The sequence below is a fragment of the Acidovorax facilis genome, assembly GCF_050626955.1.
Lineage (GTDB): Bacteria > Pseudomonadota > Gammaproteobacteria > Burkholderiales > Burkholderiaceae_C > Acidovorax > Acidovorax facilis.
In genome coordinates this window covers 2,087,289-2,143,170 of the sequence record NZ_CP192460.1, presented here as the reverse complement: position 1 = coordinate 2,143,170, position 55,882 = coordinate 2,087,289, and the positions used below count along the sequence as shown (strand labels likewise).

The 55,882-nt window shown below is 64.2% G+C and carries 49 protein-coding genes, 1 tRNA gene and 2 riboswitches (2 of these 52 only partly in view); of the genes, 32 read left to right on the top strand and 18 right to left on the bottom strand.

Annotated elements, in window-relative coordinates:
* The 4 genes from gcvT to ACQ4MJ_RS09635 form a co-directional block, all read right to left on the bottom strand.
* Nucleotides 1–502, bottom strand: partial view of a glycine cleavage system aminomethyltransferase GcvT gene (gene gcvT / locus ACQ4MJ_RS09650; protein ID WP_431152858.1) — the 5' end (the start) only. It extends 641 nt beyond the left edge of the window; the window shows 502 of its 1,143 coding nt (coding positions 1–502); the start codon lies at nt 500–502; its stop codon lies beyond the left edge, outside the window.
* 49 nt (nt 503–551) lie between these two features.
* Nucleotides 552–678: riboswitch (glycine riboswitch) on the bottom strand.
* Nucleotides 679–699: 21 nt separating this feature from the next.
* Nucleotides 700–783, bottom strand: a riboswitch (glycine riboswitch).
* Between the two features lie 13 nt (nt 784–796).
* Nucleotides 797–2,074, bottom strand: a complete 1,278-nt coding sequence (locus tag ACQ4MJ_RS09645; RefSeq protein WP_055397398.1) for a TRAP transporter large permease — start codon at nt 2,072–2,074, stop codon at nt 797–799.
* The gene (locus tag ACQ4MJ_RS09640; RefSeq protein ID WP_431152859.1) at nt 2,071–2,565 is read right to left on the bottom strand and encodes a TRAP transporter small permease; all 495 of its coding nucleotides are present in this window, start codon (nt 2,563–2,565) and stop codon (nt 2,071–2,073) included. The genes ACQ4MJ_RS09645 and ACQ4MJ_RS09640 overlap by 4 nt, the downstream gene beginning before the upstream one ends.
* Before the next feature lie 128 nt (nt 2,566–2,693).
* Nucleotides 2,694–3,665 (bottom strand): TRAP transporter substrate-binding protein, encoded by a 972-nt coding sequence (locus ACQ4MJ_RS09635; protein ID WP_121419952.1) that lies wholly within the window; start codon nt 3,663–3,665, stop codon nt 2,694–2,696.
* A gap of 382 nt (nt 3,666–4,047) precedes the next feature.
* Between ACQ4MJ_RS09635 and ACQ4MJ_RS09630 the strand changes: the two genes are divergently transcribed.
* The 10 genes from ACQ4MJ_RS09630 (at nt 4,048) to ACQ4MJ_RS09585 (ending at nt 16,894) form a co-directional block, all read left to right on the top strand.
* Nucleotides 4,048–4,506, top strand: coding sequence for an Lrp/AsnC family transcriptional regulator (locus ACQ4MJ_RS09630; RefSeq protein WP_010458688.1), 459 nt, complete (start codon nt 4,048–4,050; stop codon nt 4,504–4,506).
* 264 nt (nt 4,507–4,770) lie between these two features.
* Entirely contained in the window at nt 4,771–5,685 is a 915-nt protein-coding gene (locus ACQ4MJ_RS09625; RefSeq protein WP_121419953.1) for a LysR family transcriptional regulator, read from the top strand.
* Between the two features lie 319 nt (nt 5,686–6,004).
* Entirely contained in the window at nt 6,005–6,844 is an 840-nt protein-coding gene (locus ACQ4MJ_RS09620; protein WP_255577604.1) for a putative hydro-lyase, read from the top strand.
* A gap of 25 nt (nt 6,845–6,869) precedes the next feature.
* Nucleotides 6,870–7,835 carry a TRAP transporter substrate-binding protein gene (locus tag ACQ4MJ_RS09615; protein ID WP_431152860.1) on the top strand — a complete coding sequence of 322 codons (966 nt, stop codon included), beginning with the start codon at nt 6,870–6,872 and terminating at the stop codon, nt 7,833–7,835.
* A gap of 110 nt (nt 7,836–7,945) precedes the next feature.
* Nucleotides 7,946–8,455, top strand: a complete 510-nt coding sequence (locus tag ACQ4MJ_RS09610; RefSeq protein WP_055402379.1) for a TRAP transporter small permease — start codon at nt 7,946–7,948, stop codon at nt 8,453–8,455.
* A 20-nt stretch (nt 8,456–8,475) separates the two neighbouring features.
* Nucleotides 8,476–9,774: a TRAP transporter large permease gene (locus ACQ4MJ_RS09605; RefSeq protein WP_121506566.1), complete on the top strand. Its 1,299-nt coding sequence runs from the start codon at nt 8,476–8,478 to the stop codon at nt 9,772–9,774.
* A gap of 43 nt (nt 9,775–9,817) precedes the next feature.
* A complete protein-coding gene (locus ACQ4MJ_RS09600; RefSeq protein ID WP_055402383.1) occupies nt 9,818–10,783 on the top strand; it encodes a TRAP transporter substrate-binding protein in 966 nt (321 codons plus the stop codon).
* A gap of 34 nt (nt 10,784–10,817) precedes the next feature.
* Nucleotides 10,818–11,390, top strand: a complete 573-nt coding sequence (locus ACQ4MJ_RS09595; protein ID WP_431152861.1) for a hypothetical protein — start codon at nt 10,818–10,820, stop codon at nt 11,388–11,390.
* A 44-nt stretch (nt 11,391–11,434) separates the two neighbouring features.
* On the top strand, nt 11,435–15,088 hold the full coding sequence (locus tag ACQ4MJ_RS09590) for a hydantoinase B/oxoprolinase family protein (RefSeq protein WP_431152862.1): 3,654 nt from the start codon (nt 11,435–11,437) through the stop codon (nt 15,086–15,088).
* 132 nt (nt 15,089–15,220) lie between these two features.
* Nucleotides 15,221–16,894, top strand: coding sequence for a methyl-accepting chemotaxis protein (locus tag ACQ4MJ_RS09585; RefSeq protein ID WP_431152863.1), 1,674 nt, complete (start codon nt 15,221–15,223; stop codon nt 16,892–16,894).
* A gap of 93 nt (nt 16,895–16,987) precedes the next feature.
* Here the strand turns inward: ACQ4MJ_RS09585 and ACQ4MJ_RS09580 are convergent, their stop codons facing one another.
* Complete coding sequence (locus ACQ4MJ_RS09580; protein ID WP_431152864.1) at nt 16,988–18,688, bottom strand: electron transfer flavoprotein-ubiquinone oxidoreductase; 1,701 nt, start codon at nt 18,686–18,688, stop codon at nt 16,988–16,990.
* A 139-nt stretch (nt 18,689–18,827) separates the two neighbouring features.
* Between ACQ4MJ_RS09580 and ACQ4MJ_RS09575 the strand changes: the two genes are divergently transcribed.
* Nucleotides 18,828–19,610 carry an SDR family oxidoreductase gene (locus ACQ4MJ_RS09575; protein WP_055402392.1) on the top strand — a complete coding sequence of 261 codons (783 nt, stop codon included), beginning with the start codon at nt 18,828–18,830 and terminating at the stop codon, nt 19,608–19,610.
* Between the two features lie 20 nt (nt 19,611–19,630).
* On the top strand, nt 19,631–20,062 hold the full coding sequence (locus tag ACQ4MJ_RS09570; protein ID WP_431152866.1) for an acyl-CoA thioesterase: 432 nt from the start codon (nt 19,631–19,633) through the stop codon (nt 20,060–20,062).
* A gap of 73 nt (nt 20,063–20,135) precedes the next feature.
* Here ACQ4MJ_RS09570 and ACQ4MJ_RS09565 read toward each other — a convergent pair whose 3' ends face one another.
* Nucleotides 20,136–20,708 carry a peroxidase-related enzyme gene (locus ACQ4MJ_RS09565; RefSeq protein ID WP_142146413.1) on the bottom strand — a complete coding sequence of 191 codons (573 nt, stop codon included), beginning with the start codon at nt 20,706–20,708 and terminating at the stop codon, nt 20,136–20,138.
* A 50-nt stretch (nt 20,709–20,758) separates the two neighbouring features.
* Nucleotides 20,759–21,505, bottom strand: coding sequence for an IclR family transcriptional regulator (locus ACQ4MJ_RS09560; protein ID WP_431153089.1), 747 nt, complete (start codon nt 21,503–21,505; stop codon nt 20,759–20,761).
* Nucleotides 21,506–21,705: 200 nt separating this feature from the next.
* Here ACQ4MJ_RS09560 and ACQ4MJ_RS09555 point away from each other — a divergent pair, with 200 nt between their 5' ends.
* The 7 genes from ACQ4MJ_RS09555 to ACQ4MJ_RS09525 all read left to right on the top strand — a co-directional run bounded on the left by ACQ4MJ_RS09555 (nt 21,706) and on the right by ACQ4MJ_RS09525 (nt 28,583).
* A complete protein-coding gene (locus ACQ4MJ_RS09555; protein ID WP_431152867.1) occupies nt 21,706–22,701 on the top strand; it encodes a tripartite tricarboxylate transporter substrate binding protein in 996 nt (331 codons plus the stop codon).
* A gap of 194 nt (nt 22,702–22,895) precedes the next feature.
* The gene (locus tag ACQ4MJ_RS09550; RefSeq protein ID WP_176885822.1) at nt 22,896–23,582 is read left to right on the top strand and encodes an RraA family protein; all 687 of its coding nucleotides are present in this window, start codon (nt 22,896–22,898) and stop codon (nt 23,580–23,582) included.
* The gene (locus tag ACQ4MJ_RS09545) at nt 23,579–24,520 is read left to right on the top strand and encodes an NAD(P)-dependent oxidoreductase (RefSeq protein ID WP_431152868.1); all 942 of its coding nucleotides are present in this window, start codon (nt 23,579–23,581) and stop codon (nt 24,518–24,520) included. The genes ACQ4MJ_RS09550 and ACQ4MJ_RS09545 overlap by 4 nt, the downstream gene beginning before the upstream one ends.
* A 73-nt stretch (nt 24,521–24,593) precedes the next feature.
* Nucleotides 24,594–25,592 carry a Bug family tripartite tricarboxylate transporter substrate binding protein gene (locus ACQ4MJ_RS09540; RefSeq protein WP_431152869.1) on the top strand — a complete coding sequence of 333 codons (999 nt, stop codon included), beginning with the start codon at nt 24,594–24,596 and terminating at the stop codon, nt 25,590–25,592.
* 187 nt (nt 25,593–25,779) lie between these two features.
* On the top strand, nt 25,780–26,736 hold the full coding sequence (locus ACQ4MJ_RS09535; RefSeq protein ID WP_121419964.1) for a tripartite tricarboxylate transporter substrate binding protein: 957 nt from the start codon (nt 25,780–25,782) through the stop codon (nt 26,734–26,736).
* A gap of 3 nt (nt 26,737–26,739) precedes the next feature.
* Complete coding sequence (locus ACQ4MJ_RS09530; protein WP_431152870.1) at nt 26,740–27,642, top strand: amidohydrolase family protein; 903 nt, start codon at nt 26,740–26,742, stop codon at nt 27,640–27,642.
* 17 nt (nt 27,643–27,659) lie between these two features.
* Nucleotides 27,660–28,583, top strand: a complete 924-nt coding sequence (locus ACQ4MJ_RS09525) for an SMP-30/gluconolactonase/LRE family protein (protein WP_431152871.1) — start codon at nt 27,660–27,662, stop codon at nt 28,581–28,583.
* Nucleotides 28,584–28,618: 35 nt separating this feature from the next.
* Here ACQ4MJ_RS09525 and ACQ4MJ_RS09520 read toward each other — a convergent pair whose 3' ends face one another.
* Nucleotides 28,619–29,743, bottom strand: coding sequence for an NADH:flavin oxidoreductase/NADH oxidase (locus ACQ4MJ_RS09520; RefSeq protein WP_431152872.1), 1,125 nt, complete (start codon nt 29,741–29,743; stop codon nt 28,619–28,621).
* Nucleotides 29,744–29,882: 139 nt separating this feature from the next.
* Here ACQ4MJ_RS09520 and ACQ4MJ_RS09515 point away from each other — a divergent pair, with 139 nt between their 5' ends.
* From ACQ4MJ_RS09515 to ACQ4MJ_RS09505, 3 genes are all read left to right on the top strand, one after another.
* A complete protein-coding gene (locus tag ACQ4MJ_RS09515) occupies nt 29,883–30,833 on the top strand; it encodes a LysR family transcriptional regulator (RefSeq protein ID WP_431152873.1) in 951 nt (316 codons plus the stop codon).
* Between the two features lie 80 nt (nt 30,834–30,913).
* Nucleotides 30,914–33,109, top strand: coding sequence for a catalase/peroxidase HPI (gene katG, locus ACQ4MJ_RS09510; protein ID WP_431152874.1), 2,196 nt, complete (start codon nt 30,914–30,916; stop codon nt 33,107–33,109).
* Nucleotides 33,110–33,235: 126 nt separating this feature from the next.
* Complete coding sequence (locus ACQ4MJ_RS09505; protein ID WP_121422713.1) at nt 33,236–33,625, top strand: carboxymuconolactone decarboxylase family protein; 390 nt, start codon at nt 33,236–33,238, stop codon at nt 33,623–33,625.
* A gap of 3 nt (nt 33,626–33,628) precedes the next feature.
* Here ACQ4MJ_RS09505 and ACQ4MJ_RS09500 read toward each other — a convergent pair whose 3' ends face one another.
* On the bottom strand, nt 33,629–34,171 hold the full coding sequence (locus ACQ4MJ_RS09500) for a PAS and helix-turn-helix domain-containing protein (RefSeq protein ID WP_055402413.1): 543 nt from the start codon (nt 34,169–34,171) through the stop codon (nt 33,629–33,631).
* 89 nt (nt 34,172–34,260) lie between these two features.
* On the opposite strand from ACQ4MJ_RS09500, the gene ACQ4MJ_RS09495 reads away from it, so the two are divergent.
* A complete protein-coding gene (locus ACQ4MJ_RS09495; RefSeq protein WP_055402415.1) occupies nt 34,261–34,968 on the top strand; it encodes a CoA transferase subunit A in 708 nt (235 codons plus the stop codon).
* A gap of 64 nt (nt 34,969–35,032) precedes the next feature.
* The gene (locus ACQ4MJ_RS09490; protein ID WP_055402417.1) at nt 35,033–35,674 is read left to right on the top strand and encodes a CoA transferase subunit B; all 642 of its coding nucleotides are present in this window, start codon (nt 35,033–35,035) and stop codon (nt 35,672–35,674) included.
* A gap of 119 nt (nt 35,675–35,793) precedes the next feature.
* Here ACQ4MJ_RS09490 and ACQ4MJ_RS09485 read toward each other — a convergent pair whose 3' ends face one another.
* Entirely contained in the window at nt 35,794–36,087 is a 294-nt protein-coding gene (locus ACQ4MJ_RS09485) for a DUF4148 domain-containing protein (protein ID WP_121419969.1), read from the bottom strand.
* Nucleotides 36,088–36,169: 82 nt separating this feature from the next.
* Nucleotides 36,170–36,457 carry a DUF4148 domain-containing protein gene (locus ACQ4MJ_RS09480; RefSeq protein ID WP_121419970.1) on the bottom strand — a complete coding sequence of 96 codons (288 nt, stop codon included), beginning with the start codon at nt 36,455–36,457 and terminating at the stop codon, nt 36,170–36,172.
* 467 nt (nt 36,458–36,924) lie between these two features.
* On the opposite strand from ACQ4MJ_RS09480, the gene ACQ4MJ_RS09475 reads away from it, so the two are divergent.
* Nucleotides 36,925–38,235 carry an HD-GYP domain-containing protein gene (locus ACQ4MJ_RS09475; RefSeq protein ID WP_431152876.1) on the top strand — a complete coding sequence of 437 codons (1,311 nt, stop codon included), beginning with the start codon at nt 36,925–36,927 and terminating at the stop codon, nt 38,233–38,235.
* Nucleotides 38,236–38,244: 9 nt separating this feature from the next.
* On the opposite strand, the gene ACQ4MJ_RS09470 is transcribed toward ACQ4MJ_RS09475, so the two are convergent.
* Nucleotides 38,245–38,850: an IPTL-CTERM sorting domain-containing protein gene (locus ACQ4MJ_RS09470; RefSeq protein ID WP_431152877.1), complete on the bottom strand. Its 606-nt coding sequence runs from the start codon at nt 38,848–38,850 to the stop codon at nt 38,245–38,247.
* Nucleotides 38,851–39,037: 187 nt separating this feature from the next.
* Here ACQ4MJ_RS09470 and imuA point away from each other — a divergent pair, with 187 nt between their 5' ends.
* The 3 genes from imuA to ACQ4MJ_RS09455 are packed head-to-tail and all read left to right on the top strand — an operon-like array spanning nt 39,038 to nt 44,718.
* On the top strand, nt 39,038–39,922 hold the full coding sequence (gene imuA / locus ACQ4MJ_RS09465; protein ID WP_431152878.1) for a translesion DNA synthesis-associated protein ImuA: 885 nt from the start codon (nt 39,038–39,040) through the stop codon (nt 39,920–39,922).
* On the top strand, nt 39,885–41,438 hold the full coding sequence (locus ACQ4MJ_RS09460) for a Y-family DNA polymerase (RefSeq protein WP_431152879.1): 1,554 nt from the start codon (nt 39,885–39,887) through the stop codon (nt 41,436–41,438). The genes imuA and ACQ4MJ_RS09460 overlap by 38 nt, the downstream gene beginning before the upstream one ends.
* Nucleotides 41,439–41,454: 16 nt before the next feature.
* Nucleotides 41,455–44,718: an error-prone DNA polymerase gene (locus ACQ4MJ_RS09455; RefSeq protein WP_431152880.1), complete on the top strand. Its 3,264-nt coding sequence runs from the start codon at nt 41,455–41,457 to the stop codon at nt 44,716–44,718.
* A 42-nt stretch (nt 44,719–44,760) separates the two neighbouring features.
* Here the strand turns inward: ACQ4MJ_RS09455 and ACQ4MJ_RS09450 are convergent, their stop codons facing one another.
* Both ACQ4MJ_RS09450 and ACQ4MJ_RS09445 read right to left on the bottom strand, forming a co-directional pair.
* A complete protein-coding gene (locus tag ACQ4MJ_RS09450; protein WP_431152881.1) occupies nt 44,761–45,276 on the bottom strand; it encodes a M23 family metallopeptidase in 516 nt (171 codons plus the stop codon).
* 43 nt (nt 45,277–45,319) lie between these two features.
* Nucleotides 45,320–47,611, bottom strand: a complete 2,292-nt coding sequence (locus ACQ4MJ_RS09445) for an AsmA family protein (RefSeq protein WP_431152882.1) — start codon at nt 47,609–47,611, stop codon at nt 45,320–45,322.
* 204 nt (nt 47,612–47,815) lie between these two features.
* On the opposite strand from ACQ4MJ_RS09445, the gene ACQ4MJ_RS09440 reads away from it, so the two are divergent.
* Entirely contained in the window at nt 47,816–48,733 is a 918-nt protein-coding gene (locus tag ACQ4MJ_RS09440; protein ID WP_431152883.1) for a pseudouridine synthase, read from the top strand.
* Between the two features lie 153 nt (nt 48,734–48,886).
* Entirely contained in the window at nt 48,887–50,917 is a 2,031-nt protein-coding gene (locus ACQ4MJ_RS09435; protein ID WP_431152884.1) for a Cache 3/Cache 2 fusion domain-containing protein, read from the top strand.
* A 46-nt stretch (nt 50,918–50,963) separates the two neighbouring features.
* Here the strand turns inward: ACQ4MJ_RS09435 and ACQ4MJ_RS09430 are convergent, their stop codons facing one another.
* Nucleotides 50,964–51,326 (bottom strand): hypothetical protein, encoded by a 363-nt coding sequence (locus ACQ4MJ_RS09430; protein ID WP_218300983.1) that lies wholly within the window; start codon nt 51,324–51,326, stop codon nt 50,964–50,966.
* A 233-nt stretch (nt 51,327–51,559) separates the two neighbouring features.
* On the opposite strand from ACQ4MJ_RS09430, the gene ACQ4MJ_RS09425 reads away from it, so the two are divergent.
* A tRNA-Gly gene (locus ACQ4MJ_RS09425) sits at nt 51,560–51,633 on the top strand.
* 197 nt (nt 51,634–51,830) lie between these two features.
* Complete coding sequence (locus ACQ4MJ_RS09420) at nt 51,831–52,976, top strand: ROK family protein (RefSeq protein WP_431152885.1); 1,146 nt, start codon at nt 51,831–51,833, stop codon at nt 52,974–52,976.
* A 67-nt stretch (nt 52,977–53,043) separates the two neighbouring features.
* Here the strand turns inward: ACQ4MJ_RS09420 and ACQ4MJ_RS09415 are convergent, their stop codons facing one another.
* From ACQ4MJ_RS09415 to ACQ4MJ_RS09405, 3 genes are all read right to left on the bottom strand, one after another.
* Nucleotides 53,044–54,534, bottom strand: a complete 1,491-nt coding sequence (locus tag ACQ4MJ_RS09415) for an NAD-dependent succinate-semialdehyde dehydrogenase (RefSeq protein WP_431152886.1) — start codon at nt 54,532–54,534, stop codon at nt 53,044–53,046.
* Between the two features lie 133 nt (nt 54,535–54,667).
* Nucleotides 54,668–55,489, bottom strand: a complete 822-nt coding sequence (locus ACQ4MJ_RS09410; RefSeq protein WP_121419982.1) for an ABC transporter permease — start codon at nt 55,487–55,489, stop codon at nt 54,668–54,670.
* 21 nt (nt 55,490–55,510) lie between these two features.
* On the bottom strand, nt 55,511–55,882 hold the end of the coding sequence (locus tag ACQ4MJ_RS09405; protein WP_431152887.1) for an ABC transporter permease. 894 nt of this gene lie beyond the right edge of the window; only the last 372 of its 1,266 coding nucleotides appear in the window; its start codon lies off the right edge, out of view; the stop codon is at nt 55,511–55,513.

The following is a 55,882-nucleotide window of genomic DNA, read 5'->3' as shown; positions in this document are numbered from 1 at the left end:
CCAGGCGCGCAAGTGCTGTGACGGCCTGCGGGCCCTGCAGCGCCAGCAGCGCGTGGTCGGGCATGGGGATCACATTGCAACTCTGGCCGATGCGCGCCTGGATATGGGCAATGTCGCCCACCTTGCAGGCACCGTTCACGATCACGAACAGCGTGGGCTTGCCATCCACCACGCCTTGGTTGAAAAACATCAGGTCGTCGATGACCGTGCCTTCGTCGGTGAGCAGCAGCCCGTAGCGCTGTTTGCCCACGGGCAGGTCGATCACGTCCACCGGCATCAGGGTTTCAAACGCCGCTGCGGCGTCAGGGCCGACCAGCTTGAGCTGGCCCATGTGCGAGACGTCAAACAAGCCCGCCGCGCTGCGCGTGTGCTGGTGTTCGGCCATCAGGCCAGCGGGGTATTGCACGGGCATGGAGTAGCCGGCGAACGGCACCATGCGGGCGCCCAGCTCGATGTGCAGGGCGTTCAGGGGCGTGGTGAGCAGGGGGGCGGTGGCTGACATGGCGGAACTCCGGGGCAAATGAGGGCCGCAGCCACAAGGTGGCCACGGGATTTGCCCTGCTGTCCGCTTTACCTGAGAGATTCACCGCAGCGCCCTGGCTGGCCGTGCGGTTTGCTCCTTCGGTGGATGGCCTCAACACGCGGTGCGGTGGGCCATCTCTCTCCAGCAAGGGAACGCCCACATCACTGCGGGCGGTTGTCAGTCCTTTTGCCTGAGCGTTCGGCTGCTGCCTGCGCCTTCGGCGGTGCGGTGGCCTGTGGGGCTTGGCACTCTCTCCTGACCGGGGGATTCTAACTACTTTGCGTAGACCAGATCGCGCAAACCCAGCGACAACTGCGGCACATAGGTCACCACCATCAGGCAGGCCATGATGACAAGCACAAACGGAATCAGGTGCCCGACGATGCGGTCAAGCGATATTCGCGCCACGGTGCAGGCTGCAAACAGGTTCACGCCAAACGGCGGCGTGATCATGCCCATGGCCAAGTTCACTACCATGATCAGGCCAAAGTGCACCGGGTCCACACCAAAGTGGATAGCCACGGGAGCCAGGATAGGCGCCAGAACGATGATGGCGGCACTGGTCTCGATGAACATGCCGATCACGAACAACGCCGCGTTCACCCCGAGCAGGAAGAGGGTGGGGGATTGCAGCACCGCCTCCAGCCAGCGGCCGATGGCATCCGGCACGCCAGCGCGGGTGATGAGGAAGGCGAACAGGCCCGCATTGGCAATGATGAACATGATCACTGCAGACGAGATGGCCGATTTGCGCAGGATGGCAAACAGGTCCTTGAGCCGGATCTCGCGGTATATCACCACCCCCACAATCAATGCGTAGAACACCGCCACGGCCGATGCTTCAGTGGGAGTGAATACGCCACCGTAGATGCCGCCAAGGATGATCACCGGCATCAGCAGCGCCCAGCCCGCCTGCAGCGTGGCCTTGCCAAGAGGCATGCGGCCGTCGCCGTCGTTCTTGCCCCAGCCCTTGTACTTGCAGTACGCCCAGACAAAAAGCATCAGCGCGCCACTGATCAGCAGCCCCGGGCCAAAGCCGGCGATGAACAGCTCGCCAATCGACACTTCGGCGCTCACGCCATACAGGATCATGGGGATGGAGGGCGGGATGATCACGCCCAGCTCGGCGCTGGTGGCCTGCAGGGATGCGGCGTAGCTCGTGGGGTAGCCATGCTTGATGAGCGCGGGGATCAGGATGGCGCCAATGGCAAATGTGGTGGCCACCGACGAGCCCGACACGGCCGCAAAGATCATGCAGGTCAGCACGCAGGTCATGGGCAGGCCACCCTGCACGCCGCCCACGATGCTCTTGGCAAACTCCACCAGGCGGCGGGATATGCCGCCCGTTTCCATCAGGTTGCCCGCGAGGATGAAGAACGGAATGGCGGCCAGCGGAAATTTGTTGATGGAGCCAAACATCTCCTTCACAGAGATCAGCATGTTGGCATTGGCTACCTGGATGCCCAGGATGGAGGCCAGGCCGATGGAAACGGCCACGGACACAGTGAGTGCAAAACACAGCACCATGGTGGTGATCATGACGGGCGTCATTGCGCGGTCTCCAGCTCAAGGCGTTGAGGGTCTAGCAGGTTGCCGACGATGCCAATGGCGCTGAACACGCCACCCACCGGCATGGCCACGTAGGCCCAGAACATGGAGACGGATTCGAGCCCCGCCATCGACTGCACGCCGCCGCGTTGGGCATAGTCCCAGCCCCACCACGCGATCACGCCAATCAGTGCCAGCGCCGCCACTGCCACGACATAGTCCAGCACCCGGCGCACGCGCGGGGGGCTCCAGCGGTACAGCACATCCACGCTGACCATCGCGCCCTGGCGGAACGCGCTTGGGATGGCCAGGAACACCATCCAGATCAGGCTGAAACGGATCAGCACTTCAGTCCACTCGGCGGGCTGCTCCAGCACAAAGCGGGTCACGATCTGGAACATGCCCAGCGATGCTGCAATGACCAGCATGGCGCACGCGCCGAGCAACGCTGCAAACGTGGCCCCGCGTTCAAACATCAGAAAAGCTTTTTTCATGGGGCGGACAACGCCATGGGTTCAGAAGATTCGGTGGAGAGAATCAGATTGAAGATAAAAAACGCCCGTAGCGCTTATTCTACGGGCGTTGTGTGCTACTAAAAATATAGTAGCTGATGCGCATGCAACTACTTGACGTCGCGGATCTTGTCCAGGGTGGCCTTGCCAAACTGTTTTTCAAACTCGGCGTTCACAGGCGCCAGCGCCGCCACAAACTTGGACTTGTCCGGATTGTCCACCACCGTCATGCCTTTGGCGCGCAGGTCGGCCACGCCCTTGGCGTCGTCTTCATCCACGCGTGCACGGTTGGCCTTGGTGCCTTCCTTGGCGGCGTCGATGAAGGCCTGCTTGTCGGCGGCCGAGAGCTTGTCGAACGAGGCCTTGTTCATCACGAAGATGGCAGGCGAATACACGTGGCCGGTCAGCGTCAGGTGCTTTTGCACCTGGTCGAACTTGGCCGAGATGATCACGGGCAGCGGGTTCTCCTGGCCGTCCACGGTGCCTTGCTGCAGGGCGGTGAACACTTCGGGGAAGGCCATGGGCGTGGTGATGATGCCGAAGCCCTTGTACGCGGCGATGTGCACGGGGTTTTCCATGGTGCGCATCTTCAGGCCCTTGAGGTCCTCGGGCGTGTTCACCGAGCGCTTGCTGTTCGTCATGTGGCGAAAGCCGTTCTCGGCCCAGGCCAGGGCCTTGAAGCCCTTGCTATCGAACTTGGTCAGCATCTCCTGGCCGATGGGGCCATCCAGCACCGCACGCGCATGGGCCTTGTCGCGGAACAGGAAGGGCACGTCAAAGATGCGCGCTTCGGGCACAAAGTTGGGCACTGGGCCGGTGGAGCTGAAGGCCAGCTCTTGCGTGCCCAGCTGCACGGCTTCAATCGATTCGCGCTCGCCACCCAGGGCGCCGTTGTAGAACGTCTGTACCTTGTAGCGGCCGGCCGTGCGCTTTTCGACTTCCTTGGCAAACGTGTCGATGGCAATCCCCTGGTGGGAATTCTGGGCTGTCGAGATGCTGATGCGCATGGTGGTCTGCGCGGCAGCGGTGGCCACAAAGCCGAGCGCAAGGCTCAGGCCGACGACGAGTTTGGTCAGTTGCATGCTGTCTCCTGTTAATGGTGGGCTGGGTTGGTGGGGATGCACGGTTGCTCCTTGCAGAGCGGACCCCAGCCTCTGCCAAATTATGGCGGTGCAGCATCGGCGCAGGCATCGGGGTTTGTGCTGGTAAGCGTGCTTATTAACTACCCACCAGGGCGCTAGCCAAGGCGCTTCTGTTGGCCATGGGCGACGCCAAAAAAATGCCAAGGGCCCCGTGCTGGCGGTAACCAGCCGGGGCCTTGTCAGTTTGTGCGCTCCGGTAAGAGCGCCTTGATGGAAGAAGTATGCGCGGGGCGGATGAGATGAATTTGCTGAATTCGCTTCAAATGGAGTCAATCGAAGAATAATTTTCTGTGTTGGCGAAGACTGGTGAATAATCCAGCCGATGGATCGACTGGATAGAAAAATTCTCGCTGTGCTGCAGGGCAACGCCCGCGCCAGCCTGCAAGAGATCGGGCAGGCCGTGGGCCTGAGCGCATCGCCCTGCTGGGGCCGCATCAAGAAGATGGAAGAGGCGGGTGTGATCCAGGGCTATACCGTGCGCATCAACCCGCAGTCGCTGGACCTGGCCGACACGGTGCTGGTGCAGGTCACGCTCGACAGCCATTCCGACAACACGCTCGAAAAATTTGGCGAAACACTCGCCAGCATTCCTGAGGTGATCGAGGCGCACCTGGTGTCGGGCGACTACGACTACCTGCTGCGCATCGTCGTGAAGGACACGCGCGACTACGAGCGCTTGCTGCGTGAGAAGCTCTACAAGATCAAAGGCATCCGGCACAGCCGCTCCAGCTTCGTGCTGCGCACGCTCAAGAAGGCCGATCTGCCCCTGTTTGTGGGGTGAGTTTGAATGAAATTGGACTCTAGCGCTTATCTGTAAAGCGCCAATAGCTATTGTTTTTATAGCATTTGCATCCGGTCGCAATTCCATTGCGCAGGCATCGAGGAAACCCGGCGATGCTCTGTTTTTGCGGTTCAAAGGCTGTGGAACACACGGATCAACGGCAGAATGGCCACGCCTTTCGGCGCTGGCTTGGGGGATGTTGCACCACCACGGTGCACCGCCCAAGAGCTTGCAACGTGCCAGCAAGGCCGGAGAACCACCACCATGAACCTGCGTTTTGTCGAAGCCTTTTACTGGGTGGCCTCCCTCAAGAGCGTGACGCGCGCAGCGGAAAAGCTCTTTCTGACGCAGTCGGCCATGTCAAGTCGCGTGGCGGCGCTGGAGGAAGAACTGGGCGTGCTGCTGCTGGACCGGCGCGACAAACATTTCAAGCTCACAGTGGCGGGCACGCGCTTTCTGACGTACGCCAAGCGGATGCTGGAGCTGCAGCGCCAGCTCAAGGCCGAGATGGGCTCGGGCGGCCCGCTGGAAGTGTCGATTCGACTGGGCGCCATTGAGTCGGTGCTCCACTCGTGGCTCATCCCCTGGGTGGAACAACTGCGCAAGGACAACCCGCTGCTGGAGCTGGAACTCACGGTCGAATCCACGCCGGTGCTGCTGGATCAGATCCGCCGGGGCACGCTGGATGCCGTGTTTGCGGCCTTGCCCGCATCGGCCGAAGGCATTCGCAGCCAGGCGCTGACGCCGATGGAGATGGTGTTCGTCGGCAACAGCAAGATCCACCGCAAGCGGCGCTATGCATCGGAAGACTTCGCTGGCACCGACATCCTGACCTTTCAGCGCGGTTCTCAGCCCCATGTGTACCTGCTGGACACGCTGCGCCAGGCGCAGGTGGAGCCGCGCTGCGTGCACACCATTTCCTCAATCTCTGCCATGGTGCAGCTGGTGCAGGGCGGTTTTGGCGTTGCCACGCTGCCGCGCCTGGCGGTGCAGAGGATGCTGGCATTCCCGGATCTTCGCGCACTCGCCTGCGACATCGCGTTGCGTCCGCTGCCCATTCACGTGAGCTACCGCGAAGACCCGTCTTCGCCCGCGATGGAGGCGATCGTGCGTTCGGCGCTCAGCTTCATCGAAGCGCAGCAACCCCCAGCGCCCAAGCCCCGCAAGGCCCGCGCCTGAGCGCGGGGACCACGCACGCTCCTTTTTCCGCTGCGCGCACTGCGGCTGCAGTGTCTGCGTTTACGGCGCAGCCCCGAGAACTTCGCATTGAAGCGACATGCGCAGTTCGGTGCGGCTGCGCTTGTGCAAATTCTCCTTTCGAGGACTCGGGTTAACCCTAAATAGAAGTCCAAGGGTTAACCCTGAGCACCAAATTGGTTTGCTTCGCCCCAATGAAGTGCATCGAAAAAATCGATGAGCTAAGAGAAATTTTTTGAATTTGCCAGCGCAGTTACACCCCAACACAATCCGTCCAACGTCATGCAATTGACTTTTCTCAATGCAAGGAAATACGGTGGACTTAGCTCAAGAAAATTCGCTCGCGGTGTTTGGCCCTGAGGGCACCAGCAATCCGAACCACGTCCGCGACACCATCCGCAAGGGCCTGTGGACATCGCACACCAGCGGTCTCGCAGACGGCCATGTGCAAGGCAACGTGGTCATCCTGCCCGAGGTGCTTGCCAGTGACTTTCTGCGGTTCTGCCAGCGCAATCCCAAGCCGTGCCCCGTGCTGGCGGTCAGCGAGCCCGGCCAGTTCACCCTGCCTTCGCTGGGCAAGGACATCGACATCCGCAGTGATGTGCCGCTGTACCGCATCTGGCGCCACGGTGAAATGTCGGAGGAGGTGGCGGACATTGCCAGCCTCTGGCGGCCGGACCTGGTCACCTTCATCCTGGGCTGTTCGTTTTCGTTCGAGTCCGCATTGATCGAGGCAGGCATCCGCCTGCGCCACATCGACGAAGGCAAGAACGTGGCCATGTTCCGCACCAACGTGCAAACCGAGCCAGCCGGCCCTTTTGGCGGTGCCATGGTGGTGACCATGCGTCCCATGCCTGCAGCGGATGTGATCCGTGCGGTGCAGGTCACCTCGCGTTTCCCCAATGTGCATGGAGCGCCTGTGCACATCGGTGACCCGGCCCTGATCGGCATCGCCGATCTGGCCCATCCCGACTACGGCGACGCCGTAGCGCTGATGCCGGGCGAAATCCCTGTTTTCTGGGCCTGCGGCGTCACCCCGCAGTCGGCCATCTTGAATGCCCAACCCGCGTTCTGCATCACGCATGCACCGGGCTGCATGCTGGTCACCGACCTTCTCAACCACCAGCTCGCCAGTTTCTGATCCGCTTTCAACAAGGAGTTCCACCATGAAGAAAATCACAATTTGTTTGTCCGCAGTCCTCAGCGTCTGCGCCGCCCAGGCCCAGATCAAGTGGGACCTGCCCACGGGCTATGGCGCCAACAGCTTCCAGACGCAGAACGTGCAGCAGTTCGCCAACGAGGTGGATCAGCTCACGGGTGGCAAGCTCAAGATCGTGTTGCACCCCGGTGGCTCGCTGTACAAGGCCAACGAAATCAAGCGTGCGGTGCAAACTGGCCAGGTGCCCTCGGCCGAGTTCATTCTCTCGGGCGCATCCAACGAGAACCCGCTGTTTGGTGTGGACTCGATTCCGTTCCTGGCCACGAGCTATGCCGATTCCAAGCGCCTGTATCTGGCCGCCAGGCCTGCCCAGGAGAAGCTGCTCGCGTCCCAAGGCGTGAAAGTGCTGTTCAGCGTGCCATGGCCCGGCCAGTCGCTCTACTCGCTCAAGCCCGTGAGTACGCCCGCGGACTTTGCAGGCACCAAGATGCGGGCCTACAACCCCGCCACCACGCGCATTGCGCAACTGCTCAAGGCGCAACCGGTGACGATCCAGCTGTCGGAGCTGGGCCAGGCCCTGGCTACCAACACCGTGCAGAACTTCCTGACGTCCAGCGCCAGCGGTGTGGAATCCAAGCTGTATGAGCAGGTGAAGCACTTCTATCCCGTCAGCGCATGGCTTCCGCGCAATGCCACCGTGGTGAACCAGAAGGCGTTCGATGCCCTCGACAAGCCTTTGCAGGACGCCGTGCTGAAGGCAGCGGCAGCCGCCGAAGAGCGCGGCTGGGCCACAAGCGAGCGAGTGGACAAGGAGTTCATCAAAGAGCTGGGCGCCAAAGGCATGACCGTGGCCGAGCCCAGCGACAGCATCAAGAAGGAACTGGCAAGCATTGGCGAGTCCATGACGGCCGATTGGATCAAGTCTGCCGGACCTGAGGGGCAGGCCATCATCGACGCCTACCGCAAGAAGTAATCGTCGTTTTCCGGGCCCCCGCAGTGGGGCCGGGGTAGCACAGGCGCATGCTGCCCAGTTCTTTCGTCGCCACTCCCCCTCATTTTTTTCAAGCGTTACCGGAGTACGCCATGGACAAACTCGTCCGAAATTTCTACAGGCTGCTGATGTTGCTGTCCGGCCTGTCCATGCTGGCTGCGTTCGCCGCAGTCACGCTGGGCGTGTTTGCCCGCGAGGTCATTCACGTCAACATCGACGGTCTCGACGCGTATGCAGGCTACGCCATCGCCGCAGCGCTGTTCTTTGCATTGCCCGGCACATTGCAAAACGGAGACCACATCCGGGTGACCCTGTTGCTCGACCGGCTGCCGTCACGCTGGCGCGGCGCCTTTGAATGGTTCTGCCTGTCCAGTGCACTGGTGCTCACGGCCTATATCGCCTGCTACGCAGTGCGCTCGGTGTGGATTTCCTACGTCACGCACGACATTTCGCCTGCGGCCGATGCTTCGCCGCTGTGGATTCCCCAGATCAGCATGGCCATGGGCTGCATCGGCTTTGCGCTGTCGTTTGCCCATGCGCTCATCCTGCGCTTTCAGGGCGTGGCCTTCATGGCCGTGTCTGAATCGGCCCGTTCCGAGTAGCCCCCGCAGGAGAAATCAACATGGACGTCATCATTGCCTTTGGCCTGATCGTGGTGCTCTTTGCAGTGCTCGGTTCGGGTTTGTGGATCGGCCTGTCACTGCTTGCGGTGGCGCTGGTCGGTATGGAGCTTTTTACCAGCCGCCCCGTGGGCGACAGCATGATGCTGACTATCTGGGGGTCTACCTCCAGCTGGACGCTCACGGCTTTGCCGCTATTCCTCTGGATGGGCGAGATACTGTTTCGCAGCAAGCTGTCGAGCAGCATGTTCAAAGGCCTGGCGCCCTGGCTGGACCGTCTGCCCGGCCGCCTGTTGCACGTGAACGTGGTGGGCTGCACCATCTTCGCTGCCATCTCGGGCTCATCGGCGGCCACTTGCGCGACCATCGGCAAGATCACGCTGCCCGAACTCAAGCAGCGTGGCTATCCCGAAGACATCTCGGTGGGCACACTGGCTGGCGCAGGCACGCTGGGCCTGCTGATCCCGCCGTCGATCATCATGATCGTCTATGGCGTGGCGGCCAATGTGTCGATCTCCAAGCTGTTTCTGGCCGGCGTGATTCCAGGCCTGCTGCTGGCAGCACTGTTCATGGGCTACATCGTCGTGTGGGCCTTGTTCAACAAGGACAAGGTGCCAGCGCCCGATGCCCGCCTGAGCTTTGTGCAGAAGCTCTATGCGTCGCGCCACCTGATCCCTGTGGTGTCGCTCATCGTGGTGGTGCTGGGCGCCATCTACAGCGGTATTGCCACCGCCACCGAGGCCGCGGCGCTGGGTGTGGGCGGGTCGCTGATCCTGGCGAAGATCGAGGGATCACTCGATTGGGCGCGCTTCAAGGACGGGCTGGTCGCTGCCTGCCGCGTGTACTGCATGATTGGCCTCATCCTGGCGGGCGCCGCGTTCCTCACACTGGCCATGGGCTTCATCGGCCTGCCACGCCACTTGGCCGAGTTCATCGGCGCCCTGCACCTGTCGCCCTTTGCGCTGATGCTGCTGCTCATCATGTTTTTCATCCTGCTGGGCTGCTTCCTGGATGGCATCTCCATGGTGGTGCTGACCATCGCGGTGCTGCTGCCCACGGTGGAAGCTGCAGGCTTTGACCTGGTGTGGTTCGGCATCTTCATCGTGTTGGTGGTGGAGATGGCGCAGATCACGCCGCCGGTGGGGTTCAACCTCTTTGTGCTGCAGGGCATGACGCGCCGCGAAGTTACCTGGATCGCCCGCACTGCGCTGCCTTTGTTCGCATTGATGATCGTTGCGGTCATCCTGACGTATTTCGTGCCCGACGTCGTGCTCTGGCTGCCACGCCAGATGCAGGGCTGACCCCGCAGCACCTCTCGCCGAAAAATCCGTACAGGAGCTCACCATGAAGACCATCGTGTTGTTGGCCGCGCTTGCCGTGGCCCCGGTGCTGCACGCCCAAACCCAGTGGAAGCTGGCCACGGGCTACCGGGCGGAGTCGTTCCACACGCGCAATATCGTCCAGTTTGCGCAGGACGTGGAGCGTGCTTCAGCCGGTGCATTGCGCATTGAAGTGCATGCCAACAACGCCTTGTTCAAACTGGCTGAGATTCCTCAGGCGGTGCAGGACGGCAAGGCCCAGGCGGGCGAAACCATCATGACGAGCCTGGTGCGCGAGATCCCCATGGCAGGTGGCGATTCCGTGCCTTTTGTGGTCCGCAGCTATGCCGACGCACGGCGCATGTGGGATGTGCAGCGACCGTTGATCGAAGTGCACATGGCGCGCAAGGGGCTCAAAGCCTTGTACGCCGTGCCGTGGCCTCCGCAGGGGCTGTTCACCACGGTCCCGGTGCGTTCGTCGGTGGATTTCAAGGGCACCCGCATGCGCACTTACAACCCGGGCACGGTGCGCATTGCCGAGCTGCTGGGCGCCACGCCCGTGGATGTGCCCATGGTCGAGGTCAACCAGGCCCTGGCGGCCGGAAAGCTGGATTCGATGATCACATCGGCCCTGACCGGGGTGGAAAACCAGGTCTGGGGCCAGATCAAGCAGTACTACGGTATCAACGCCTGGTTCCCCAAGAACATCGTCTTTGTGAACCAGCAGGCGTTTGACGCACTGCCCGCCCCGGTGCGCCAGGCAGTGAGCCAGGCTGCAGCAGACGCCGAAAAACGGGGCTGGGCGATGAGCGCCGCCGTGGCCGAGGAGTCGGTGATCGAACTGCAGCGCAAAGGCATCAAGGTCGAGCCCCCCACCGCGGTGCTGGACTCCGAACTCAAACGCCTGGGCGAACGGTTTTCCCGCGAATGGGTGCGGTCCGTGGGGAGCGAGGCCAACCAGCTCTTCATCCCGTACTACACGCAGCGCTAGGCCATTGCATTGTTGGCATCACCAAGGAATCACCATGCAAACCCCTTCCGACACCATCGAGATGTATCTGCTGGCCAAGGATGGCAACCGGCCTCACCTGATCGAGCGGGCCTTTGCCGGCGGCGCGCTGCTGCGCATGGATGTGCGGCAGGGCGACATGGACTTTCCGCCGGTGGCCCACGGCCGCGACGCCATTGCCGAAACCCTGGTACGCCGCTTTGGCCGCACTTATGAAAACGTGTACAGCTTCTGTCTGGCCGATCCTCCCGATCCTGGGTGTGCGGAGTTTCACTGCCTCTGGCTCGTGGCCATGACCGAAAAAGACAGCCGCGCGGTGCGCCTGGGTTGCGGCCAGTACCACTGGCGCTTTGCACCGGGCTCGCGCCTGGCGCAGGAGCTGAGCATTGTTGTGGACAGCATGCAGACCCTGCCGCCCTCGGACATCCATGTCGTGATGCCCTGGATCTCTGCACTGAGCCGCCCCTGGTGCGGAGCGGACAAGGCCATGGTCACAGCGCCCTCCATTCCTTCTGTGCGCGCGGTGCTGGAGGCACTGGCTCGCGCGCCGCGCTCCCCGGCCCGCTCCCCTCTGGCCCTGGCGGCCTGAGCGAGCACCGAACCCTTTCATTTCACTTTGCAAACCATCACACCATGACACAACTTGCACCCACCACCCACATTCCCCGCTGGCAGTTCTGGATTGACCGTGGGGGCACATTCACCGACATCGTGGCCAAGCGGCCCGATGGCTCGCTGACCACCCACAAGCTGCTGTCCGAAAACCCCGAGCAGTACAAGGACGCCGCCGTGGCGGGCATCCGCCACCTGCTGGGTTTGAAGCCTGGCGAGCCCGTCACACCCGCGCTGGTGGAGTGCGTGAAGATGGGCACCACCGTGGCCACCAACGCATTGCTGGAGCGCAAGGGCGAGCCCACGCTGCTGGTGACCACGCGCGGCTTTCGCGACGCGCTGCGTATTGCCTACCAGAACCGCCCCCGCTTGTTCGATCGCCACATCCAGTTGCCCGAGCTTTTGTACACCGAGGTGATCGAAGCGTGCGAACGGGTGGGCGCCCATGGCGATGTGCTGCAGGCACTGGACGAGCCCAGCTTGCGCGGCGACCTGCTGGCCGCCTACGGACGTGGTCTGCGCAGCGTGGCCATTGTGTTCATGCACGGCTACCGCTACACCCAGCATGAACAGGCGGCTCAGCGCATCGCCAAAGAGGTGGGCTTCACGCAGATCAGCACCTCGCACGAAACCAGCCCGATGATGAAGTTCGTGAGCCGGGGCGACACCACCGTGGTGGATGCTTACCTCTCACCCATCCTGCGCCTCTATGTGGAGCAGGTCGCCAGCGAGATGCCGGGCGTCAAGCTGTTCTTCATGCAGTCTTCGGGGGGCCTCACCGATGCGGGTACCTTCCAGGGCAAGGATGCGATTCTGTCGGGGCCCGCAGGTGGCATCGTAGGCATGGCGCGCACGGCGGGCCTGGCCGGGCATGAAAAGGTCATCGGCTTTGACATGGGCGGAACGTCCACGGATGTAAGTCACTACGCCGGTGCGTTCGAGCGCGAGTTCGAAACCCACGTCGCCGGTGTGCGCATGCGCGCCCCCATGATGAGCATCCACACGGTGGCGGCTGGCGGCGGCTCGGTGCTGGCCTACGACGGTGCCCGCTTCCGAGTGGGCCCCGAAAGCGCAGGCGCCAACCCAGGTCCGGTGAGCTACCGCCGGGGCGGCCCGCTGGCCGTGACCGATGCCAACGTGATGGTGGGCAAGGTGCAGCCGCGTTACTTCCCCAGCGTGTTTGGCCCCGCCGCCAACGAAACACTGGACGCCGATGCGGTGCGTGCCCGCTTTGAAGAAATTGCTGTGCAGACCCAGCGCAAGCCCGAAGAAGTGGCCGAAGGCTTCATCCAGATTGCTGTGCAGCAGATGGCCAACGCCATCAAGAAGATCAGCGTGGCACGCGGCTACGACGTGACACGCTACACGCTGCAGTGTTTTGGTGGCGCGGGCGGCCAGCATGCTTGCCTGGTGGCCGATGCCTTGGGCATGTCGCGTGTGTTTGTGCACCCGCTGGCGGGCGTGCTCAGTGCTTATGGCATGGGTCTGGCGGACCAGACGGTGATCCGCGAACAGGCGGTGGAGATGCCGCTGGCCGCCGCATCGCTGCCGCTGATTGCGGAACGCCTGGACGCACTGGGCTCTGCGGCCCAGGCCGAGCTGGAGCGCCAGCAGGTCAGCGCCAACCCGGTGCAGGTGCGCCACAACGTGCACGTGCGCTACGAAGGCACCGATTCGGCCCTGGTGGTGCCGTTTGGCGACATGGCCAGCATCCAGGCCGCTTTCGAATCTGCCTATCGCCAGCGTTTTGCCTTCCTGATGGTAGGCAAGGGTCTGGTGGTGGAGGCCGTATCGGTCGAGGCCATGATTGCGGGGGATGCCCCCGCAGAGCCGCGCCTTCCCGTGCATCCGCACCGCAAGCACCCACAGCGCGAGACGGTGAAGATGTACTCGGGCAGCGCATGGCACGATGCCGCCTTGGTGGTGCGCGAGGACCTGCACCCTGGCGACGTGATCCCAGGCCCGGCCATCATTGCCGAGAAGAACACCACCACCGTGGTGGAGCCCGGCTGGTCTGCGCGCCTCACGGACCTGGATCACCTGGTGCTGGACCGCGTCACCGCGCGCAAGGTGCAGTACGCCGCAGGCACCACGGTAGACCCAGTGCTGCTGGAGGTGTTCAACAACCTGTTCATGAACATCGCTGAGCAGATGGGGTTGCAGCTGCAGAACACGGCCTACTCGGTCAACATCAAGGAGCGCCTGGACTTCAGCTGTGCGCTCTTCGATGCCACGGGCAACCTGATCGCCAACGCGCCGCACATGCCCGTGCACCTGGGTTCCATGGGTGAGAGCATCAAGACCGTGATCCGCGAGAACGCGGGGAAGATGCACCCGGGCGATGTGTACATGCTCAACGACCCGTACCATGGCGGCACCCATCTGCCCGATGTGACGGTGATCACCCCGGTGTATGTGGCCGAGGGCAAGGAGCCCACGTTTTATGTGGGGAGCCGGGGCCACCATGCCGACATCGGCGGCACCACGCCGGGCTCGATGCCACCGTTCTCCACGCGCATCGACGAAGAGGGTGTGCAGATCAACAACGTGAAGCTGGTGGACCGTGGCATCTTTCTGGAAGAAGAGGTGCGCAGCCTGCTGACGACGGGTGGCGGCACCACGCCATACCCCAGCCGAAATCCCCAGCAGAACCTGGCCGATCTGCGCGCGCAAATCGCTGCCAACGAGAAGGGCGTGCAGGAACTCTCGAAGATGGTGGGGCAGTTTGGCCTGGATGTCGTGCAGGCCTACATGCGCCATGTGCAGGACAACGCTGAAGAGTCGGTGCGCCGCGTGATCACGCAGCTCAAAGACGGGCAGTTCACCCTGAAGCTGGACAATGGCGCGCAGATCAGCGTGTCGGTCAAGGTCAATGTGGCCGAGCGCAGCGCGGTGATCGACTTTGCAGGCACCAGTGCGCAGCAGACCAACAACTTCAACGCCCCGCGTGCTGTGTGCATGGCGGCGGTGCTGTATGTGTTCCGCACGCTGGTCGACGATGACATTCCGCTCAATGCCGGGTGTTTGAAACCCCTGCAGGTCATCATCCCGCAGGGCTCCATGCTCAACCCCAACCCGCCGGCCTCGGTGGTGGCCGGCAATGTGGAGACCTCCACCTGCATCACCAATGCGCTGTTCGGCGCTTTGGGCGTGATGGCGGGCAGCCAGCCCACCATGAACAACTTCACCTTTGGCAATGCGCAGTACCAGTACTACGAAACCATTGCCGGCGGCAGCGGTGCCGGTGCGGTGTTCGATGCATCGGGCCGCACGGTGCGCGGGTTTGACGGCACCAGCGTGGTCCAGACGCACATGACCAATTCGCGCCTGACCGACCCCGAGGTGCTGGAGTTCCGCTTCCCCGTGGTGCTCGACAGCTACGAGATCCAGCGCGGGTCTGGCGGGGCAGGCCGCTGGGCGGGTGGTGATGGTGGCGTGCGGCGCGTGCGCTTTCTGGAGGCGATGACGGCCAGCATTTTGTCCAACGGGCGCCTGATTCCCGCCTTTGGCATGGCAGGCGGCCAGCCCGGCCGACCCGGTGCCAACCGCGTGCTGCGTGCCAATGGCCAGGTGGAAGAGCTGGGCCATATCGGCGCGGCGCTGATGGAGCCTGGCGATGTGTTCGAGATCGCTACCCCCGGCGGTGGCGGCTTTGGCGAATGTGTCACGTCGTGACGTGATGGGCAGCTGACCCCAGTGGGGCATGTGCTGTGTGCGATGTACCTGCGGGGACACACTGGGCACAGCGCTTGCCACCACTGGTTTCCACCCCCCGCATGGTGCGGGAAATGAACCAGGAGAACGCTCATGAACTACTTGCCAGCCACTTCCGGGGCGCTTGGCGGCGCCACTTTCTCCGCCGCACCTGTACACGCGGATTTCAGCCGTGCCACAACAGACTCTGCCGCCCAGAGCCCAGAGCCTGCGCGGCGCAGCCGCACCCTGAGCGTGGGGCAGAAGCTGGCGGCCAGCTTTGGCATTCTGGGCTTCGCGGTGGCCTTGCTCGGCGCCACCACCTGGCTCACGGGCCAGGACACCAGCCGCCAGGCTACGCTGCTGACTGCAGAGCAGCTGCCCATTGAGCGCACGGTGCGGGACTGGAAAACGCAGTCTGTCTATATCGGCCAGATTGCATTGCGTGCCACGTTGTCGTCCGACGTGTTCCCGCTGGTGGCTGAGATGCGCAGCCAAATCGCCGCCGAAGACGCGATGCGCAAGCGCATTGAAGAAGCGATGGCCAAGGCGTCCTCCAGCGAGAGCGCCGGGCCGCTGTGGACCGAAGCCCAGGAGCAACGCCAGAAATATGCAGTGTTGCGGGATGCGCTGGTGCAAAACGCCCTCGAAGCCAAGATCATCAGCCAGAAGGAGTTGCAGGAGCACGCTGCTGCCTTGAACCAGTACCTGCGGTCCATTGACCAGTTGCTCGCAGCCTCCGAGCAGTCATCCCTGAAAGCGGGTGACAGCATGATTACCGACGCGTCCCGTGCGCAATGGGTCAGTGCTGTGGCGGTGCTGGTGGTGGTGGCGCTGTCGGCGCTGTTTGGCTGGCTGCTGCGGCGCTCCATCGTGCTGCCGCTGCGCCAGGCCTGCGAGGCGGCCGACCTGGTGGCGCGGGGCGACCTGACGGTGCGCATGCAAACCCAGCGCACCGACGAGATTGGCCAGCTGCTCACGGCGCTGGACAAGATGGTCGAGTCGCTGCACTACGTGGTGACCGAGGTGCGTGACTCGGGCGAATCCATCCATGTGGCCAGCTCGGAGGTGGCAGCGGGCAACACTGACCTGAGCATGCGCACCGAGCATGCCGCCAGCAACCTGCAGCAGACGGCGGCCAGCATTGCGCAGCTGGCGCAGATGGTGGCCGCCAATGCCGACAGCACGCGCCAGGCCAATGCCCTGGCGCTGAACGCCACCGAAGTGGCCAGCAAAGGCGGCGAAGTGGTCAGCCAGGTGGTCAAGACCATGGAAGAGATCAACGCCAGCAGCAAGAAGATCGCCGACATCGTTGGCATCATTGATGGCATTGCGTTCCAGACGAATATCCTGGCACTGAACGCCGCCGTGGAGGCCGCCCGCGCGGGCGAACAGGGGCGCGGCTTTGCCGTGGTGGCCAGCGAAGTGCGGGGCCTCGCAGGGCGCAGTGCCAATGCGGCGCGCGAGATCAAGGCGCTGATCTCCACCAGCGTGGACAAGGTGAGTGACGGCGCCCGGCTGGTGGTCACCGCAGGTTCCACCATGGGCGACATCGTGCAGAGCGTGGAGCGGGTGACCACGCTGATGTCCGAGATCAACGAGGCCAGCAGCGAGCAGAGCACACAGATCGGCCAAGTGAGCCAGGCGGTGGACCAACTCGACCACATGACGCAGCAGAACGCCGCGCTGGTGGAGCAGGGCGCCGCAGCGGCCCAGAGTCTCAAGGACCAGGCCAACCGGCTGGCCGGTGCGATGGGGCAGTTTCAGCTCACACGCGCAGCCGCGTGACGAGTATTGCGCCGCAGATTGGGCTGATTTCCATAAAAAAGGGCCTGCAGCGCAGGCCCTTCAAGCACAAGGTGCTATGAATTTTGATGGTGCTTACATGCCCGCGTAGTTCGGGCCACCGCCGCCCTCCGGCGTGACCCACACGATGTTCTGAGTGGGGTCCTTGATGTCGCAGGTCTTGCAGTGCACGCAGTTCTGCGCATTGATCTGCAGACGCTGGGCATCACCGCCTTTGGTGGTGTCGGGCACGAACTCGTAAACGCCCGCCGGGCAATAGCGCGCCTCGGGGCCCGCGTACTTGGCCAGGTTGATGTTGACCGGCACGCTCGCGTCCTTGAGCGTCAGGTGGGCGGGCTGGTTCTCTTCATGGTTGGTGTTGCTGATGAACACGCTGGAGAGGCGGTCGAACGTGAGCTTGCCATCGGGCTTGGGGTAGATGATGGGTTTGCACTCGGCCGCAGGCTTGAGGTACGCGTGGTCGGGCTTGTCGCGGTGCAACGTCCAGGGGATGTGGCCGCGCAGCACAAATTGTTCGAAACCGTTCATCAGCGTGGCCGTGGTCAGGCCGTACTTGAACCAGTTCTTGAAGTTGCGGTCCTTGTTCAGTTCGGTGTGCAGCCAGCTCTTTTCAAAGGCTTCTGGGTAGGCTGTCAGCTCGTCGTGCTGGCGGCCAGCCACCACGGCGTCGTAGGCGGCTTCAGCGGCCAGCATGCCAGTCTTGATGGCGGCGTGGCTGCCCTTGATGCGGCCCACGTTCAGGTAGCCCGCATTGCAGCCCACCAGTGCGCCACCCGGGAACACGGTCTTGGGCAGGGCGTTGATGCCGCTGGCGTTGATCGCGCGCGCGCCGTACGACAGGCGCTTGGCCGTGATTTCGCCTTTTTCGTTTTCGAAGTAATAGCGGACGTTCGGGTGCGTCTTCCAGCGCTGGAATTCTTCGAAGGGGCTGAGGTAGGGGTTCTGGTAGCCCAGGCCGGTCACAAAGCCCACGGCCACCTTGTTGCCCTCCAGGTGGTACAGGAAGGCGCCGCCGTAGGTGTCGTTCTCCATGGGCCAGCCAGCGGTGTGCATCACAAAGCCGGGCTGGTGCTTCTTGGGGTCGATTTCCCAGAGTTCCTTCACGCCAATGCCAAAGCTCTGCGGGTCGCGGTCCTTGTCGAGGTGGAACTTGGCAATCAGCTGCTTGCCGAGGTGGCCGCGTGCGCCTTCGGCAAACACGGTGTATTTACCCAGCAGCTCCATACCGAGCTGGAAGTTTTCGGTGGGCTCGCCGTCCTTGCCGATGCCCAGATTGCCCGTGGCCACACCCTTGACGGAGCCGTTATCGTTGTAGAGGACCTCTGCGGCGGTAAAGCCGGGGAAGATTTCCACGCCCAGGGCCTCTGCCTGCTCGCCCAGCCACTTGGTCAGGTTGCCCAGGCTGATGATGTAGTTGCCGTGGTTCTGCGCAAAGGGCGGCAGGAACATGTTGGGCACGCGAAAGCCCGATTTTTCAGACAGGAAGATGTAGGCGTCGTCGGTGACGGGCTGGTTCAGGGGCGCGCCGCGCTTTTTCCAGTCGGGGATCAGCTCGGAGAGGGCCTTGGGATCCATGATGGCGCCCGACAGGATGTGCGCACCGGGCTCGGAGCCTTTTTCGAGCACCACGACCGAGACGTCCTGGCCTTTTTCGGCCGCCAGTTGCTTCAGGCGGATCGCAGTGGCAAGGCCGCCAGGGCCACCGCCAACGACCACCACGTCGTATTCCATGGATTCACGGGGGCCGTATTGGGCGAGGATTTCTTCGTTGGTCATGGGCTTCTCGTCGGGCGTTTGATAATGGATTATTTTCTACAGAGCGCCGGCCGCGCCCTGTCTGTCTGGCGACTGATTGTATTCACGGAATATGGACAATCGAACGACCGTTCTATTTTGATCAGTAGGGAGACTCTAAATGGCATACAGCATCGACTTGTCCGGCCGCGTGGCCTTCATCACGGGCGCCTCCAGCGGCCTGGGCGCTCAGTTTGCCCGCACGTTGGCCCGCGCGGGCGCAGGCGTCGTGCTGGCCAGCCGCCGCGTGGAAAAGCTCAAGGAGCTGCGCGCGCGCATCGAAGGCGAGGGCGGTGATGCCCATGTGATCGAACTCGATGTGACCGACCACGACTCCATCAAGTCCGCCGTGGCCCATGCCGAGACCGAAATGGGCTCCATCGACATTCTGGTGAACAACTCGGGCGTGAGCACCACGCAGCGCATCCAGGACGTGACGCCCGAGGACTACGACTTCATCTTCGACACCAACGTGAAGGGCGCCTTCTTTGTGGCGCAAGAGGTGGGTAAGCGCATGCTGGCCCGCTCGCGCGGCGCGGCGCCGGGCAGCTTCACGGGCGGGCGCATCATCAACATTGCCTCGATGGCGGGCCTCAAGGTGTTGCCGCAGATCGGCGCCTATTGCATGAGCAAGGCCGCCGTGGTGCAGATGACCAAGGCCATGGCCATCGAATGGGGCAGGTTCGGCATCAACGTGAATGCGATCTGCCCGGGCTACATCGACACGGAAATCAATCACCACCACTGGCAGACCGAGCAGGGCAAGAAGCTCATCGACATGCTGCCCCGCAAGCGCGTGGGCAACGCGCAAGACCTGGATGCGCTGCTGGTGATGCTGGCCAGCGACCAGAGCCATTTCATCAATGGTGCGGTGATTGCGGCTGACGACGGCTTTGGGGTCTGATCCCTCGGGTGTGCGAAGCCATGAAGATTGAAATCCCGGAAGTCAAGAAGCTGGTTTTTGAAATGCGCTTCCCCGTGCGCTGGGGCGACATGGACGCGATGGGCCATGTCAATAACACGGTGTATTTCAGATACCTGGAGACGGCCCGCATTGAGTGGATGGTGTCCGTGGGCTGCAACCCCGATCCGCGCGGTCAGGGGCCGGTCATCGTCAATGCGTTCTGCAATTTCTACAAGCAGCTCGAATACCCGGCTGACGTGCTGCTCAAGCTCTACGTGAGCGACCCGGGCCGCACCACGTTTGAGACCTGGGGCACGATGGAGCGCGTGGACCAGCCCGGCGTGATTTGCGCGGCAGGTGGCGCCACCACCATCTGGGTGGACTTCCCGCAGCAGAAGGCAGCGCCCTTGCCGGACTGGATGCGGGCGCTGGTCTCTGCGGATAGAATTTGAATGAAATTGGGCTCTAGCGCTTATTGGGCAAGCGCTAGCAGCTATTAGATTGATAGTAAATGCGCCAGGGCACTTACTTCTGCTTGGGCACCCGTCCCATCAAGTAAAACTCTGGGTTGGGCTGCATGCCCGCAAAGCTGGCCATGCGGTTGCTCAGGCCAAAGAATGCAGTGATGGCCGCGATGTCCCAGATGTCCTCGTCGTCAAAACCATGGGCGTGCAGGGCCACAAAGTCGGCATCCTCGACTTCGTGTGCGTCAAGGCAGACCTTCATCGCAAAGTCGAGCATGGCGCGCTGGCGCGGGCTGATGTCGGCCTTGCGGTGGTTCACCGCCACCTGGTCGGCCACAAACGGTTTCTTTTCGTAGATGCGCAGGATCGCGCCGTGGGCCACCACGCAATACAGACATTGGTTGGCCGCACTGGTGGCGGTCACGATCATCTCGCGCTCGCCCTTGGTCAGGCTGCCTTCCTCTTTCAGCATCAGTGCATCGTGGTAGGCAAAGAACGCTCGCCACTCGGCCGGGCGGCGTGCAAAGGCCAGGAACACGTTGGGGATGAAGCCCGCCTTCTCCTGCACTTCCACGATGCGTGCGCGGATGTCTTCGGGCAGGGTGTTCAGGTCGGGAAAAGGGTAGCGGCTCACGGCGGTCTCCTGGGGTTGTTGTGGTGGATGCCGCAAGTATCACGGATGCCTCAAGGGTGCCAGTGGGTCGCCCGCACCGGACTCTGGGCGGGCGCGGCCGAATTGCCCGCCAGCGCATACGACAACTGGGTGGCCGCAGCCATCACTGTCTGCGCCAGCGCTTCGAGCTTTTCGGCGGGCAGGCGCGAGGCCGGGCCCGAAATGCACACCGAGCCCATCAGCCGCCACTGCATGCCAAACACGGGCGCCGACACAGTGGCCACGCCCTGTTCGCGCTCGCCAATCGACCAGTGGTAGCCCTTTCTGCGGATCTCTTCGTAGGCCTTGCCCGGCTCGCCCGAAAACGCCAGGATCACGCGGCCCGGCGAGCCTTTGTCCAGCGGCAGGCCTTCGCCCATGCGTGCGTGGTGGCGCAGCGCCTGCGGGCCTTCCACACGCACAAGGCAGGTCCGCACATTGCCTTCGCGCACATAAAACGCGGCGCTTTCGCCCGTGGCAAGGGTCAGCTCGCGCAGCGCGGGCTCCAGCACGTTCTGCACGTCAAAACCGGCCTGGTAGCGTGCGCCCAGCCAGCCTGCCGCCGGGCCCAGGCGCCAGTCGCCATCCTCGCGCTGCACCATGAAACCCGACTGCGCCAGCGTGCGCGCGAGGCGCAGCACCGTGGTCTTGTGCAGGCCGCAGCGGCGGCTCAGCTCGGCCAGGGGCAGGCTGGATTCGCCCAGTGCAAAGGCTTCCAGCACCTGCAGGGCACGTGTGACGGCGATGACACCACCGGGTTCTGCATCTGCCGGAGCCATGGGACGGGGCGCGGGGGCGAGGGGTTGGGAGGGCTTGGCGGGGTGGTTGCTCATGGCGCAATTCGTTTCATGGTACGCAACTGCATTGTATGGGTTGAAACGTCTGCGTACAGTCGCACCCACGGCGCCGGACCAGAACACGTATCACAACAAAGGCCCTGCAGACCGGCATGACGAACCACCACAACGGAGACAAATTCATGACCGCCTTCACTTCGCTTTCGCGCTCTCTGTGCGCTGCCTTCCTGGGCTTTGCGGCCGCAGCCGCACCCACCGGGGCCGCTCTGGCGCAGGGCGCTTACCCCAGCAAACCCATCCGCCTCATCGTGCCGTTCCCGCCCGGCGGCGGCACCGACATGATTGCGCGCACCGTGGCGCAAAAGCTCACGGACCAGAACAAGTGGAACGTGATCGTGGACAACCGCCCCGGCGCGGGCGGCAACCTGGGGGTGGACGCCGCCGCCAAGTCACCCGCCGACGGCTACACGCTCGTCATTGGCCAGACCAGCAACCTGGCCATCAACCCCACGCTGTACCCCAAGCTGCCGTACGACCCGCTCAAGGACCTGGTGCCCGTGGCGCTCGTCTCGTCCTCGCCCATCGTCATGGCTGCGCCCATCAACTCACCCTTCAAGAGCTACGCCGATGTGGTGGCGGCCGCCAAGGGCAAACCCGATGCGCTGACGCTGGGCTATTCGGGCAACGGCACCGTGGCCCACCTGGCCGGTGAGCTGGCTGAAAACGCCGCCGACATCAAGCTGCGCCACATCCCCTACAAAGGCGCGGCCCAGGCCATGACGGACCTGGTGGGCGGGCAGATCGACCTGTACATGTCCTCCGTGCCTACGCTGCTGGGCCAGGTGCGCAACGGCAAGCTCAAGGTCATTGCCATCACCTCGGCCAAGCGCTCGCCGCAACTGCCGGATGTGCCCACGCTGGCCGAGTCGGGCTACAAGGGCTTCGAGGCCGTGACCTGGTTCGGCATCCTGGCCCCTGCCGGTACGCCCACACCCATCCTGGCGCAGCTCAACAAGGCCATCAACGCGGCCCTGCAGCAGCCCGATGTGGCCGACAAGCTGCGCTCCGAAGGCGGCGATGTGCTGGGCGGCACCGCCGAGCAGTTCAGCGCGCTGCTCAAAGCCGAAGTGCCGCGCTGGGCCAAGATCGTCAAGGACTCGGGCGCCAGCCTGGACTGACGGGCTCACGCTGGGGGGCAGTTTGTCCCGCGTATCTGCCCGCCCCACTTCTTCACCTTCGCATTTCGTCTGCACTTCGCCAGCCGCTGAGTCCGGGGCTGGTTGCGCTGCGGCATGGGCGCCTTGCACGCGCATCCCAGTCAGCCGCGCACATTCGCTCCTCAGCATCTCCGCGTTCTTTCCAAGGATTCCCCATGAGCCAACTCCCTGAAATCATCCGCACCATCGACCGCGTGAGCGCCGACGTAGTACAAAAAGCCGCCACCTACCAGGCCGCCATCCTGGCCGACGTGGCAGGCCGCCGCGGCACCATGCATGGCCGCGTGGCGCCCGTGCACCAGTCCATGAAGGTGGCAGGCCCTGCCTTCACCGTGGAAGTGCGCCCCGGCGACAACCTCATGATCCACGCCGCCATTGCCCTGGCCCAGCCCGGTGACGTGCTCGTGATCGACGGCAAGGGCGACCAGACGGCGGCGCTGATGGGCACGCTGATGCTCAGCGCTTGCAAGAAGCGCGGCCTGGCGGGCGTGATCGTGGACGCCGCCATCCGCGACAAGCTGGAAATTCTGGAGCTGGACTTCCCCGTGTTCAGCGCGGGCTTCAACCCCGCAGGGCCCACCAAGTACGTGCCCGGCCGCATCAACCACCCCATCTGCGCCGGTGGTGCCGTGGTGAACGCGGGTGACCTGGTCGTGGGCGACGCCGATGGTGTGGTGGTGATTGAGCGCGAAAAAGCCCCCGCCATGCTGGCCCTGGCCGACAAGAAGGTGGCCGACGAAGCCGCCCGCATCGAAGCCATTGCACGCGGCGACACCGCATCGAAATGGCTGCCTGCCGCGCTGCGCGCTGCGGGCGTGCTGAAGGAAGGGGAGTCGCTGTGAGCCAAACCATCATCGTCACCGGCGCCGATCTGGCGCAGCAAGCCCTGGACCTGCTCACGGGCTACGACATCGTCTACGCAGGCAAGACGCCGACCGAAGAGGACATGGTGGCCCTGTGCGGTGCGCACAACCCCGTGGCCATCATCGTGCGCTACGGCAAGGTGGGTGCTGCGGTGATGGACGCGGCCCCGGCGCTCAAGGTCATCTCCAAGCACGGCAGTGGCACCGACACCATCGACAAGGTGGCGGCCAAGGCCCGGGGCATTGAGGTGGTGGCCGCCGTAGGCGCCAACGCTGCGGCCGTGGCCGAGCAGGCGCTGGCGCTGCTGCTGGCCTGCGCCAAATCGGTGGTGCAGCTCGATGCGCGCATGCACTCGGGCCACTGGGACAAGGCCACACACAAAAGCCTGGAGCTGGGTGGCCGCACCGTGGGCCTGGTGGGCCTGGGCGCCATCGGCCTGCGGTTTGCCAAGATGGCCGACGCCCTGGGCATGCGCGTGATCGGCTTTGACCCGTTTGCGAAGAACCTGCCGGACTATGTGCAGAGTGTGTGCCTGGAGACGATCTGGCGCGAAGCCGATGCCGTGTCTCTGCACTGCCCGCTGACCGACGAGAACCGGGGCATGCTGAACGCCACCACGCTGGCGCAGTGCAAGCGCGGCGTGATCGTGGTGAACACGGCGCGTGGCGGCCTGATCGACGAGGCCGCGCTGCTGGCGGCCGTGCGCTCGGGCCAGGTGATGGCGGCGGGGCTGGACAGCTTCGCGGTCGAGCCGATGACGGCGGGCCATCCCTTCCAGGGCGAGAAGCACTTCATCCTCAGCCCCCACATCGGCGGCGTGACCAGTGACGCCTACGTGAACATGGGCGTGGGCGCGGCGCAGAACCTGCTGGCCGTGCTGGCCCGGGTGCCTGGCGCAGCGATGGCTACGGCCTGACGCCAGCCCCCTTCCTGAAAGCAAAGAGAAAAAAGGCACGGGGCAGGGCGCCCCGGCCCATGGAGACAAAGACATGCACGACATTTTGAGAAGAAAAACGGCCTCTGCGCTCGTCCATAAAGCGCTGATAGCTATTGTTTGTATAGCATCCGGTGCAGCAGGGGCGCAAACTGCGTTCCCCCACAAGCCCGTCAAACTGGTGGTGGGATTTGCCGCAGGCGGCCCCACCGATGTGGTGGCCCGTGCGTTTGCCGACCACGCCAGCCGCGCGCTGGGCCAGCCCTTTGTGGTGGACAACAAGCCCGGCGCCAACACCATCCTGGCCGCCCAGGCGGTGGCCAGCGCGCCCGCCGACGGCTACACGCTGCTGTTTGGCGCCACCAATCACACCATGATCCCGGGTCTGTACGCCGGGCGGGTGAAGTTCGATGCGGTGAAGTCGTTCAAGCCGCTGTGCACCGTAGCCACCAGCCCCACGGTGCTGGTGGTGGGGCAGGCCCTGCCCGTGAAGTCGCTGGCTGAGTACATGGCCCGTGCGCGCGAGGAGCCGGGGCGTCTGTCCGCAGGCACGGCGGGCGTGGGGAGCTCAGGCCACTTTGCCACCGAGATGTTTGCCCGCGCCAACAGCTTGCAGCTGAACCATGTGCCCTACAAGGGCGCCGCGCCGGTGGTCACGGACTTGGTGGGCGGCCAGCTCGACAGCTCGTTTGCCACGCTGGGCTCGGTGCTGCCGCAGATCAAGAGCGGCAAGCTCACCGCGCTGGCCGTGGCATCGCCCAAGCGGTCGTCGCTGCTGCCCGATGTGGCCACGTTTGCCGAGGCCGGTGGCGGCAAGTATTCGGCCGACGCCTGGTATGGCCTGCTGGCCCCGGCGGGGCTGGACGACGCCATTGCCCAGCAGCTGGAGCGCGTGGCCAGGGACTTTGTGCAAAGCCCTGCGGCCAACGACAAGTTGCGCGGCCTGGGGCTGGACGCCGATGCCACCTGCGGCGCTGCGTTTGCCAGCCAGGTCGGCCGCGAAGTGGCCGCCTATACGCAGATTGCACGCGAGCTTGATCTGAAAGTGGATTGACCCCCCTGAGGCGCTTTGCGCCTTCCCCCCCTCTCTCGCCTCGCTGCGCGATGCGGGAAGGGGGACGCAGCCAGTGCGGCAGGGCGGCCCTTGCACGGCTGCCTGCGCTTTGTCAGCGCCAGTTTCGCAGGCCATGGGCCAGCGATACCTGTTTGTTCTTCATGGATTGAATAGATAAGGAGACTTCATGTTGCGTTTTCTCAAACCCTTGATCGCCGCCTGCGCCCTGGCTGCAGGCCTGGCCCACGCCGCGTTCCCCGAGCGGCCCATCACACTCGTTGTGCCCTATGCCCCCGGTGGCGCGGCCGATGCGGTGGCCCGCGTGGTGGCCACCCGCCTGGGCGCCAAGCTGGGCGGCAGCGTGATTGTGGACAACAAGGCGGGCGCCAGTGGCACCATTGGCGCGAGTTTTGTGGCCAAGGCCCCGGCGGATGGCTACACCATGCTGTACGACGCCACGCCGCACTCTATCAACCCGCACCTGTTCCCCAAGATGCCGTATGCCAGCACCGCGCTGCAGCCACTGTCGCTGGTGCTGCTGGCGCCCAATGTGCTCATCGTGAAGGCCGATGCGCCCTACAAGAACGTGGGCGAGCTGATTGCCAAGGCCAAGGCGCAGCCCGGCAAGATCAACTTTGCCTCGGGCGGCAGCGGCACGGTGCAGCGCCTAGCGGCGGAGCTGATGGCCCAGAAGCTGGGCCTCGATATGGTGCACGTGCCCTACAAGAGCGGTGGCCCCGCCATCACCGACGTGATTGCGGGCCAGGTGGACTTCATGTTCGGCACCGTGGCCGCCACCTACCCGCATGTGGCGGGCGGCAAGCTGCGCGCGCTGGCCGTGTCGGCGCCTGAGCGTTCCAAGCGCCTGCCCGATGTGCCCACCGTGGCCGAGGCGGCCATCCCCGGTTATGAGGCCTATGAGTGGAACGGCGTGTTCCTGCCTGCGGGCGTACCTGCCGACGTGGCCACCAAACTGCAGCAGGCCCTGCAAGAGGTGCTGAAGGAAGACGAAGTGAAGCAGCGCCTGGCCGACCTGGGCGCCCAGCCCATCGGCTCCACGCCTGCGGAGTTTGCCGCCTTCCTCAAGAAGGAAGACAGCAAGTGGGGCGAGGTGGTGAAGAAGGGCAACATCAAACTCGACTGAGCCATGTCTTTGCCCGCGCTGACCACGCCCGTGCCGCACTCGGTGGGCCTGAACCGCCCGCAGCGCCTGCTGCCGCCCGGCGCGTGCGACAGCCACATGCACACCTTCGATGCACGTTTTGCACCGTCTGCCCACTGGCCGCGCACGCCGCCCGATGCGCCCGTGGCCGCCTATCGGCAGCTGCAGCAGCGCCTGGGCAGCACACGCACGGTGGTGGTGACGCCATCCACCTACGGCACCGACAACGCCTGCACGCTGGATGCGCTGGACCAGTTGGGTGACGACGCACGTGGCGTGGCTGTGGTGGACCCCCGCGTGAGCGATGCAGAGCTGGCCCGGCTGGCCGCGCGCCGCGTGTGCGGGCTGCGGGTCAACTTTGTCTCACCCCAATCGTGGGGCACCACCACGGCGCAGATGCTGACCACACTGGCGGGCAAGGTGGCACGGCATGCGGACTGCGCTGGCTGGCACATCCAGGTGTTCGCACACCCGGAGCAGATCGTGGCGCTGGCGCCTGTGCTGCAGGCGCTGCCGGTGCCGCTGGTCATCGACCACCTGGGGCGCATCGATCCGGCCGAAGGTCCATCGGCCCAAGCCTTTGGCGTGCTGCGCCGCTTGCTGGACGGGGGCAACACCTGGGTCAAGCTCTCGGGTGCCTACATGCGCTCTGCCGTGCAGGGCCCCAGCTACGCCGACACCCTGCCGCTGGGGCAAGCCCTGGTGCGGGTAGCCCCCAATCACCTGGTGTGGGGCAGCGACTGGCCCCACACCACCGAGGCGCCGGGCACCGTGAACGATGCCGACCTGGTGGACCTGCTGCGCGCTTGGGCGGGCTCGGATGCGGCGATGGACCGTATCCTGGTGGACAACCCGGCGCGGCTTTATGGTTTCGGCGCCACCTCCTGACAAAGAAAGCCTCTTCCATGTTTCTGCTGCAATCCCCCGAGGTCCGCGAGCTGGCGTTTTTCAGCTCCATGCCCGACACCTTCCGCCGCCCCGAGCGCAGCGTCTGGGCCGATGCCAACCGGGGCGGCACCGTCACCGATTCGTTCCTCGAAGGCCCGGTGTTCGACGGCGTGGGCAACCTGTACGTGACCGACATCCCCTGGGGCCGCATCTTCCGCATCGACCCGCAGGGCGCGTGGACGCTGGTGGCCGAGTACGACGGCGAGCCCAATGGCATGAAGTTCATGGATGCTGGCACGCTGCTCATCACCGACTACAAGAACGGGTTGATGCGGCTCGATATCGCGACCGGCAGGGTCACGCCGTACCTGGAGCGCCGCAACAGCGAACGCTTCAAGGGCGTGAACGATTTGATCTTCGACGCCGACGGCAACCTGTACTTCACCGACCAGGGCCAGAGCGGCCTGCACGACCCGAGCGGGCGCCTGTACCGGCTGCGCCCCAATGGCCAGCTCGACCTGTTGCTGGCCAACGTGCCCAGCCCCAACGGCGTGGCCCTGTCGCCCGACGGCCGCGTGCTGTACCTGGCCGCCACACGTGGCAATTGTGTGTGGCGCGTGCCGCTGCTGCCCGATGGCAGCGTGGCCAAGGTGGGGCAGTTCTTCACGTCCTATGGCCCGAGCGGCCCCGATGGGCTTGCGGTGGATGGGGCGGGGCGCCTGTTGGTGGCCAACCCGGGCCTGGGTTATGTGTGGGTGCTCAACCACCGGGCCGAGCCCGTGCTGGTGCTGCGGGGGCCGGCCGGAGCCTCCACCACCAATCTGGCTTATGGCGGGCAGGGCGGACAAACGGTGTTCGTGACCGATTCGACCCACGGCCACATCCTGCACGCACGGCTGGATGCGCCGGGGCTACCCCTGCACCGCTCGACCCCGGACTGAATGTCGGGCCAAAGGGCAAGGGCGTTTTCAGAGCTTTACTGGGCTGCGGCGACCTTTGCGGCGCCGCGATAGCGTGACAGCCAGTGCGCGTAGGGCACGGGCAGCGTGTTCCATTCAGGCTTTTGCACGCCCAGCACCTGCGCCAGGTGGTAGGTGTAGTGCGGATTGGACAGGTGGGCGCGGCCGATCATCACCAAATCCATCTGGCCGTCGGCCACTGCACGTTCAGCGATTTTCGGGTCATCGATGCCCCACGACGAGGCCACGGGCAGGTCGGCTTCGCTGCGCACGCGCTGTGCGACCGGGGCCAGGAAGGCGGGGGTTGCCCAGGGAATCTGCGTCTCGGCAATCACGAAGTTCGCGCTGACGTTGACCATATCCAGGCCACGTTCGCGCATCTTGCGCACCAGCTCAATGGACTCGGCCACGGTTTCCTCGTCGCGTCCGTCGTATTCGATGACTCCGAAGCGTGCCGTGAGTGGCAGGTGCGCGGGCCACACCTTGCGCACGGCCTCCACGGTTTCCAGCAGAAAGCGCGCGCGGTTGTCAAAGCTGCCGCCGTACTGGTCGGTGCGCTGGTTGCTGTGGGGCGAGAAGAAGCTCTGCGCCAGGTAGCCGTGGGCAAAGTGCAGTTCCAGCCACTCAAACCCTGCGGCCAGTGCGCGACGTGCGGCGGCCACAAAGTCGGCCTGCACGCGGGCAATGTCTTGCAGTGTCATGGCCTGGGGTACCCGGGGCAGACCGCCGCCGTAAGCAATGGCGGACGGTGCTATCGGCTGCCAGGCACGCGCGTCGTTCTCGGGAATGTGGTCATCGCCTTCCCAGGGGCGTTGGGCGCTGGCCTTGCGGCCTGCGTGGGCGATCTGGATGCCGGGCACGGCGCCGGCGGCCTTGATGCTGGTGGCGATGCGGCCCATGCCTTCGATCTGCTGGTCGTTCCAAAGGCCTGTGCAGGCCGGGGTGATTCGGCCTTCGGGCGATACGCCCGTGGCCTCGACGATCACCAGGCCTGCGCCGCCGCGAGCGAGACCGGCGTAATGCGCCTGGTGCCATTCATTGGTGAAGCCGTCCACCGCGCTGTACTGGCACATCGGCGGGATCGCGATACGGTTGCGCAGGGTGACGCTTTTGAGCTGGAACGGTGTGAACAGGGCAGACATGCAGCTTGCTTTCTTGTCGGTTAAGTAGAAAAGGAATTTCGGGCTGGGAGCGGGGGCAAAGACACCACGGCCACGCACCGTGAAGATGGTGGGTACGATGCAGCCATAAACCAAATCGATAGTTCTTATTTCTGAAATCATGGCAATTGATATCAGGGCCATGGACCTGAACCTGCTCAAGGCACTGGATGCCTTGCTCGACGAACGCAGCGTAACCCGCGCCGCCCAGCGCCTGTCGCTCACCCAGCCTGCGGTGAGCGGCATGCTGACCCGGCTGCGCGAGAGCTTTGATGACCCGCTTTTCGTGCGGACACAGCGTGGCATTACGCCCACGCTGCGCGCACAGGAGCTGGCCGCGCCGGTCAAGGAACTGCTGGGTGGGATCGAGTCGCTGCTGCAACCTCAGGTCTTTGACCCTGCCACGGCGCAGATGACGGTGCAGCTCGCATCCACCGACTATGCGCTGCAGGCGGTGGTGGTGCCATTCCTGGCCATGCTGCGTCGCCACGCGCCCGGCGTTCGCGTGGCCGTGGTGCCGGCCCAGCATCTGCCGGTGTACGAGCGGCTGGAGCGGGGCGATATCGATCTCGCCCTGATCAGCCCCGAGAACACGGCGCCCGACCTGTATGCCCGGCACCTGTTTGACGAGCGCTACGTGTGCGTGATGCGCGCCGGGCACCCGGATGCGAAGGGCGGCGCGCTGTCGCTGGACCGCTTCTGCGCGCTGGACCATGCGCTCATCTCATACACGGGTGGCGGTTTCTGCGGCGTGACGGATGAGGTGTTGGCACGCTTGGGCCGATCACGGCGGGTGGTGCTGTCGATCACCAGCTTTCTGGTGCTGCCGGAGATCCTGCGCAATAGCGACCTGATCGCGGTGGTGCCCCAGCGGGTGGTAGCTGATGCACGCGGGCTGGTTGTGCTGGAGCCACCAGTGGCCATACCTGGCTTCGTTAAAACTGCTGCCTGGCATGAACGCACCCACCGCTCCCCGGGGCACCGCTGGGTCCGCTCGGTGCTGTTCGATACGTGTGGGTGCAAGGAGGCCGGTAGTCCGCTGCATTTGCCGAAATTAGAGAAAAACTATTGAATTAATCAAAACTATTGCCTTTTCATAAGGATATGCACTCCATAACATCGGCTGCTCACCAACGCCAACAGGAGTGCCTCATGACACAAGAGACCAACAAGTGCCCGTTTGACCACACCAAGGCTGCCGCGCCCAAGGGCCGTGGCAATGCCGACTGGTGGCCAGACCAGCTCAATATCCGTCCCCTGAACCAGAACTCCCCGTTCACCGATCCCATGGGCGACGGCTTCGATTACGCAAAAGAATTCAAGAGCCTGGACCTTGCTGCCGTAAAGGCCGATCTGCATGCGCTGATGACCGACTCGCAGGACTGGTGGCCCGCAGACTTTGGCCACTACGGGCCATTGTTTGTGCGCATGGCCTGGCACAGCGCCGGAACCTACCGCCTGGCGGACGGACGTGGCGGCGCAGGGGCAGGGCAGCAGCGGTTTGCGCCGCTCAATAGCTGGCCCGACAACGCCAACCTGGACAAGGCCCGCCGCCTGCTCTGGCCCATCAAGCAGAAGTACGGCCGCAAGATCTCGTGGGCCGACCTGATGATCTTGACCGGCAACGTGGCACTGGAGTCCATGGGCTTCAAGACCTTCGGCTTTGCCGGTGGCCGCCCCGACGTGTGGGAACCCGATGAAAACGTGTACTGGGGCGCCGAGACCACATGGCTCGGCGGCGATAAGCGCTACAGCGGCGAGCGCGACCTGGCCAAGCCCCTGGCCGCAGTGCAGATGGGCCTGATCTACGTGAACCCCGAAGGCCCGAACGGCAACCCTGACCCCCTGGCCGCAGCGCGCGACATCCGCGACACCTTTGCCCGCATGGCGATGGACGATGAAGAGACAGTGGCATTGATTGCTGGTGGCCACACCTTTGGCAAGACCCACGGCGCGGGCGATGCCGCGCTGGTGGGCAAGGAGCCCGAAGGCGCAGGCATCGAGGAGCAGGGCCTGGGCTGGAAGAGCAGCCATGGTTCTGGCAAGGGCGGCGACACCATCACCAGCGGCCTGGAAGTCACCTGGACCACCACGCCCACGAAGTGGAGCAACAACTTCTTCGAAAACCTGTTCGGCTTTGAGTGGGAGCTGACCAAGAGCCCGGCCGGTGCCCACCAGTGGACGGCCAAAGGTGCCGAGGCCACGATTCCACACGCACACGATCCGTCGAAGAAGCTGGTACCCACGATGCTCACCACCGACCTGTCGCTGCGGTTTGATCCGGCTTACGAGAAGATCTCGCGCCGCTTCCTGGAGCACCCTGAGCAGTTTGCCGACGCATTTGCGCGCGCCTGGTTCAAGCTCACACACCGCGACATGGGGCCGCGTGCACGCTACCTGGGCCCTGAAGTGCCCGCCGAAGTGCTGGTCTGGCAAGACCCTGTTCCTGCAGTGGATCATGCTCTGGTCAACGAACAAGACATCACGGCACTCAAGTCCAAGGTGTTGGCGTCGGGCCTCTCGATCTCTGAGCTGGTATCGACGGCCTGGGCTTCTGCCTCAACTTTCCGAGGTGGCGACAAGCGCGGCGGAGCCAATGGGGCGCGCATTCGTCTGGCTCCGCAGAAGGACTGGGACGTAAACCAGCCTGCACAACTGGCCAAGGTGCTGGGCCAGCTCGAAGCCATCCAGCGCGCGTTCAACGCCGAGCAGACGGGCGGCAAGAAAATCTCGCTGGCCGACCTCATCGTGCTGGCCGGTGGCGCCGCTGTGGAGGCTGCCGCGAAGCGAGGCGGGCAGGACGTGACCGTGCCTTTCACCCCCGGCCGCACCGACGCCTCGCAGGAGCAAACCGATGTGCCATCGTTCGAAGTGATGGAGCCCGTGGCCGATGGCTTTCGCAACTACGTGCGCCCCGGGCTGGAGGGTGCTGTGGCCGAACTGCTGATCGACCGCGCGAACCAGCTGACCTTGACTGCGCCAGAGATGACGGTGCTGGTCGGCGGTTTGCGGGTACTGGGTGCCAACATGGGCCAGGCGCCTCACGGAGCTTTCACGCAGCGCCCGGAAACGTTGAGCAATGACTTCTTTGTGAACCTGCTCGACATGCGCACCCAATGGCAGAAGTCAGCGAGCGCAACCGGTGTGCTGGAAGGGGTGGACCGCAGCACAGGCGCCAAGAAATGGACCGGCACCGTGGTCGACCTCGTGTTTGGCTCGAATTCCGTTCTCCGTGCGCTGGCCGAGGTCTATGCCAGCAGCGATGCCCAGGCCGTGTTTGTGCAGGACTTCGCCCGCGCCTGGACCAAGGTGATGAACCTGGATCGCTTTGATCTCGCGGCAGCGTAAACCTGGGGCTCAGCACTTTGACAAAGCCACCTGCCTGGCCCTTCACGGGGTATGGCAGGTGGCTTTGTGTTTTTCGTGCAGGCGCTGCGGCTACGATGGCGGCCCCAACTGAACCGGAGAGCCCGCATGACACAACAACTCCCATCCACCAAGGACTTCGAAAAAGGTCTGGCCACACGCAAGCAGGTCATGGGCGAGGACTTTGTCGCCAATGCCTTTGGCAATGCCACGGCGTTCACCCAGCCGATCCAGGAGTTCATCACCCGCAATGCCTGGGGCGATGTATGGCAGCGGCCGGGGCTGGACATGAAGACGCGCAGCTTGATCACGGTGGCGTTTCTTACCGCGCTGGGTAAGCAGCATGAGCTTAAGGGCCACGTGCGCGGCGCGCTCAACAACGGCGCTACAGCGGCAGAGATCCAGGAAGTGTTGCTGCACGCCAGCATCTACTGCGGCCTGCCGACGGCAGTCGAGGCTTTTCGCACAGCTGCTGACGTGATCGACGGCCCGAAGTAGGGCTCAACCAGCGAGCAATTTGTGTACTAGGTCGGCAGCGGTGGATGCGTTGTACTTGCGCATGAGGCGTGCCCGGTAAATCTCCACCGTGCGGTGGCTGATCTCCAGGGCCCGGCCGATCTCCTTGGAAGTCAGTCCCTCCAACAGGCGCGCGGCCACCTCGCGCTCGCGGCCTGTCAACTCGGCCTTCACGGGGCGTTGCGAACTCAGGTCTTCAAAGCTCCAGATGCCTGATTCATGCGGGGCATCTCGGTTGAGTGCACGGCCTGACACATGGCACCAGAAGACCTCACCGTTGGCACGCTTCATGATGCGGTTGTCGGCGTAGTGGCCCTTGGCGTTCAGAATAGGTTCCATGTGCGCCCCAAGGCGCTCGTATTCGTCGGCGCTTGGATAAAGTATCTGGAACGACTGACCGATGAGCACCTCGCGCGAGGCGCCGAACATCTCGCACACATGCCGGTTGCAATCGACCATGGTGCGGTTGCGCGACAGCACCAGGCCCACGGGGGCCATGTCAAAAGCGAGTCGGTAATCAACGTCCATTGGCAACGTCCATAGTGCAAGTCTTTACGGGATACTACTTAATCGGGTACGTAGTATCGTAGCGCATCCAAATTCACAAGGAGATCGTGGTGAACAAGTTATTCCCCTCCGCAGCTGAGGCCCTCAAGGGCGTGGTTGCAGACGGCCAGCTCATGGCTGTGGGTGGTTTCGGTTTGTGTGGCATTCCTGAAGCGCTGATCGACGCCTTGCGCGATTCCGGCGTCAAGAACCTCACCGTGATTTCCAACAACGCAGGTGTCGATGGCTTTGGCCTGGGCAAACTGCTGGAAACCCGCCAGATCAAGAAGATGATTTCGTCCTACGTGGGCGAAAACAAGGAGTTCGAGCGCCAATACCTTGCCGGCGAGCTGGAGCTGGAGTTCACGCCCCAGGGCACGCTGGCCGAGAAGCTGCGTGCAGGCGGCGCGGGCATTCCTGCTTTCTTTACCAAGACCGGTGTGGGCACCATCGTGGCCGAGGGCAAGGAACTGCGCGAGTTCGACGGTGAAACCTATGTGATGGAACGCTCGCTCGTGCCTGAGGTGGCGCTGGTCAAGGCGCACCGCGCCGACAAGTCGGGCAACCTGCAGTTCCGTCTGACGGCCCGTAACTTCAATCCTGCCGCTGCCATGGCCGGCAAGGTCTGCATCGTTGAAGTGGAAGAGGTGGTGGAAACCGGTGCCATGGTGCCGGACCAGATCCATCTGCCCGGCATCTATGTGCACCGCATCGTGCACAACCCGAACCCGGAAAAGCGCATCGAAAAGCGCACCATCACTGAGAAGGCGGGCGTTTAAGCCTGCGTTTATCGAAAAGCAGGCGTGCAAGCCTGCCGTCACCGAACAAGCTGGAGAAATACATATGTCGTGGAGTCAAGACCAAATGGCGGCGCGTGCCGCCCATGAGCTCGAAGACGGCTTTTACGTGAATCTGGGTATTGGCATCCCTACGCTGGTGGCCAATTTCGTGCCCGCCGACAAGGAAGTGTGGCTGCAGTCCGAAAACGGCATGCTCGGCATCGGCCCGTTCCCCAACGAAGATGAGGTGGATGCGGACCTGATCAACGCTGGCAAGCAGACCGTGACCACCATCAAGGGCTCGTCCATCTTTGGCAGCCATGACAGCTTTGCCATGATCCGTGGCGGCAAGATCAACCTGTCCATCCTGGGCGCCATGCAGGTCAGCGAAAAGGGCGATCTGGCCAACTGGATGATCCCCGGCAAGATGGTCAAGGGCATGGGCGGCGCGATGGACCTGGTGGCGGGTGTCAAGCGCGTGATCGTGCTCATGGAACACGTTGCCAAGAAGAAGGACGGCACCGAAGACCTGAAGATCCTGCCCCAGTGCACGCTGCCGCTGACGGGCGTGGGCGTAGTGGACCGCATCATCACCGACCTGGCGGTGATGGACGTCACCCCCCAAGGCCTGAAGGTGGTGGAACTGGCTCCGGGCGTGACGTTTGATGCCCTGCAAGCCAAAACGGGCGTGACGCTGATTCCTTGACCGTTGTTGGGGGCGTTCCTCAAACGCAAAAAAGGCCGAGGCCCCGTGAGGGGCCTCGGCCTTTTGCTTTCAGCATCGGGCTGCAGCCGTGACAACGACCGCAGTACCTCCCGCGCGAATTACATGGCGCTGAATTCGCCCGAAGGGATCTTGCCAGTGCGCAGGGCTTCAGCAGCCTGGGCGCGCACAGCAGCGCGGTCAGCCGTGGACGTGTAGGTCACCACACGCGAACCAGCGGGCTCGATGCTGCGGGTCTGGGCCACGGTGGCGGCTTCAGCGGCCACTTCGGCACGGGTGCGGTTCGTGTCGAACTTCAGGGCAAATTGCGAACCATCGGCTTCGTCAGCGTGGGCGCCGAAAGCAGTGAAAGCGGCAACAGCGGCGATAGAGAGGAAACGGACAGACTTGTTCATGGTGAAACTCCAGTGAAATTCAAAAAATAGGGACGAGGTACTTGGCAATACGAAAACGTGTGAACCGTGGATTCAACAAGAATCAACCACGCTCACCCGAAGGGATCTGGCCAGCGCGCAGGGCTTCGGCAGCCTGGGCACGCACGGCAGCGCGGTCAGCCGTGGACGTGTAGGTCAACACACGCGAGCCTGCCGGCTCGATGGAGCGGGTCTGGGCAACGCTGGCGGCTTCTGCCTGCACTTCAGCGCGGGTGCGGTTGGTTTCAAATTTGGTAGCGAATTGCGAAGCATCGGCTTCGTCAGCCTGTGCGCCAAAAGAGGCGAAAGCGGCAACGGCAGCGATGGAGAGGAAGCGGGCGGTGTTGTTCATGATGAAAATCCTTGGAAGTTAAAAAGCGTCTCAAAAAAGCCGGGTCAAAAAACCATTCCTGAACCGGGTTCGGTGAGTCGCCTTGCGGGTTCGTCTCATCGATGGGTTGAACTGTACGCGGGTGAAGTCCAAAGAAAAACCACCGAGTCGCAAACTAACTGTTCCAGTATTGGAAACAATGCCGCCAGAGAATTTCAGGGTTTACCCAAATTTTTGGCCTGAAAAGAAGGCTTGAACCGCTTTTGCATGCAATGAATGAAGCGTTTATCTGGAATGGTGATCCATGGCTGCAGGACGGGCTTAATCGGGTGGTGAATGGCGTGCAGGGAAGTCTCCCGGCCTTGTGAAACACGGGGGGCGGCGACTGGGACTTGATCTGGCTCAAGACTGTGTGTGGCCCGGGTATTTTTCGTGGATGCCCCCCGGGGAGAACACTCTATAGTCCCGAATAAGCTTTTGTTATCTGCATGACGGACACCCTTGCGCCTGCGGGCATCGACACTTCGGACAGCCCCCACTACTTGCGCGCGTTGACCGACATGGCTGACCGGCGCACGGTGGTTGCTGACGCAGCCATTTACACCGACAAAGGTATCAAGCTGGTCGAAAAAGGCGCGCGCATCGACAGCCGCCTGTATGACCGCCTGGTGCAGCACAAGCTGCGCGAGCCCATTGACCGCCATCTGTCCATCGAGAATCCCGTGGACGTACCCGCTTTGCTCGCGGCGGGGCAGGCCATGAGCGAACAGGAGGTGCTGCCCAACCTGCTGGCAGAAGCCCTCGGCTCGGCTGCCCGGCTGCTGGCGCCACTGCGCTCGCTGCCCTTGCCTCCATCCATGGCCTGCAAGCTCACCGTGATGCGCGATCAGCGGCCCGGGCTGTTTCAACACAGCCTGCAGATGATGACGGTGGCCGTGTTCCTGGGCATCAAAAGCGGTCTTGCTGAGCGCGACTGCGCCAATCTTGCGGCAGCAGCCTTGCTGCACGATCTGGGGGTGCTGCACATGGATCCGGCCTGGGACGATCCCGACCACAAGGTCGTTGGTGTTCAGCGCAAGCATCTGGTGGCGCACCCCATCACCGCCATGCTCATGATCCGCGATACCCAGGTCTATCCCCGGGCTGTGGATGTGGCGGTGCTGGAACACCACGAGCGCATGGATGGCAGCGGCTACCCGCGTGGCCTGGCCGGTGCAGACATCTCTGTCCTGGGCCGCATCCTGTTGCTGGCCGAGGTGGTGGCGGCGTTCTATGAAAAATACGACGACATGCCCGCGCAGCGCCTGTCGCTGGTGCTGCGGCTGAACCATCGCAAATTTCCATCGGCCCTGGTGGCACACATCCTGCCCCTGCTGCAGGAAGAAGTCGCCCGGGAATCTGCCCTCATGCCGCTGGGCAACGATGCCTCGCGCCAGATCGATCTGCTGGCCGAAGCTTTTGAATGCTGGGATCAGCTCAAGACCGCACTGCCTCCCGAAGCCAGTGTCAAGGCACTGCCGGGAAGCGCCTTTGTGTTCCTCGATGCGCGGCTGCTGGCTTTGCAAAAAGCCTTGCTGGAGGCCGGTTCACACCCTCGGCAGCAGGGTGAACTCATGACCCAGTTGCAGGGCGATGCCATTGGGATGGCTGAAGTGGCGCTGGTGGGGCGCGAGGCGCTGTGGCAGCTGCAAAGTATTGTGAATGCCAGCTATCGCCGCTGGCCGCAGCTGGCAGACCGCGCCACCCCTGCAGATGCAGCGGTGGCGGATTGGTGTGATTGGGCAGTGCGGAAGCTTTGAAAAGGGTGGTCAGCCCACCCGGCTTCGCAGCCAGAACCGATGGCGCATCGCCCAGCCAGCCATGAGCACCGCGAGGACCAGCAGCCCCCATTCAGACAGCGTCGGAATGGATGCTGGCGGCGCGATGCCGATGTGGACCGTGAATGAATCCGCTGTCGGGCCCGTGCCCCAGGTCCAGAGATAGGTGCCCGGTGTGAGTCCCAGGCTGGCCAGCGAGGTCGCAGTCCAGGTGGCCGAGGACGTGAGCGCAGAGCCCGAGACGTAACCTGCCGGGGCGAAGACGAAACCGGGCATTGTGCTGTCCAGGCCCACCATGTCGCCAGATCCTGCATTCGCCCCGACAGGGCCTCCGCCTCCGAACGCTGGTGGGCCGGATATCCCCAGGTAGGCGTCCACGGTGCCAGCCGTACCGGTGAAGACCAACCCAGCCGAAGCAATGACCCCGGGGGACAGAGGCCCGCTGCCCGCAGGCGAGAGGGCCCCCAGATTCATGCTGCCACTGCCACTGGCGACCACATTGCCACCGCTTTCAAAAAAGTAGAGCGTATAGGCAGCGAACGTGTTGCCGGACAGGAGCAGCAACAGGGCGACTGCTGCCGATTGGATTGTTTTCATTCAACGGACCCTCTCTTTTTTGTCCTGCCCATTGTAGGGAGCGTGGTGTGCGTTGGCCCAGTTTTATAGGGCCTGTGACGCGTTGCCTCCAAAAGCCCCTCACCCCAAAGTCTTCTCCGCCAGTTGCCCCGGTGCTCGAAATACTGGTTATATTTACAGTATTCATATTGTTCTTCTCGTCTTCGCCATGCCTGCGCTACGCCACTCCCTGGGGGTTGTCGCGTCCGATCTGCCATTGACCGTGCCCGGTGTCTGGCATGCGGACGCATTGGGTGCGGGCCAGTTGCAGGTGCAGTCCACCGGTTATGGTCCTCTGGATGCGCAGTTGCCCGGTGGGGGCTGGCCGGTGGGGGCGTTGAGCGAGGTGCTGCAGCCCCTGGCGGGCCTGCACGAATGGCAGCTGGTGCTGCCTGCCCTGGTACAGGCCACTGCCCCGCGCTCGGGGGCGGTGGTGGTGGTAGCGCCGCCTTGCGAGCCTTTTGGACCGGCGCTGCAGGCCCAGGGCTTGTCAGCCGAGCGGCTGTGTGTGGTGCGGGCCGATGCCGCCGCTGCGCTCTGGGCGGCAGAGCAGGCGTTGCGTTGCCGGGAGGTTCTGGCCGTGATGGCCTGGCTGCCGCAGGTGCAGCCCGCAGCCCTGCGCAGGCTGCAACTGGCAGCAGCGCAGCAACGTCAACTGCTATGGGTGTTTCGCCCGGCCAGTGCTGCGGCGCAGGCCTCACCAGCCTTGCTGCGGCTACAGGTGCAGGGGATGGCCATGCCGGGAGGTGTATGCACAGTCCCCGGGATGCAGGTGCACATTCTCAAGCGCCGGGGGCCGCCCCTGGCGCAAGGGCTGGATCTGCCGGGCTGTCATCCCCGGCTGGCCCAGGTGCTGGCGGCCCAGGCCGGGCGTCGGCGTGCAGCGCAGGTGGATGCTGGTAGCACCTTGGTGGCAGGTCGCCTTGCTGCGGCAGCCAAGGCATCGGGGGCGTTGCCCATGCGCCCTTCATTGGAGCTGCTGGTGCCGTTGGGGGCGGGGCCAGAGGGGAGGGCGCATGCACTGGATCGCGCTGCCATTGCCCTGGTGCGATGAGGCATCCGCACCGCCTGCAGGGGTTGTGCACACCGCTGCGGCAGGCTGGTGGGCCCTGCGTTTTACCCCGCGTGTGGCACTGGTGGATGCAGAGGCCGTGCTGCTGGAGGTGTCCACCACCGAGCGGCTGTGGGGCGGGCGCGAAGTGCTGCTGGCCCAGGTGCTGCAGGCCTGGGCCTGGGCCGGGGCATCTGCCAGGGGCTCCGCCCCCCCCGCTGCCCAGGTCGCTGGCGAGTGTGGGCCTGCAGGGGAAGGGACGGCGGCGGGCGCACAGCCGACGGGCGCACCCGTGATCTGGGGCAGTGGCCCCACCGCCCTGGTGGCGCAGGCCCGGCTGCGTGTGGCGTTGGCGGGGCAGGCTCTCCCTGCACAGGGCCCGCTGAGCCTGCCTCTGCACACACTCACAGCCTTGCGCCCGCATGTGGCCAGCCTGGAGCGCATGGGCTGTCGCACCTGGGGAGCACTGCGGGCGCTGCCCCGCGCCGGGGTGTCGCGGCGTTTTGGTGCGGCGGTGCTGCGGGTGCTGGACCAGGCCCTGGGGGATGCCCCCGAGGCCCACGCCTGGCTGGAGCTGCCCGAGCAGTTTGTGCTGACGGGCGAGTTGCCTGCGCTGGCAGAGTCGGCCGATGCGCTGCTCTGGAGCGCCAGCCGCTGCCTCACGGCCTTGCAAGGCTGGCTGCAAGCGCGGCAGCAGGGCGTGCTGGGCCTGGAACTGGCCTGGCGCCATGACCTGCGGCGCATCGATGGTGTGGTCATCGCCCCCACGCAGGCGCTGCAGGTGCGCACGGCGCAGGCCACGCAGGACATGGGGCATCTGCGGCGCCTGTTGTCTGAAAATCTGGCGCGCACCTCGCTGGCCGCGCCGGTCAATCAGATCACGCTGCGTTTGCTGGAGGCGGCCCCGCTGCCACACCGCAGTGCGAGCCTGCTGCCGCCCGACCATCTGGGCGGCGCCGACCCTGCTGGCGCCCAGGGCGAGGCTTTGCACCAGTTGCTGGAGCGCCTGTCAGCCCGGCTGGGAGAAGACCATGTGCAGGCCCCGGTGCTGCAGGCCGACCACCGCCCCGAATGCATGCAGCAGTGGCGCTCGGCGGCCGAGGTGCTGCGCGTGACGGCGGCGGCCGCAAAGCACGCTGCAGCCCGGAATGCCTCCGTCAGTGTTGCCAAGACGGCGCTGGATGCAGCCCCCGATGCCCTGCTGCTGCCCACCTGGCTGCTGAACCCGCCCCGGCGGCTGGCGGTGCAGGGCAACCGCCCCTGCCACCACGGCCTGCTGCGACTGCTGGCCGGGCCCCACCGCTTTGAAGCGGGCTGGTGGTCTGCGGCCGGGGAGGGCGCAGGCCCGGCCCCCGGTGAAGGTGCCCTGGCCTTGCGCGACTACTTTGTGGCGCACAACGATGTGGCGGGGCTGGTGTGGGTGTTTCGCGAGCGGCTGGCGCCGGTGCCGTCCGTGTCGGATGGTCCCCCTGTCGCCGTGCGGCCCCATCGCTGGTTCCTGCATGGGGTGTTTGGGTGATGTCTGCGGAGGCTCCATGGGCCTGACACCTTCCTCTGCATCGCCTGCACAAGCCACCGCGCTGCCGGGCTATGCCGAGCTGCACTGCCTGTCCAACTTCAGCTTCCAGCGTGGTGCATCGCATCCACAGGAACTCGTGAAGCGCGCGCTGGCGCTGGGCTACCAGGCCCTCGCGCTGACGGACGAATGCTCGGTGGCGGGTGTGGTGCGCGCTTGGGAGGCCGCCAAGGAATGTGGTTTGCACCTCATCGTGGGCAGCGAGTTTTTGTGGGGTGACGACCTGCGGCTGGTGGCCCTGGCGCGCGATGCCGAGGGCTGGGGCAATCTGTGTGAGTTCATCACTGCGGCCCGTGCGGTCGCATCCAAGGGGCAGTACCACGTGGGCCCTTGCAGCCCCTGGGGATTGCTGCAAGGGTGCGAATTGCTGCTGGCGCCTATCCGGCGACGCTTTGATGCTTCTGATTTGATAGCTATTAGCGCTTGTCTATCCAGCGCTAGAGGCCAATTTGACTCAAATTTTGATGGCCATATCTGGTTGGCGGTCGAACTGCACCTGGCCCCGGACGACAGCCTGTGGCTGGCCACGCTGCAGCGTGTGGGTGCGGCGCTGGGCTTGCCGCTGGTGGCAGCGGGCGATGTGCACATGCACGCCCGTTCGCGCAAGCCGCTGCAGGATGTGATCACCGCCGTACGCTTGGGCCGCAGCGTGGGCGAATGCGGGTTTGCGCTGCAGCCCAATGCCGAGCGCCATCTGCGCCGGCGCGTGCGGCTGGCGGGCGTCTATCCGCCCGAGTTGCTGGACGCCACGCTCACCGTGGCGGGGCGCTGCACGTTCACCCTGGACGAAATCAAGTACCAGTACCCGCTGGAGACCGTGCCCGCTGGCATGACCCCCGCGCAGGCCCTGGCCTGGCTGGTGCAGGTGGGCGTGCAAGGCGTTTACCCGCAGGGCGCGCCACAGAAGGTGCAGGCGCAGATCCGCAAAGAGCTGGACCTGATCGCACACTGCCAGTACGAGATGTACTTCCTCACGGTGCACGACATCGTGCGCTACGCGCGCAGCCAGGGCATCCTGTGCCAGGGGCGTGGCTCGGCCGCGAATTCGGTGGTCTGCTACATGCTGGGCATCACGGCCGTGCCGCCCGAAAACTCACACCTGCTGTTCGAGCGCTTTATCAGCAAGGAGCGCAAGGAGCCGCCCGACATCGACGTGGACTTCGAGCACGACCGGCGCGAGGAGGTCATCCAGTACATCTACGAAAAATACGGCCGCGAGCGCGCCGCCATCGCGGCCGTGGTTACCACCTACCGCACGCGCAGCGCGCTGCGCGATGTGGGCAAGGCGCTGGGCGTGGCGCCGTCCTTGGTCGATGCCTTTGCCAAGGACCACCACTGGTTTGACGAGCAGTTCGCCACCGACCGGTTGCAGGAACTGGCTGAAAGCCTGGGTGCATCGCTGCACCTGCACACGGCCCAGCTGTGGCTGGAGCTGGCGGCGGACCTCAAAGGCTTTCCGCGCCACCTGAGCCAGCATGTGGGCGGCTTTGTGCTCACGCAGGGCAAGCTCACGCGCCTGGTGCCGGTGGAGCCCGCGAGCATGGAGCACCGATCGGTCATCCAGTGGGACAAGGACGACCTGGACACCATGGGCCTGCTCAAGGTCGATGTGCTGGCCCTTGGCATGCTCAGCGCGCTGCGCCGCTGCCTGAATTTGCGCGAAGCCTTGCGCGGTGAGCGCTGGGACCTCCAGGGCATTCCGCGCGAAGACCCCGCCACCTACGACATGATCTGCGCCGCCGACACCGTGGGCGTGTTCCAGATCGAAAGCCGCGCGCAGATGAGCATGCTGCCGCGCCTGCGGCCGCGCGAGTTCTACGACCTGGTGGTGGAGGTGGCGATTGTGCGGCCCGGGCCTATTCAGGGCGGCATGGTGCACCCCTACCTGCAGGCGCGTGAACGCAGGCGCAGGGGCGAGCCGCTGCAATTGGAAAAGCCTGAACTGGAAGCGGCCCTGGCGCGCACGCTGGGCGTGCCGATTTTTCAGGAGCAGGTGATGCAGATCGCCATGGTGGCGGCCGGGTTCTCTGCCGGCATGGCGGACGATCTGCGCCGGTCGATGGCGGCCTGGAAGCGCAAGGGCGGCGTGCACCGGTTCGAGCGCCCACTGGTCGGAGGCATGGAAGCGCGTGGTTACCGTACCGAGTTTGCCCAGGCCATCTTCCAGCAGATGCTGGGCTTTGGCGAATATGGCTTTCCTGAAAGCCACGCCCACAGCTTTGCCTTGCTGGCCTATGCCAGCAGCTGGCTCAAATGCCATGAGCCCGCGTGTTTTCTGGCCGCGCTGCTCAATTCGTTGCCCATGGGTTTTTACACCGCCTCGCAACTGGTGCAGGATGCGCGCCGCCACGGCGTGCGTGTGCTGCCCATCGACGTGACCTGCAGCGACATCGACTGCACGCTGGAGGGCACACCAGAGCCGCTGAGACCGGCGCGGGGGCTGGGCGTGCCGCCACTGCCGCAGCCCGCTGTGCGTCTGGGCTTGCGGCTGGTGGGCAGCCTGCACAAAGATGCTGCCGAACGACTGGTAGAGGCCCGCGCTACAGGCCCTGCCTTTGCCAACACCGAAGACCTGGCCCTGCGCGCACAGCTGAGCCAGCAAGACCTACAGGCGCTCGCTGCAGCCGATGCGCTGGCGGGCCTGTCAGGCCACCGGCGCCAGCAGATGTGGGAGGCGGCCGCGCAGCACACGGCACCGCCCCTGCTGCGCGATGTGCCCGTGCACGAAGTGCCCCTGCAACTGCTCGCCGCGCCCGAGGGCGAAGAGATTCTTTTCGACTACGCCGCCACCGGCCTCACACTGCGCCGCCACCCGCTGGCCCTGCTGCGCCCGCGCCTTGCGCGCTGGCGCCTGCAGACCGCCCTGCAGCTGAACACCGTGCCCCATGGCCGCAAGGTGCGCGCCTGCGGCATCGTCACTGTGCGCCAGCGCCCCGGCACGGCCAAAGGCACGATGTTCGTCACGCTGGAGGACGAGACGGGTCCCGTCAACGTGATCGTGTGGCCTGCGCTGGTGGAGACATGGCGCAATGCGCTGCTCAGGTCGCAATTGCTGGCGGTGGAAGGCGTGTGGCAGTGCAGCGTGCCCGAGGGGGAGGGGGCCGATGCGCCATCGCCATCAGCGTCGGTAGTGCGCCACCTGGTGGCCCAGCGCTTCAAGGACTTGACGCCGCTGCTCGGTCGCATGGCCCAGGCGCTGCAAGGCAGCCGGGACTTTCACTGACCTGCTGAACCGCTTCGGATCATCCTTCTGACTCCCTTGCGGTCACCGTTCCAGCAGATAAGCGTGGGGGTCGATGAAGAACGCTTTTTTGGCGCCCTGCGTAGCGCCATCCACCTTCCACGGCGCGGGCAGCATTCGCACGATGGAATAGTGCAGGTGTGGCGGCTTGCCCTGCGCATTGCCGCTGGCCCCCAGCGTGCCAATCGCCTCTCCAGACGCCACGAAGGAGAAGGCGCCTGTGCGGATCGAGTCCAGGTGCGCAAAGTAATGCAACCGCCAGCGCGGCCCGAGCACCAGCACCACCTTGCCGCCTTTGGCGATTTCTCCTGTGAACAGCACGACGCCATCCGTAGTGCTCAGCACTGGCGTACCGGTCTGGCCAAAGATGTCGATGCCCTTGTGCACACCCGAGCTGCCCCAGGGTTCGAACCAGAAGGACTTGGGATTCCAGTCTTTTGCGGAGGCCCCGGCCACGGGGATCTGGATGCGCTCTGGCAGTAACAGGCCCGCCACCAGCACGGCCAGCAGGGTGAGGCCCAGAATCTTTGCAATTTTCATGGCGCGATTATTCCGCGCTCGCAATCGTTGCAGTCGCTGTGAATCAGCGCGAAGGGTCTGCCTTGCTGGCGGCCTGCCGTGCAGGCTGCGAGGCCGTGCCGGCTGCCCCCTGGACTCCGGGCTTGACAGGCTGCTGGGCCAGGTTCAGCAGCGGTTTGCAATGGGTGTCGTCGTCTGCTGCCGGCACGGTGATGGGCACCAGGGCCAGCGCGGCGGGGGCCACCACGGCGGCTACCACCGCAGCGCCTGCGCGCAGCAGCAGAGGTCCGGCCTCGACGCCCACATCCGGGTTGCCAAACGTGCCCCTCACATACAGGGGTGAACGCAGCGAAAAGAACTTCCATTGCAAGGATTCGGGCTTGATGCGCAGGTCCAGTGCCTCGGTGCCCAGGTCGATGGTGCCCGTGGCCTCCACCACGGCATCGTCGGTGCTCATTTTCACGACGCGGGCGGTTGCCAAGCCATCCACCACCATGAAGTCGGCCACCGCGCAGCGCAGGTGCACTTCCTTGTTTTCGCCAAAGAGCTTGCCCACGATGATGCTGCCCACGTTGAGCGCGGCCAGGTCCAGCATCTGCTTGCTCAGCGTGCCCTCGCGCACATACAGGCGCATCTCGCCCGTGCCGTGGCCCAGCAGTACGGCCATGCTGTTGCCAGTGCTCTCCAGGGCAATGGCTCCGTCCATGCGGCCAAAACTTTTCTTCATGAGCTGCACCTTGGGGAACAGGGCCGACAACTGCAGTCCCTGCACGGTGCCGCGTATCTGGGCCTTGAGGGGGGCGCTGCGGCCATCGATGGTGACCTGCGATTCGATCTTGCCTTCTGCCACGCCAAACGTGAGGGGCGCCAGTCTGAGCTGCGCGTTTTCCATTACGGCGCGTGTGCTCAGGTCCTGCAGCGGCAGGCTCTCGGGGCGGATGATGTGGCGGCCCTTGAACACGATGTCCATGTCCATGGCATTCCACCGCTCGGCCGCAAATTGCGAATCCGGCAGCACCTTGCCCCCCTGGCTGCGGGTGCGTTGCGTGTTGCCGGACACGCGGGTGCCCAGCGTCGGCCCCAGGTCTGCCAGGCGTAGCTGGTTCGATGTCATGGTGCCGGTGAGCCGGGGGCGCGGTTTGCCCGAGGTGTATTTCAGCGACCCCTGCAGATCACTCTGACCCACCTTGCCGCGAAAATCGTTGTACTCCCACACCGCGCGTTCGGGTTCCAGGCTCCCGGTCAGCCGTCCGCGCGTTTCAAACGCCGGGGTGTTGGGCAGCACCAGCCCGGTCAGGTCGTACAGATCGGCCATGCTGCCGCCTTGGAGGAACACCTGAAAATCCAGCCCCGAGAGCGCCCCGGGGTTGGCCAGCACCCCTTCAGCCGACAGTGCCACGCTGCCCGCGCTGGCATCAATCTGCAGCGGATAGTTCACCACCTTGTTGCGCAGGCTGATGACCTGGCCCGCGCGCCCCTGTCCCTTGATCTGGGCCTTGGCATAGCGGCCCTTCAGTTCAAAGCGCAGGCCATAGGGCATCGCCCCCTGGGAGGATGTGCCGGGGGCCGCGATCGCTGCCGTCGGGGCTGTGCCACTGGCGGCGCTGGCGGAAGCCTTGGCGGCCGGGCTGCCGGGTGGGCTGGTGGGGGCAATGGGCTCCGTTGTGTCAATGCGCGCCTGCAGGTCCAGGTCTTTCATGCCATCGGCGTAGGCCAACACGCCCTGCTTGAGCACGAGCCGGTCTACATCGAAGCTCCACCCGCTCCTGGGGCCGTCCTTGCGCTCAAAGGTCCAGTTGTTGGTGCCATCGGCGGTGCGGGACAGCGCCACCTGGGGGCTGGTGAGTGCCACGGTGTCGATCGACAGATGCCGCCCCAGCAGCGGCAGCAGGCGCACCGTGGCGGTGGCGCTGCCGATGCGGGCCATGGCGGGCGCTTCCGGCAGATCGGCGTTGTCCTTGGGAGGCGTTTTGCCATCGGCACGCTGGAAGGGGGGGATGAACCCCGCCGGCTGGTCCATCACCAGGCGCTCGGCCTGGACGGTGACGCCAGGTATCCATCGTCGCCATCCTTCCTCCAGGGGTTGGGGCCAGTGCCAGGCTGCCGACAATTCGCCCTCAATCGCAAAGTGCCTGCCCGTGGCTTCGCTGACTTTTTCGTTGACCCAGGGTTTTGCACGGTTCCAGTCGATCACGGCCAGCAAGGCGCCGAGCAGCACCAGCAGCGTGGCCACTACACCCAGGGCCACCAGCAACCACCGTGCTACACGTCGACCAACCCCCGAGGCGGGTGCGGGGTGGCCGGTGGACGCGGCAGGGCGGGGAAGATCGGCAGAAGGCGTGGTAGGTGACGGCATGAAGGGCGTATGGGTTATGGCCGCATGCCGCAGAACAGCCATGCTGCACGGGACATGGGTGGGTGCCGCGTTTGCTCATGCGGCACCGGGCCTCCTGGGTTCATGCTAGCCCGCATTGGCGCGCCCAGTGGCAGTGCAGACGCAACTGCCGCCCTTGTCCTACAGGCGGAAAACGGTGCTGCCGCGCCCTAAAATCCGCGCACCATGCACAACCCCCACCACCCCCACGCCCCGCCCATGCGCGATGGCGTGGGCCCAAGCTGCGTGGTGCTGCCCAGCCAGGGGCAGGGCAGCATGCTGGACTTTCTGGCGCAGCGTCTGCCCGTCGTGACCCGCGACGAATGGCTGCAGCGTATGCAGGCGGGGGATGTGGTGGACGAACGCGGGGAGCCCGTGTCGCCCGGGCGGCCGTTTGAAGGCAGCTTGCGCGTGTACTACTACCGCAGCCTGCCCGCAGAGCCCGCCTTGCCTTTCACAGAAACGGTGCTGTACCAGGACGAGCACCTCGTGGTGGCCGACAAGCCCCATTTCATGCCCGTGACACCGTCGGGCCGCTATCTGCACAACACACTGCTGGTGCGCCTCAAGCGACAGCTGGGGTTGCCTGAACTGTCGCCCCTGCACCGCATCGACCGGGACACGGCGGGGCTGGTGCTGCTATCGGTGCAGCAGCGCACACGCGGGGCCTACCAGGCGCTGTTCCGTGACAAGCAGATCACCAAACACTACGACGCGATTGCGCCGTGGCGCGAAGACCTCGTGTTTCCGCGCGAACACATGAGCCGCCTGGAGGAAAGCCCTCAGTTCTTTCGCATGCAGGAAGTGCCCGGCGAGCCCAACAGCCACACGCAGATGCAGATGCTGGAGGTGTCAAGGTCTGGAGCCTGGGCCCGGTACCGCCTCATGCCGATCACCGGCAAACGGCACCAACTGCGCGTACACATGGCCGCGTTGGGCCTGCCCCTGCGCGACGACCCGTTCTATCCAGTGGTCAACGATCCTCCTGAAGGAGACTACTCGCGGCCTCTGCAACTGCTGGCGCGGTCCCTGGAGTTTGCGGACCCGGTGTTGGGCGTGCCGCGGATGTTTGAGAGCAGGCAGCGGCTGAGTCTGGAAGACTAGGGTTTACCACTAGTAATCGCTATTTGCTCGTTGAGGGCGGGGTGGCCCTCATGAAAGCATGGCATTGCTTTGGGTTTTGTTTTTACACACAGATAAGGTAACTTGGTTACCTGTTCTGGGCAGAGGGCCCGGAAACTGCAGAAGAAAACAACAATGAGCCCCACCACCACACACCGTTCCGTCGCGTTCAAGCTGTCGCTTGCGGCGTTACTCAGCCTGCTGCTTGTGCTGCTCATCACCATGGGTATCGTCAGCGCCTTGCTCTGGCAAAACTTTGGACGGCTATCGCGCGGCGATGCCCAGCAATACGCAGCCCAGTTGCGCACCTTGGTGCAGACGTTTGACGAAACCGCGCAAGAGCAGGCCAAACGCGATTTCACCCTGTTCAAGGCCAATTTTCCGGGCAATTTTTCGCTCAGTGATGCGCCGGGGGCTGACGGTAAGCCCGAGGCCACGCTCGCATTTCAGGGGGTGCCGATCAATGGCGACTTTGAGGTGGTGGATCGGTTTTCCAAAGACAGCATGGGTGCCGTCGCCACCATCTTCGCGCGCACGGGCGACGACTTCATCCGTGTGACCACTTCGCTCAAGAAGCAGGACGGAGACCGCGCCTACAAGACCCTTCTGGATCGCAAGCACCCTGCCTACGAACTAATGAACGAAGGCAAAACCTTCATCGGCCGCGCCAATCTGTTTGGCCGGGAGTACATGACGGTGTATGAACCCATCCGCGAAGGCAACCGCACCATCGGCATCCTGTTCATCGGTTCGGACATCGGCCCCATTCTGGGCAAGCTCAACACCGTGATGGCGGGCCAGAAGCTGTTTGCCACGGGCGCTGTCTACGCGGTCAATATTTCAGCAGGTCCTGCACGGGGCAACGTTTTTGGTTTGACGGGCGCCAACGCAGCGCTCAAGGTCGATGAGAAAGTGGATGAGGCCAAGGCCTGGCTTGCTTCACTGTCGGGTATCGAGCAAACCGGCGATTTTGAATCGAGCTGGTCGCCGCGCCGCAGTGGCGACGGTGACACCGCCGCGCGTTATGTAGCGGTGGAGCGCTACAAGCCCTGGAACTGGGCCATAGTGGCCGAGGCGCCGGAGTCTGAAATGATGGGCGAGGCCCGCAGCGTGCTCACCTGGCTGTGGCTGGGTGTGCTGGTGGCGCTGGCACTGCTGACGGTGGTACTGGTGGTGGCCACACGCCGCTTGGTCGGTGCGCCCGTGCAGCAGCTGAGCACCGCGCTGGGTTACCTGGCGCAGGGCGACCTGACCCATGCAGTCACCCTGAAATCCCGCGACGAAATCGGCAGCCTGGCCCAGGCCATGGAAGGCTTTCGTGTCCGCCTGGCAGAAAGCCTGAGCACCGTGCGCACCAGTGCCGAAAGCGTGTCGTCGGCCAGCACCGAAATCGCCCAAGGCAACCAGGACCTGTCGGGCCGCACCGAAAGCCAGGCCAGCTCGCTGGAAGAAACGGCGGCCAGCATGGAGCAGTTGGGTGCCACCATTCGACACAACGCCGACAGCGCCAGCCAGGCCAACCAGCTGGCCGTGGGCGCCAGCCGCGTGGCCGCGCAAGGCGGTGAAGTGGTGTCCAAGGTGGTCAGCACCATGCAGGACATCAACACCAGCAGCCAGAAGATTGCCGACATCATTGGCGTCATCGACGGCATTGCTTTCCAGACCAACATCCTGGCCCTGAACGCTGCGGTTGAAGCCGCTCGTGCTGGCGAGCAAGGCAGGGGCTTTGCCGTGGTGGCTGCTGAAGTGCGCAACCTGGCTCAGCGCACCGCCGCCGAGGCCAAGGCCATCAAAGAACTGATCGGCGCCAGCAGCGCCATGGTGCAGCAGGGCTCGGTGCTGGCCGATCAGGCGGGCACCACGATGCAGGAAGTCGTGAGCTCTATCCAGCGCGTGGCCGACATGGTTTCTGAAATCAGCGCTGCCAGCAGCGAGCAGACCGCTGGTGTGGGCCAGGTGGGAGAGGCAGTGACGCAGCTGGACCAGACTACTCAGCAGAATGCCGCCCTGGTGGAAGAAATGGCTGCTGCGGCCAGCAGCCTGCAGACGCAGGCACACCAGATGGTGTCTGCCATTGCGCAGTTCAATCTGGGTGGCGCCAGTGCCAGCCCCGGTTTGCCAAACCGGGCACGTGGGGGCTCCCGCAACCCGGCAATCTCCGGCTGAACGCTCGCGCACTCGCGGGCGTTAGCGGAGCTTCGCTATGGCAGGATCAGCGAAACGGAATGGGCTTGCCCTTGGCTGGCGCGCTTTTTGGAAGCCGTGAATTGAAGAATTCAGCCAATGCCCGCTGGGTGTCGGGGTGCAGCCGCCATGCGGTCCAGCCCAGGCCGATACTGCGCAGGTACACGGTGACGTGCGCGTCTTCCAGCGGGTACTGGATGGCGAGGGTGGGGTTGTCCTGCGACATCACCGGGACCCCGCTCCCATTGCTGTCCTGGGGGGCCGGGGTGACTTCAGGCGTCATCTGCGAGCGCAACATGGCCAACTCACGAATCAGATTTTCGATCTCTGGCGCTGTGAGCGTTTTGTTGATTGCCAGGGTGGCCTGCGTGCGGTCGTCGCTCAGTTGCATGGGGCTTTTCCTTCTTTCGCTGGTAGTTGTGAAGGCTCCATTGTGCTGCCTTCGGTCTGCATCCCGCCGAAGGGGCGCAAACATGGGACGCAAGCCCCTGGCCAAACCCGTTTCGGGCTCGGCGCCGCGTGGCTACAATACGGCTGCTGATGAAACTCTGGCGCGGCAACTGCCAACCCGGTGTTTTCACAGGCCTCACTGAAATACCGTTGTCCATCAACGGCTTACAGAAGGCGGGTGTAGTTCAATGGTAGAACGGCAGCTTCCCAAGCTTCATACGAGGGTTCGATTCCCTTCACCCGCTCCAGCCCCCTTCGGCTGATCACCTCCCCCCGTCCTTGCCTTTGTTGTTGTTTTGACCGCGCATGCTGCACGGATGACGGCATGGGCGCGCGCCCATCCGGTAGGGCATGTCAAGCCATTGGCTGACGCCACGCGGCCGCCACCCACGCCACCATTCTGGAACGTCCTCCTTTGGAGGGGCACTATCGTGTGAGGAAATGAATGGCTTCCAAAGACAAGGACTCAGCACAGAAACCCGCCGCCAGCAAGAAGCCAAGCACGGCGCAGGAAGGCAAGGACGCCAAGGCACAACGCGAGCTGGGCATCGTCGGGCCACATGGCGACATGCGGCTGGCCTCGGTCATCATCGAAGGCTATAGCCTCGAGTTGAGCGACGGCGAAGGCTATGTGGGGGATGTCGCCAGCCGCACGGCCTTTCGCCACATACTCGATGCCTGGCGCAAGCTGTATGCATCCATGGAGGGCAAGGACCCTATGGGCACCAAGCCCACGCGCGAACTCAGCAAACATAAGCTGGATGCGTTGCTGGAGAAAGACGGCGTGGCCGCCCAAGCCATCGAAGCCGCGTCGGAAGACTACGCGATGCAGCTGGCGCACGTGGTGCAGCGATTTCTGAAACACAAGACCTGGCGCGGCGTCGAGCGCATCATCATCGGCGGGGGCTTTCACCAGAGCGAGGTGGGTGGCCGCGCCATCGATTGCACCCGCAAGATCCTCAAGGCCGAAAAGGTGCCCGTGGAGCTGCGCACGCTGCGCCACCATGCGGACGAGGGCGGCCTGATTGGCTGGGTGCACCTAGCGCCCCCCGCGCTGCTGCAAAGCTACGACGCCATCCTGGCGGTGGACATTGGCGGCACCAATGTGCGCTGCGGCATCGTGCAAACCCATTTGCACCGCGCCCCCGATCTTTCGCTGGCTGAGGTGGTGCGCCGCGAGAAATGGGCCCATGCCAACGACGAACCCCGGCGCGACGAACTGGTCGAAGGCATCGCCACGCTGCTCGAAGGCCTGATTGCTTATGCCGAGAAAAAGAAGATCCGCCTGGCGCCCTACATCGGCGTGGCCTGTCCGGGGCTCATCGTGGAAGACGGCTCGCTGGCCGGTGGCACGCAGAACCTTCCGGGCAACTGGGAGAGCACCCGCTTTCACCTTCCGCGCGACCTGTGCGAGCGGCTACCGCACATTGGCGATGGCCGCACCCAGGTGTGCCTGCATAACGATGCAGTGGTGCAGGGCCTGTCTGAAATGCCCTTCATGCAGGACGTGGAGCGCTGGGCGGTGCTGACGGTGGGCACGGGGCTGGGCAACGCGAGCTACACCAACCGTCAGCCGCCAGAATTTGAATGATTTTGGCTTCTAGCGCTTATTGGTAAAGCGCTAGCAGCTATAAAATAAATAGCATTTTGTGGGCTGCTTATTTCTGAATGTCCCCCAGGCACAGGTACTTGATCTCCACGTAGTCGTCCATGCCGTAGTGCGAGCCTTCGCGGCCCAGGCCCGACTGCTTGACGCCGCCAAAGGGCACGTGCTCGGTGGCCAGAATGCCCACGTTGGCACCCACCATGCCGTATTCCAGCGCCTCGGTCACGCGGAAGATGCGGCCCACGTCGCGGCTGTAGAAGTAGCTGGCCAGGCCAAACTCGGTGTTGTTGGCCGCGTCGATGGCTTCCTGCTCGGTCTTGAACTTGAAGACCGGGGCAAAGGGGCCAAAGGTTTCCTCGCGCGCGCAGAGCATGTCGGCCGTGGCGTTGGCGACCACCGTGGGCTCGAAGAACTGGCCGGAGCCCAGGCTGGTGAGGCGCTGGCCGCCGGCCACCACCTGGCCGCCCTTGGCCAGCGCGTCGTCCACGTGGCGCTGCACCTTGGTCAGTGCCGCTTCCTCGATCAGCGGGCCCTGGTTCACCCCAGCTTCAAAACCGTTGCCCACCTTGGCTGTCTTGACCTTGGCGGTGAACTTGGTCACGAACTCGTCGTACACACCTTCCTGCACATAAAAGCGGTTGGTGCACACGCAGGTCTGGCCCGCGTTGCGGTACTTGCTGGCAAAGGCGCCTTCCACGGCGCTGTCGATGTCGGCGTCGTCAAACACGATGAAGGGCGCGTTGCCGCCCAGCTCCAGCGACATCTTCTTGACGGTGGGGGCCGACTGTGCCATCAGGATGCGGCCCACTTCGGTGGAGCCCGTGAAGCTGATGTGGCGCACCACGTCGCTCGCGCACAGCACCTTGCCGATGGCGATGGAGTTGTCGCTGTCTGCGGGCAGGATGTTGAACACACCGGCCGGAATACCCGCGCGGATGGCCAGCTCGGCGGCGGCCAGGGCTGTGAGTGGTGTCAGCTCGGCGGGCTTGATGACCACGGGGCAGCCCGCAGCCAGCGCGGGCGCGACCTTGCGCGTGATCATGGCCAGCGGAAAGTTCCACGGTGTGATGGCCGCGCACACGCCGATGGGTTGCTTGAGGACCAGCAGGCGGCGGCTGTTGTCAAACTGAGGCAGTGTCTCGCCGTTGATGCGCTTGGCCTCTTCGGCAAACCATTCCACAAAACTCGCGCCGTAGGCGACTTCGCCCTTGGCTTCGGCCAGGGGCTTGCCTTGTTCGGCGGTCATGATGCGGCCCAGGTCGTCCTGGTTGGCCATCAGCAGGTCGTACCACTTGCGCAGGATGATGCTGCGCTCCTTGGCCGTCTTGGTCTTCCAGGGGCCCCAGGCGGCGTTGGCGGCGGCAATCGCGGCCTCGGCGTTGGCCGGGCCCAGGTTGGCCACATCGGCCAGCTTGAGACCCGTGGCCGGGTCGTTCACATCAAAGCGGCTGATGCCCACCACCCATTGGCCGTTGATGAGGCCGTCGGTCTTGAGCAAGGTGGGGTCGTTCAGCAGGGCGAGGGGGGAGGTCTTCATGTCCATGGGATGGTCCTTGAGAAAGGGGGCTAAACGTGGGCAGATCGAGGTTCACGCACGAAGCGGCAGCGGTCATTGTCAGCCGCCTGGGCGACGGTCGCATGTCGCCGATGTGAACTCCCGGGCGGCAAGGGGCATATCAGGCACGGCGACCGCGCAGCCACTCCAGCGCCAGCAGCAAGCTGGTGGTGAACAGGATGAGCAGCGTGGCCACCGCGGCGATGGTGGGCGAGATGTTCTCGCGGATGCCGTTGAACATCTGGCGCGGCAGTGTGGACTGGTCGGCACCGGCCAGGAACAGCGTGACCACCACCTCGTCGAACGAGGTAGCAAACGCAAACAGCGCGCCGGAGATCACGCCCGGCGCAATCACCGGTAGCGTCACACGAAAAAAGGTGTTGAAGGGCGTCTCACCGAGGCTCAGCGAGGCGCGCACGAGGTTGTGGTTGAAGCCTGCCAGAGTCGCCAGCACGGTGGTCAGCACAAAAGGTGCGCCCAGGGCGGCGTGCACGATGATGAGCCCGAAGTAGCTGTCGGCCAGGCCCAGCGGCGCAAAGTACAGGTAGGTGGCTACGCCCACCACAATGATCGGCACCACCATGGGCGCAATCAGGATGCTCATGAGCAGGCCCTTGAAGCGGAAGTCGGCCCGCGACAGACCCACCGCCGCCAGTGTGCCCAGGGCCGTGGCGATCAACGTGGCCGCAGGTGCCACGATGAAGCTGTTGCGCGTGGCGCGGGCCCACTCGGCGGATTCGAACAGGTTGCGGTACCACTTGAGCGACCAGCCGTGAATGGGGTAGGCCAGGAATGAACTCTCGGAGAACGACAGCGGCACCATCACCAGGATGGGGGCCAGCAGGAACACCAGCACGGCCACGCACAGGGCGCGCACCGCCCACCAGCCGAGCTTGTCGGCCAGTGTGGCGTACAGGGGGAATTGGGGCAGAAGATGGCGCATGGTGAGTGTCTTTTGAAGCGGTTAGCCCAGGCTCAATTCGGCTTTGCCAAACCGGCGGTACACGCTGTACAGCACCAGCGTGGCGACCAGCAGCAGGGCGCCCAGCGCGCAGGCCATGCCCCAGTTCACTTCCACATTGGTGTAGCGGGCGATGTAGTAGCTCAGCATCTGGTCATCGGCCCCGCCCAGCAGCGCGGGGGTGACGTAGTAGCCAATGGCCAGGATGAAAACCAGCAGCGCCCCAGCACCAATGCCGGGGTAGGTTTGTGGCACGTACACCCGGAAGAACGCCGCGATGGGTGAGCTGCCCAGCGACACCGCAGCGCGCAGGTAGGTGGGGGGCACGCTTTTCATCACGCTGTACAGCGGCAGCACCATGAAAGGCAGCAGGAT

Coding starts and splice junctions, on each gene's coding strand:
- ACQ4MJ_RS09445 (WP_431152882.1), bottom strand. CDS start 47,611: ATGCCGTCACCTACCACGCCTTCTGCCGATCTTCCCCGCCCTGCCGCG.
- ACQ4MJ_RS09555 (WP_431152867.1), top strand. CDS start 21,706: ATGACCGCCTTCACTTCGCTTTCGCGCTCTCTGTGCGCTGCCTTCCTG.
- ACQ4MJ_RS09535 (WP_121419964.1), top strand. CDS start 25,780: ATGTTGCGTTTTCTCAAACCCTTGATCGCCGCCTGCGCCCTGGCTGCA.
- ACQ4MJ_RS09590 (WP_431152862.1), top strand. CDS start 11,435: ATGACACAACTTGCACCCACCACCCACATTCCCCGCTGGCAGTTCTGG.
- ACQ4MJ_RS09505 (WP_121422713.1), top strand. CDS start 33,236: ATGACACAACAACTCCCATCCACCAAGGACTTCGAAAAAGGTCTGGCC.
- ACQ4MJ_RS09455 (WP_431152880.1), top strand. CDS start 41,455: ATGGGCCTGACACCTTCCTCTGCATCGCCTGCACAAGCCACCGCGCTG.
- ACQ4MJ_RS09460 (WP_431152879.1), top strand. CDS start 39,885: ATGCACTGGATCGCGCTGCCATTGCCCTGGTGCGATGAGGCATCCGCA.
- ACQ4MJ_RS09520 (WP_431152872.1), bottom strand. CDS start 29,743: ATGTCTGCCCTGTTCACACCGTTCCAGCTCAAAAGCGTCACCCTGCGC.
- ACQ4MJ_RS09630 (WP_010458688.1), top strand. CDS start 4,048: ATGGATCGACTGGATAGAAAAATTCTCGCTGTGCTGCAGGGCAACGCC.
- ACQ4MJ_RS09645 (WP_055397398.1), bottom strand. CDS start 2,074: ATGACGCCCGTCATGATCACCACCATGGTGCTGTGTTTTGCACTCACT.
- ACQ4MJ_RS09470 (WP_431152877.1), bottom strand. CDS start 38,850: ATGAAAACAATCCAATCGGCAGCAGTCGCCCTGTTGCTGCTCCTGTCC.
- ACQ4MJ_RS09475 (WP_431152876.1), top strand. CDS start 36,925: ATGACGGACACCCTTGCGCCTGCGGGCATCGACACTTCGGACAGCCCC.
- ACQ4MJ_RS09485 (WP_121419969.1), bottom strand. CDS start 36,087: ATGAACAAGTCTGTCCGTTTCCTCTCTATCGCCGCTGTTGCCGCTTTC.
- ACQ4MJ_RS09410 (WP_121419982.1), bottom strand. CDS start 55,489: ATGCGCCATCTTCTGCCCCAATTCCCCCTGTACGCCACACTGGCCGAC.
- ACQ4MJ_RS09580 (WP_431152864.1), bottom strand. CDS start 18,688: ATGACCAACGAAGAAATCCTCGCCCAATACGGCCCCCGTGAATCCATG.
- ACQ4MJ_RS09515 (WP_431152873.1), top strand. CDS start 29,883: ATGGCAATTGATATCAGGGCCATGGACCTGAACCTGCTCAAGGCACTG.
- ACQ4MJ_RS09600 (WP_055402383.1), top strand. CDS start 9,818: ATGAAGACCATCGTGTTGTTGGCCGCGCTTGCCGTGGCCCCGGTGCTG.
- ACQ4MJ_RS09415 (WP_431152886.1), bottom strand. CDS start 54,534: ATGGACATGAAGACCTCCCCCCTCGCCCTGCTGAACGACCCCACCTTG.
- ACQ4MJ_RS09440 (WP_431152883.1), top strand. CDS start 47,816: ATGCACAACCCCCACCACCCCCACGCCCCGCCCATGCGCGATGGCGTG.
- ACQ4MJ_RS09610 (WP_055402379.1), top strand. CDS start 7,946: ATGGACAAACTCGTCCGAAATTTCTACAGGCTGCTGATGTTGCTGTCC.
- ACQ4MJ_RS09525 (WP_431152871.1), top strand. CDS start 27,660: ATGTTTCTGCTGCAATCCCCCGAGGTCCGCGAGCTGGCGTTTTTCAGC.
- ACQ4MJ_RS09430 (WP_218300983.1), bottom strand. CDS start 51,326: ATGCAACTGAGCGACGACCGCACGCAGGCCACCCTGGCAATCAACAAA.
- ACQ4MJ_RS09530 (WP_431152870.1), top strand. CDS start 26,740: ATGTCTTTGCCCGCGCTGACCACGCCCGTGCCGCACTCGGTGGGCCTG.
- katG (WP_431152874.1), top strand. CDS start 30,914: ATGACACAAGAGACCAACAAGTGCCCGTTTGACCACACCAAGGCTGCC.
- ACQ4MJ_RS09615 (WP_431152860.1), top strand. CDS start 6,870: ATGAAGAAAATCACAATTTGTTTGTCCGCAGTCCTCAGCGTCTGCGCC.
- ACQ4MJ_RS09560 (WP_431153089.1), bottom strand. CDS start 21,505: ATGGCTCCGGCAGATGCAGAACCCGGTGGTGTCATCGCCGTCACACGT.
- ACQ4MJ_RS09595 (WP_431152861.1), top strand. CDS start 10,818: ATGCAAACCCCTTCCGACACCATCGAGATGTATCTGCTGGCCAAGGAT.
- ACQ4MJ_RS09605 (WP_121506566.1), top strand. CDS start 8,476: ATGGACGTCATCATTGCCTTTGGCCTGATCGTGGTGCTCTTTGCAGTG.
- imuA (WP_431152878.1), top strand. CDS start 39,038: ATGCCTGCGCTACGCCACTCCCTGGGGGTTGTCGCGTCCGATCTGCCA.
- ACQ4MJ_RS09480 (WP_121419970.1), bottom strand. CDS start 36,457: ATGAACAACACCGCCCGCTTCCTCTCCATCGCTGCCGTTGCCGCTTTC.
- ACQ4MJ_RS09620 (WP_255577604.1), top strand. CDS start 6,005: ATGCAAGGAAATACGGTGGACTTAGCTCAAGAAAATTCGCTCGCGGTG.
- ACQ4MJ_RS09640 (WP_431152859.1), bottom strand. CDS start 2,565: ATGAAAAAAGCTTTTCTGATGTTTGAACGCGGGGCCACGTTTGCAGCG.
- ACQ4MJ_RS09420 (WP_431152885.1), top strand. CDS start 51,831: ATGGCTTCCAAAGACAAGGACTCAGCACAGAAACCCGCCGCCAGCAAG.
- ACQ4MJ_RS09575 (WP_055402392.1), top strand. CDS start 18,828: ATGGCATACAGCATCGACTTGTCCGGCCGCGTGGCCTTCATCACGGGC.
- ACQ4MJ_RS09585 (WP_431152863.1), top strand. CDS start 15,221: ATGAACTACTTGCCAGCCACTTCCGGGGCGCTTGGCGGCGCCACTTTC.
- ACQ4MJ_RS09540 (WP_431152869.1), top strand. CDS start 24,594: ATGCACGACATTTTGAGAAGAAAAACGGCCTCTGCGCTCGTCCATAAA.
- ACQ4MJ_RS09550 (WP_176885822.1), top strand. CDS start 22,896: ATGAGCCAACTCCCTGAAATCATCCGCACCATCGACCGCGTGAGCGCC.
- ACQ4MJ_RS09450 (WP_431152881.1), bottom strand. CDS start 45,276: ATGAAAATTGCAAAGATTCTGGGCCTCACCCTGCTGGCCGTGCTGGTG.
- ACQ4MJ_RS09500 (WP_055402413.1), bottom strand. CDS start 34,171: ATGGACGTTGATTACCGACTCGCTTTTGACATGGCCCCCGTGGGCCTG.
- ACQ4MJ_RS09625 (WP_121419953.1), top strand. CDS start 4,771: ATGAACCTGCGTTTTGTCGAAGCCTTTTACTGGGTGGCCTCCCTCAAG.
- ACQ4MJ_RS09490 (WP_055402417.1), top strand. CDS start 35,033: ATGTCGTGGAGTCAAGACCAAATGGCGGCGCGTGCCGCCCATGAGCTC.
- ACQ4MJ_RS09635 (WP_121419952.1), bottom strand. CDS start 3,665: ATGCAACTGACCAAACTCGTCGTCGGCCTGAGCCTTGCGCTCGGCTTT.
- ACQ4MJ_RS09435 (WP_431152884.1), top strand. CDS start 48,887: ATGAGCCCCACCACCACACACCGTTCCGTCGCGTTCAAGCTGTCGCTT.
- ACQ4MJ_RS09570 (WP_431152866.1), top strand. CDS start 19,631: ATGAAGATTGAAATCCCGGAAGTCAAGAAGCTGGTTTTTGAAATGCGC.